Raw genomic sequence first — 54554 nt, forward strand, 5'->3', positions numbered from 1 at the left:
TGGCCGATTCGCGCGTGAGGGATTTTCGCCATCCGCTGTATCAGCGCATTGAAATGCTCGAAGCGATGACCTTGCCCGATCTGGCCGAACCCGAAGAGTTTCGGCATGTGAGCCTCTACCACGCCACACGGACATGATCGTTCCCACGCTCTGCGTGGGAACGATCAGTGTTCCGGCTTCCGGCCACACCCCGCCACGCCGTATAGTTGCCCCATTCACGCTTTTACGAGATCCCCCATGAGTCAGGAAACGCCGTACATCTTCGACGCCACGACTGCCGATTTCGAGCAGTCGGTGATCGAGAACTCTTTCCACAAACCGGTGCTGGTGGATTTCTGGGCCGAATGGTGTGCGCCGTGCAAGGCGTTGATGCCGATGCTGCAAACCATCGCCGAGAGCTATCAGGGCGAGTTGCTGCTGGCCAAGGTCAACTGCGACGTCGAGCCGGACATCGTTTCGCGCTTCGGCATTCGCAGCCTGCCGACCGTTGTGCTGTTCAAGGACGGTCAGCCGGTGGACGGTTTTTCCGGTGCACAGCCAGAATCCGCTGTGCGCGCGATGCTTGAGCCTCACGTGCAAATGCCGCCGCCGGCCGCTGCCGACCCGTTTGAGCAAGCTCAGGCGCTGTTTGATGACAATCGCTTCGCCGACGCCGAAGCCACACTGAAAGTGCTGCTGGGCGAAGACAACACCAGTGCCAAGGCGCTGATTCTCTACGCCCGCTGCCTCACCGAACGTGGCGAGTTGGGTGAAGCGCAAACCGTGCTTGACGCGGTCAAGAGTGATGAGCACAAAGCCGCCCTCGCCGGCGCCAAGGCGCAGATCCAGTTTCTCGGCCAGGCCAAGGATTTGCCGGATGCAGCAGACCTGAAAGCGCGCCTGGCGAAAAATCCGCAGGACGATGAAGCGGTTTATCAATTGGCGATCCAGCAATTGGCGCGTCAGCAGTACGATGCGGCGCTGGATGCGTTGCTCAAGCTGTTCGTGCGCAATCGCAGCTACAGCGAAGGCTTGCCGCACAAGACCTTGCTGCAGGTGTTCGAACTGCTGGGCAACGATCATCCACTGGTGACCACTTATCGTCGCAAGTTGTTTGCTGCGCTTTACTAAGCGTTTTCGATCCAGCTATAGAGCGGCGTATCCCCGCCGCTCGTCACTTTCACATCAGAGCAATGGCGCAAACGCACCAGCAAGCGTTTGCCCGACGCCGCGCTGCCGGTCAATCCTTCTAACTGATCGAGTAAATCCGGCCCGCTCAATTGCCCGACCTTGCGCAGCAAATCCTTCGCGATCTGCCACAGCGCATCATCCTGATTGATAGATTTGGCCGGCGCTGCACTGGCCTCGGGCGTGACCACCTGCAACTGCGCACCGAGCCGTGCCCAGTCCCCGTCATCCATCTCCAGCGTCAAATCCACCGGCCAGTCGCCGATGCTTCCGCGTATACGCAACATAAGTCTGCTCCTGCACATTTCTGATTCGCATGCTCCCATGGGACTTGTGCAACGCCAAGTAGCCGGTCAAACTCTCGGCACTTTCGTTATAAGATCACATAACACAATATTCATTTTACTTTTCGGATACCCGCCATGCGCCGTCTGCTTCTCGCTCTGCCGTTTGCCCTGTTGCCGTTGGCCGTCACCCACGCCGCTGATGAACACGATCATGAGCACGGCAGCCTCGGCGCCCACGAACATGGCGTCGGTCGCCTGAACGCAACGCTGGACGGTCAGACCCTGGAGCTGGAACTGGAAAGCCCGGCGATGAACCTGGTGGGTTTCGAACACGCCGCCACCACCGACGCCGACAAGGCCAAAGTCGCCGCCGTTCGTGCGCAGCTTGAGAAACCGCTGATACTGTTCAACCTGCCGAAAGCCGCCGGTTGCGTGGTTGCGACTCAGGAACTGGAAAGTCCGCTGTTCGGTGACAAACCCGATGCCGATGATGATCACGATGAGGAAGGCAAGGACGAGCACCACCACGACCACAGCGAAATCCACGCTCATTACCAGTTCAGTTGCTCGGCACCGGGCGCGCTGAAAAACCTGGACTTGGCGAACATCTTCAATACGTTCCCGGTGACCCAGAAGATTCAGGTACAACTGATCAGCCCGAGCGGGCAGCAAGGGGTTGAAGTGACGGCCAAGGCTGCCGCCCTGAAATTCTGATCCACCACGCGCCCTGTAGGAGCGAGGCTTGCCCGCGAAGGCGTCATGACAGTCGACATCTCCGCTGGACGTGATGGCCTCTTCGCGGGCAAGTCGGATCGCCGCCCGCTCGCTCCTACAAGGGTCTGGTGTTAAATGTGAAATTGAGACAAACCCATGAAATCGGCGCTATGACCCAAGCACTCATCGAACTGTCCGACCTGGGTTTCAGCTGGCCCGATCATCCGCCGCTGCTGGATATCCCGGCGTTTAGCCTTATGCCCGGTGAAACCCTGTTCCTCAAGGGCCCCAGCGGCAGTGGCAAGACCACCCTGCTCGGCCTGCTCGGTGGTGTGCAGAAGCCCGATCGCGGCAGTATCCGGTTGCTGGGCCAGGAACTGACCGAACTCGGTGCTGGTGCCCGCGACCGCTTCCGCGTCGATCACACCGGCTACATCTTCCAACAGTTCAACTTGCTGCCGTTTCTCTCGGTGCGCGAGAACGTCGAGTTGCCCTGCCACTTTTCCAAACTGCGCGCTGAACGGGCGATCCAGCGCCACGGCAGCGTCGATCAGGCGGCGGCCACCCTCCTCGCCCACTTGGGTTTGAAGGATCAAAACCTGCTCGGCCGCCGCGCCGATTCGCTTTCCATCGGCCAGCAACAACGGGTGGCCGCTGCGCGTGCGTTGATCGGTCAGCCGGAATTGGTGATCGCCGACGAACCGACTTCGGCCCTGGATTACGACGCTCGCGAGAATTTCATTCGCTTGCTGTTCGCCGAATGCCGCGAAGCCGGGTCGAGCCTGTTGTTCGTCAGCCATGATCAGAGCCTGGCACCGCTGTTCGATCGCCACCTGTCGCTGGCCGATCTCAATCGCGCCGCCACGCCGCTGGAGGTTTGAGATGTATTTGTTTCGTCTAGCCATGGCCAGTCTGGCTAACCGTCGCTTCACCGCGATCCTCACCGCGTTTGCCATCGCCCTGTCGGTTTGTCTGCTGTTGGCCGTGGAACGCGTGCGCACCGAAGCCAAGGCCAGTTTCGCCAGCACCATCAGCGGCACCGACCTGATTGTCGGCGCTCGCTCCGGTTCGGTGAACCTGCTGCTTTACTCGGTGTTTCGCATCGGCAATGCCACCAACAACATTCGTTGGGACAGCTTCGAGCACTTCGCCAACAACCCGAAAGTGAAGTGGGCGATCCCGATGTCCCTCGGCGACTCCCATCGCGGTTATCGGGTGATGGGCACCACCGAGGCGTACTTCGAGCATTATCAATACGGCCATCAACAGCACCTGGAACTGGCCGACGGCCGGGCTTTCGCCACCAACCCGTTTGAAGTAGTACTCGGGGCCGAAGTGGCCGATGCGCTGCACTACAAACTCGGTGACAAATTGGTGCTGGCCCACGGTGTGGCGGTGATCAGTCTGGTCAAGCACGACGACAAGCCGTTCACCGTGGTCGGTATTCTCAAACGCACCGGCACCCCGGTGGACCGTACGTTGCACATCAGCCTCGGTGGGATGGAAGCCATCCACATCGACTGGCACAACGGCGTGCCGGCGCGCGGCAACGGTCGGATCAGTGCCGATCAGGCACGCAACATGGACCTGACGCCGCAAGCGATCACGGCGTTCATGCTCGGCCTCAACAGCAAGATTTCGACCTTCGCACTACAGCGTGAGATCAATGAATTTCGTGGTGAGCCCATGCTGGCGATCCTGCCGGGCGTGGCGCTGCAAGAACTGTGGAGTTTGATGAGCACGGCGGAAAAAGCCTTGTTCGTGGTCTCGCTGTTCGTGGTGCTGACCGGGTTGATCGGCATGCTCACGGCGATCCTCACCAGCCTCAACGAACGACGTCGGGAGATGGCGATTCTGCGCTCGGTGGGTGCCCGGCCGTGGCACATCGCGACCTTGCTGGTGCTGGAGGCGTTTGCCTTGGCGTTGTCCGGGGTAATCGCCGGTGTAGCGCTGCTTTACGTGTGTATTGCCGCAGCTCAGGGCTACGTGCAGGCGAATTACGGCTTGTACTTGCCGCTGGCCTGGCCAAGTGAATATGAATGGACGCTGCTCGGTGGCATCCTGATCGCCGCGTTGCTGATGGGCAGCGTGCCGGCCTGGCGCGCGTATCGCCAATCCTTGGCCGATGGCCTGTCGATTCGTTTATGAGGACGTTGAACATGCCCCGCGCTGTGCTTGCGCTGTTGATGCTGATCGCCCTGCCGCTATGGGCGGCCGAACCGAAAGACCTGACCTGGTCGGAAATGATCCCGCCGGACGCCGCGCCGGAAGTGCCCAACATGACGCCGCTGCACGACCTGTCGCAGATGGGCAGCGCGTTGGCCGCCGAGTCGGCACCCGCGGCCAAGCAAGACATGCCGAATGCACCGGTGGTAAAAAGCCTCGACGGCCGGAACATTCGGTTGCCGGGCTACATCGTGCCGCTGGAAGTGAGTGAAGAAGGTCGCACCACGGAGTTTCTGCTGGTGCCGTATTTCGGCGCCTGCATCCACGTGCCGCCACCGCCATCGAACCAGATCGTGCACGTCAAAAGCGCGGTCGGTGTGAAGCTCGATGAGTTGTATCAGCCGTACTGGATCGAGGGTGCGCTGCAGGTCAAAGCATCCAGCAGCGAATTGGCCGACGCGGGGTATCAGATGGAGGCGGACAAGATTTATGTGTATGAGCTGCCAGAGTAAATGACGCCCCTATCACTGTTTCATTGAGCTGAATCAAAAGACCGTACCAGACGGCTCCGTACCATTGGACATCAAATATTTTTAACGTCCTTTGGAGCCCTCAATGCACAAGTCCAAGCTCTGCGCTTCGCTGTTTGCCCTCGCGCTCGCAGCACCGCTAGCCTACGCCCACGAAGCTGGCGACATCCTCGTTCGCGCCGGTGCGATCACCGTCAACCCGAAAGCCGACAGTTCCAGCGTCAAGGTTGATCAGGGCCCGTTGAAGGGTGCCGATCTGGGTGGCAAGGCCACCATGAGCAGCGACACGCAACTGGGTTTGAACTTCGCTTACATGGTCACCAACAACTGGGGGATCGAACTGCTGGCGGCCTCGCCGTTCGAGCATGACGTGAAGATCAAAGGCACCGCCCTGGGCGCGGCCAACGGCAAACTCGGCAGCCTGAAACACCTGCCACCGACGCTGAGCGTTGTGTACTACCCACTGGACGGGAAGTCCGCATTCCAGCCGTATGTTGGCGCCGGTATCAACTACACCTGGATTTACGACGAGCACGTCGGCAGCGCAGCCAGCGCCAACGGCTTCAGCAACTTCAAGGCGGATAACTCCTGGGGCATGGCGTTTCAGGTCGGCGCCGACTACATGATTACCGACAACATCATGATCAACGCCCAGGTGCGCTACATCGACATCGACACCACCGCTACAGTGGAAAATAACGCAGTGGCACCGGGCACTCGCGCCAAGGTCGATGTGGACGTGGACCCGTTCATCTACATGGTTGGCCTGGGTTACAAGTTCTAAAAATGCCGCACAAAAAAGGCGCCTCGAAAGGCGCCTTTTTTGATCGTTCCCACGCTCCGCGTGGGAATGCAGCCCGGGACGCTCCGCGTCCCAACAATCATCAGCGCCCCAGCAACCGCGCCAGGCCGACACGCATCGGTGTCTGCTCAGGGTAGGTAAAGCGCTCCAGCAAACGCTGATTGTTCGCTCGCGAGTGACGGATGTCACCGGAGCGCGCCGGGCCATAGCTCACCGGTGGCAATTGACCGACCACTGCTTCAAGGGCTTCAAGCATTTGCTTGAGGGTCGTGGCCTGGTTCCAGCCGACGTTGACCGCGCCGACTTCGACCTTCGGTTTCTCGATGGCTTGCACCAGCAAGTCGACCAGGTCTTCGACGTAGACGAAATCGCGAGTCTGCTCACCGTCACCGAACACCGTGATCGGCAGGCCCTTCTGCGCGCGCTCGCTGAAAATGCTGATCACCCCGGAGTACGGCGAGGACGGATCCTGGCGCGGGCCGAAGATGTTGAAAAAGCGGAACACCACCGGCGCCAGACTATGCTGGCGACGGTAAAAATCGAAGTAATGCTCACTCGCCAATTTGTCCGAAGCGTAAGGCGTCAACGGTGCCTTGGGCGTGTCTTCGTCGATCGACTCGCCTTCGCCATTGTTGCCGTAGACCGCTGCACTGGACGCGAACAGCACCCGTTTGACACCGACCTGGCGCATGGCTTCGCAGACATTCAGCGAGCCAATGAAATTGCTCTGGTGAGTCTTCACCGGATCATCCACCGACGCCTGCACCGACGCCACCGCAGCCAGGTGCGCCACAGCGCTGCAACCGACCATCGCCCGCGCGACCAACTCGGCATCGGCGACATCGCCGACGATCAGTTCGACGCCGGGATTGTCCAGCGGCAAGTTGCTGCGTTTGCCCGTGGAGAGGTCATCGAGAATGCGCACCGAATGGCCCTTGGCGAGCAAGGCATCGGTGAGGTGCGAGCCGATGAAACCGGCACCGCCGGTGATTAAAACAGGGCCGTCAGCCATGGCGATAAAACCTATCCAATAAGCCCGGGAGAGCCGCACGCCAGGCGCGGGGCTTGATCCCGAAGGTGTGCAGAATTTTCTTGCAGGCCAACACCGCGTGTTGCGGCTCTTCGGCGGCGTCCGGTCGCGCGGCGTGAGCCTGGGCAGTCGGCGCTTCGATGGCCAGCGGGTGCAGGGCACGTGCTTCGGTGAGGATCGCCTGCCCAAGCGCCAGCGGCGTGGTCGCCTCATGCCCGGCGTAATGGTAGGTGCCCCACAGCGGCGCCGAGCAATCGAGTTGCTTGAGCACCGAGATGATCACCCGGGCAGCGTCATCTACCGGCGTCGGATTGCCCCGACGGTCGTCGGCCATCAACAGTTCTTCAGGTAGTTCGGCGCGACCGAGAAAACGCCCGAGAGTGCCGTCGGGACTGTCATCAAGCAGCCAGCCGAATCGCAGCAGCACGTGTTGCGGGCAAGTGGCGCGTACGCTTTGTTCGATTCGCCACAAGGCCTGACCGCGCAGGCCCAGGGGCACAGGTTCGTCTTTTTCGCTGTAGGCCGTCGCCCGGGAGCCGTCGAACACTCGATAACTCGACGGTTGCAGCAGAACGATGTTGTGATGCTGGCACAGTTCGGCCAGACGCTCGATCGCCCGCTCCTGCCCGGCCAGACGCTGCTCGCTGACCGTCTCCGCCTGAAACCAGTCGAAGTAATAGGCGAGGTTGATCAACGCGTCTGGACGGGTGTCGTCGAGCAGTTGCGTCAGGGTCGCGGCATCCCAGCCGTCTTGCGGTGGGCGGGGGGCGAGGAAGCCGATGTCTTCCTCCGCACCGAGGCGAATCAGCGCCTGCCCAAGGGCATTTCCGCCGCCCAGTAACATAAGGCGCATTCGCATAAAGTCAGCAGGCCCAGTCTGATTGAAACAATGGCTTTATCGACACCGCTCGCGGGCGATGCCGTCGATAGTGCCGGAATCGTTGCATTTTGCGGGTTTAGAGCGCAACCGTCATCCGTAAAGTGTAGATCCCCTGGATTTGTGGTGCGGCTAATGGCCCCTTCGCGGGCAAGCCTCGCTCCTACAGGTGATCGCATTCCCTTGCAGGAGCGAGGCTTGCCCGCGAAGAGGCCCTCAGCATCGGCGAAGGTCTTGAGCGGTACTTGCATCTTCCCCGACTCGCCCGCATAAATCAGGACATGAATCTGCCCATCCCAACGGACAGCGCCCTGGCAGGCTTCCACCCCGCCGTCAGTGCCTGGTTCAGTTGCACCTTCCCGACGGTCACCGCCGCCCAGGCCCGGGCGTGGCCGTTGATCCGCCAGCACCGTTCGACCTTGATCGCCGCCCCCACTGGCTCTGGCAAAACCCTCACCGCGTTCCTCGCGGTCATCGACGACCTGGTCCACCGCGGATTGGCCAACGGCGGCCATCTGCCGGATGAAACCCTGGTGGTCTACGTCTCGCCCCTTAAAGCCTTGTCCAACGACATCCAGATCAACCTGCAAAACCCGCTGGCCGGCATCACCGAGCAGTTACGCGCGATGGGCCTGCCCGAACTGCAGATCAACACCGCCGTGCGCACCGGCGATACGCCGCAAAAAGACCGCTCGGCGATGCGCAAGAACGCCCCGCACATTCTGGTGACCACCCCGGAATCCCTTTACGTGCTGCTCGGTTCCGACTCCGGCCGACAAATGCTCAGTACCGCCCGCACGGTGATCGTCGACGAAATTCACGCGATCGCCGCCAGCAAGCGCGGCAGCCACCTGGCCCTCAGCCTCGAGCGACTGCAAGCGTTGTGCGCACAACCGCTGATGCGGATTGGTCTTTCTGCCACGCAAAAACCCATCGAAGCCGTCTCGCAATTTCTGGTTGGCCGGGATCGCGAGTGCGAAATCATCGACATCGGCCATGCCCGCCCGCGAGATCTGGGCATCGAAGTGCCGCCCGTGCCGTTGTCGGCAGTCATGGCCAACGACGTCTGGGAACGGGTCTACGACCGCCTCGCAGCCCTCGCCCGCGAACACCGCACCACCCTGATTTTCGTCAACACCCGGCGCCTCGCCGAACGCCTGAGTCGACACTTGAGCGAGCGTCTTGGTAACGAGGCGGTGGCCGCCCACCACGGCAGTCTGGCCAAGGAATTTCGTCTCGACGCCGAGCAACGGCTCAAGCGCGGAGAGTTGCAAGTGCTGATCGCCACCGCGTCCCTGGAACTGGGGATCGATATCGGCGAGGTCGACCTGGTCTGCCAGATTGCCTCGCCGCGCTCGATTGCCGGGTTCCTGCAACGCGTCGGCCGCTCCGGGCACCAGGTTGGCGGCACGCCCAAGGGCCGCTTGTTCGCCACCACCCGCGACGACCTGATCGAATGCGCCGCCCTGCTCGACTGCGTGCGGCGCGGCGAACTCGACACTTTGCAGATTCCCAAGGCACCGCTGGACGTGCTGGCCCAGCAAATCATCGCCGAGGTGAGCTGCCAGGAATGGCAAGAGCAGGCGTTGCTGGAGATGTTTCGCAACGCCTCGCCGTATGCCCAACTCGACGAAAAACATTATCAGGCGCTGCTGCAGATGCTCGCCGAAGGCTACAACGGTCGCCTGGGTATCCGCAGCGCTTACCTGCACCGCGACGCCGTGACCCGCACCCTGCGCGGTCGCCGGGGCGCCAAACTGACCGCCGTGACCAGCGGCGGGACCATCCCGGACAACGCCGACTACAGCGTGCTGCTGGAACCCCAAGGGCTGAACATCGGCAGCGTCAACGAGGACTTTGCGGTGGAAAGCATCGCCGGCGATGTCTTCCAACTGGGCAACACCTCCTACCGAATCCTGCGCGTTGAAACCGGCAAGGTCCGGGTCGAAGACGCTCAGGGCCAACCGCCGACCATTCCGTTCTGGCTTGGTGAGGCCCCGGGCCGCAGTGCTGAACTGTCGTTCGCCGTGGCACGCTTGCAAGCGCAACTTGATGAGCTGCTGGGTGCCACACCCGGTAATTTGCAGCCGGCAATCGACTGGCTGACCGACACCCTCGGCCTGAACCTTGCCAGCGCCGAACAATTGGTCGATTACCTGGCCCATGCGCGCCTGACCCTCGGCGCCCTGCCATCCCAGGACACGTTGCTGATGGAGCGGTTTTTCGACGAGTCCGGCGGCACGCAACTGATCATCCACACACCGTTCGGCAGCCGTATCAACCGCGCCTGGGGGTTGGCCCTGCGCAAGCGCTTCTGCCGCACCTTCAACTTCGAATTGCAGGCTGCCGCCAGCGAAGACGCCATTGTCCTGTCGCTGTCGACCAGCCACAGTTTTGAGCTCGATGACGTCTGGCGCTACCTGCACAGCAACAGCGCCGAACACACCCTGGTTCAAGCCGTGCTCGATGCGCCGCTGTTCGGTGTGCGCTGGCGCTGGAATGCCGGGGTGGCGTTGGCGCTGCCGCGTTATACCGGCGGGCGCAAAGTCGCGCCGCAGATCCAGCGGATGAAAAGCGACGACCTGATTGCCAGCGTGTTTCCCGAGCAGATTGCCTGCTTGGAAAACCTCGCCGGCGAACGGGAGATTCCCGACCATCCATTGGTGGAACAAACCCTCGACGATTGCCTGCACGAGGCCATGGACAGCGAAGGCTGGCTAGCGTTGTTGCGGCGTATGGAACGTGGCGACATCCGCCTGATCAGCCGCGATTTACCAGCCCCCTCGCCGCTGGCCGCGGAAATCCTCAGCGCCCGGCCCTACACCTTTCTCGACGATGCACCGCTGGAAGAACGCCGCACTCAAGCGGTACTCAACCGTCGCTGGAGCGATCCGCAGTCCACCGACGACCTCGGTGCGCTGGATGCGCAAGCCATTCAAGCCGTGCGCGAGGAAGCCTGGCCAACGCCGAGTGGCGCCGATGAAATGCATGAGGCGTTGATGAGCCTCGCATGCATCAGCGACGTCGAGGCGCAGGCCAATCCAGACTGGCTCGATTGGCTGAACGCCCTGGCCGACAGCGGTCGCGCCAGCCGCTTGCAAGTCAATGCAGGGCAAGCGCTATGGTTGGCACTGGAGCGGCTGACTTGCCTGAACGCGATTTATCCACAAGCTATTTTGCAGCCACGGCTGGAGGCGTTGCCCGGGTTCGATGAAGTCTGGGCGCCGGACAAAGCGGTGCTCGAAGTGCTTCGTGCGCGGCTCAGCGCGTTCGGTCCGCTGCCGCTGAAAGCGATTGCCGAACCGCTCGGACTACCGGCGACTCAAGTCACCCAGGCGTTGGCGCAACTGGAACGCGAAGGCTATGTGCTGCGCGGCCAATTCACGCCCGCCACGGGTGAGGAAGAATGGTGCGAACGGCATCTGCTGGCGCGGATTCACCGCTACACCGTGAAGCGTCTGCGGCGGGAAATCGAGCCCGTGGCGCTGCAAGACTTCATGCGTTTCCTGTTCGACTGGCAGCATCTGTCCGCCGCGACCCAAGGCCAGGGCAGCGCAGTGTTGCCAGCAATAGTCGGTCAGTTCGAAGGCTATCCCGCCGCTGCTTCAGCCTGGGACAGCGACCTCCTGCCAGCGCGGATCAAAGGCTATTCGGCGAGTTGGCTGGATGACCTGTGCCGTAGCGGCAAATGGGTGTGGACGCGCCTGACCGCGCGCAACAAGAGCGCCAGCACGGCGTTGCGCAGCACGCCGATTCTGCTGTTGCCCCGCAGTCGGGTCGGGTTGTGGAGCGGGTTGACCGAGCAGACGCCGGCCAGCGAGCTGTCGCCCAAGACACAGAAAGTGTATGAAGCGCTCAGCCAACACGGCGCGCTGTTTTTCGATGAGCTGATTCACGAGGCTCATCTGCTGCGCTCGGAACTGGAAATCGCCTTGCAGGAATTGGTCGGCGCCGGGTTGGTGAATGCCGACAGCTTCGCCGGCCTGCGAGCGCTGATCACCCCGGCCAGCAAGCGACAAAATCGCAGCAGCCGCCGCGGGCGCGGAGCGTTTGTCGGCGGGATGGACGATGCCGGGCGCTGGGCGCTGTTGCGGCGCGGGGCGCCTGCGCCGGTTGTGGATAACCAGCGCCCGGCGCCCACGCCGACCGACACCCTTGAACATATCGCCATGACCTTGCTCCGGCGCTACGGCGTGGTGTTCTGGCGTGTGCTGGAACGTGAAGCGGATTGGTTGCCGAGCTGGCGAGAATTGCTACGCACTTTCCATCGGCTGGAAGCTCGAGGCGAGATTCGCGGCGGACGGTTTGTCAGTGGCTTGGCCGGTGAACAATTTGCGTTGCCCGAGGCCATTCCTTTACTGCGCGAGGTGCGGCGACGGCCGCATGACGGGAGTTTGATTGCCGTGTGCGGGGTTGATCCGCTGAACCTCGCCGGGACGCTTCTGCCGGGAGTAAAAGTGCCGGCCTTGGCGAGTAATCGATTGGTGTATCGCGATGGATTGCCCGCCGCTGCCGAGATTGCCGGCAAGCAGCTTTTTTGGTTGGAGTTGGATCAGCAATCGACTACCGAGCTACATAACAAACTGATCCGGCATTGATGTTTTCCGGGCTGGCCCTTTCGCGAGCTTGCTCGCGATGAGGCCATCAGCCCCAACACAAATCATTGAGTGCGCGGTTGATCCGGCAGCAACACCGATGAATGCTGCGATGCAAGCCCATCGCTTTGCGGCAGCTCAGCAGCCTGCCTGGACATCAAAACCTGCTGTGGATAAGTCTGCGCGAAATGCACCCACGGGCTGTTATCCACAAGCTTTTTCAAACGTTGGTTGAACGCCCGACTCACGGCGTATTGCCCGCCCGACACCGTGCGGAACTGTGCCGTCAGCACCACACCGTTGAGGTCCATCTTGTCGACACCAAACACATCCAGCGGCCCTTGCAGGTTGTACTTGAGGAACGCATCGTCGCGGATGGAATCGCCGGCCTCGCGGATCAACTCGATAGCCTTGTCGACATCGGTGTCGTAAGTGAATTGCACCGAAAAGAACGCATAGGCGAATTGCCGCGATTGATTGGTCACAGCCTTGATCTGACCGAATGGCACCGAGTGCACAAACCCCTTGCCGTCGCGCAGGCGCAAGGTGCGGATGGTCAGGCCTTCGACGGTGCCGGCGTGGCCAGAATCGAGCACCACCCAATCGCCAATCGACAACGTGTCCTCGATGATGATGAACAACCCGGTGATCACGTCCTGCACCAGTTGCTGGGAACCGAAACCGATGGCCAGCCCCACGACACCGGCACCGGCCAAAAAGGGTGCAACGTTGATTCCCAGGTTGGCCATGGTGGTGATGGCGCAGATCACCACCAGGATGATTTTGATCGCGTTGCGCAGCAGCGGCAGGATGGTTTTGGTTCGGGTACTGGGTTGGCGCGCCGAGCGCTTGTTAACGGGTGGTTTCAGGGCTTCCTGAATCGCCGTGTCCAACACCACCCAGCCCATCCAGGTCACCAGGAAAATTAAACCGATACGGCTCAGGGAATCGCTGATCGCCCGGCCAACCGAATTGCTCACCGCAAACTCGAACAGCGACACGCCCCAGATGCGCCCCAGGACATCAATGAACACAATCGCCAGGGCGATCCGCAGCAACGCGTGCGAAAGGCTCAGAAAGCGCTCTTTGTAGGCACTGCTGCGGCGCACGGCCAACTCACTGCGCGACTTGAACAGGTGATGCAGCGACGTGCTGAGAAACACCGTCGCAATCAGCAACACTGTGGTAAACAGCGCACAACGCAGCACTTTCTGGTTGTCGTCGCCAATGCCGATCAGGTTGATCACTGACACCAGCACCATCAACAGAATCGGCCAGTACCAGAGCCCGGAAAAGATCCGCAGCATTTCACGCAAGGCCGGCTGACTGAGGCGCTGGGCCAACGGCAAAATGCGGATCAGATGGGCGACCGGACGGCGCATTTTGATCACCAAAAAGCCAAAGATGACCGAGGCCGCCACCCCGGTGAACACCGCGACACTGCTGGTGAGATTGCCGCCGAGCAGGCGGGCGATCTGCGGACTGGTCAAGCCGTCGCTCAGGGCCACGAGGAAGCCCATCAAAAAGAGCGGTCGTGGGCTGTGCTGACGAATAATCTGCACCGCCCGGCGCTTATGACCGGCGTTGAACAGCACCACCAGCGACAACAGCAACGACGCGGCGAAAATGCCGCTGCTGGTGGCATAAGCGAAACACAATGCCAGCGCCCGGCCGGCGGACACTTGCAAGAAGTGGCTGACGTAGAGTGTCAGCGGCAGGCTGACCACCGCCGGAACCGTGTAGGGCAACACATAACCGAGTAACGCCTGACCGCGCTCGCGAGTGAGTAGCACGCGGTTCTGGCACAGACGTGTGGCGAGCAGCCCTCCCAGCAGCCAGAGCAGCGCAAAGACGCCAATCCACACACAGGACAACAGCAGGAAATCCCCCGCCACGCTCCAGCTTGAACGGGCCGATGGATGATTGACCAGTTTATCCACCTCAACCGCCGCCCGGTCTGCACGCAGGCGCCAGGCGTCGAGTAGGTCCTCGTTGAGATCGAGCTTTCCCTGGACTTGATCAATGCTCGAACTGATGGCACCCAGCAAACCACCCTGTACCAGCGGTTCGGGGTGGGCCAGTGGTGTCGCGGCGGTGGCCGCCGCCGGCACACCCGGTAGTGCGGCAGCCTCCAGCTCGTTGCTGCCCAGAATCGACAACGCCCCCAGTAGTATCGCGGTCTTGAACTTGAACAAACGCGGCGCTCCTGCAAAAGGGTCAGTAAGGAACTGATCGGCAAAGTGTAGGCAAGTTCCGATCGTTCCCACGCTCTGCGTGGTAATGCCTCAACGGACGCTCCGCGTCCGCTTTAGGGACGCGGAGCGTCCCGAGCTGCATTCCCACGCAGAGCGTGGGAACGATCTTTGCTCGTGCTGCTTTAACCATCCGTACTCCCGTCGAAACTTTCTCGCACGCCCCGCAGTCATCAAAAGACAGGGGCAGTCCGAAGACCATTAGACGGGAGGCGATATGGCGGCGATTCACATCGGTTTTTCAGGCTGGCGATACACGCCCTGGCGGGGGGATTTCTACCCGAAGGGGCTGACTCACAAGCGCGAATTGCAATTCGCCTCACGGGCGGTGAACAGCATTGAAATCAATGGATCGTTTTACGCCCTGCAACGGCCTGAACGCTACGCCCAGTGGTACACAGAAACCCCGGCGGGCTTCGTCTTCAGCGTCAACGCCCCGCGCTTCATTACTCACATCAGGCGACTGCGAGACATCCATAAACCCTTGGCGAATTTCTTCGCCTCAAGGGTGCTGGAGTTCAAGGAAAAACTCGGTCCGATCCTCCGGCAATCCCCACCCAGTTTCAAATTCGATGCCGAGTTGTTCGAAACCTTTCTGGAGCAGTTGCCCCACCACACCGAAGAAGCCGCCGCCCTCGCCCATCAACACGATTCGCGCCTGAACGGTCGCGCCAGCATGAAGGCCTACGGGGAAAAGCCTTTGCGCCATGCCGTGGAAATCAGGAACGAGAGCTTCGTCGACCCAGCATTCGTCCGCCTGCTCAAATGCCGCAATGCTGCGCTGGTTATCGCCGACACCGCCGGTCAATGGCCCAAAGCGCGCAAGTCCCGCGCGGTGTTTTGCTATTTCGACAACGACATCAAAGTCCGTGCGCCATTCGATGCCCGCCGCTTGCTGGAGCGCTTTCATCTGGATAAAGACCTCGCCACCCGTCCCGGTGAACTGGCCGCCGAAGGAGTGCTGTCATGAGCATTTCCGAACCGGTCGGCACCACCGACGAACAGCAACAAATCATCACCGCCGTGCGCCGCTTCACCGTGCTGACGGTCAACACTCACAAGGGTTTCACCGCCCTCAACCGGCGCTTCATCCTCCCCGAGTTGCGTGAAGCGGTGCGCAGTGTGTCCGCCGACGTGGTGTTTTTGCAGGAGGTTCACGGCACCCACGAGCACCATCCCCAGCGCTACAGCAATTGGCCGCCGATGCCGCAATACGAATTCCTCGCCGACACCCTGTGGCCGCAGTTCGCCTATGGACGCAATGCGGTCTATCCGGCGGGCGATCACGGCAATGCGTTGCTGTCGAAGTTCCAGATCATTCGCCACGACAACCTCGACGTGTCCATCAGCGGTCACGAGAGCCGCGGCATCCTGCATTGCGTGCTGCGCCTGCCAGGTGACGGCCAGGAAGTGCATGCCATTTGCGTGCACTTGGGCCTTCGCGAAACCCACCGGACCGAACAACTCAAGTTGCTGGCCCAGCGCCTCGAAGAACTGTCGAGCGATGCCCCGGTGATCGTTGCCGGTGACTTCAACGACTGGCGCCAGCGTGCCGACGCACTGCTCACACCCTGGGGTTTACGGGAGGTTTTCGCCGAACTCCACGGCAAACCGGCGCGCAGTTTTCCAGCGCGATTGCCAGCGTTGCGTCTTGACCGCATCTACGTGCGCAACCTCAAGGCCAGTCATCCGCAAGTGCTGGCCGCGCGGCCCTGGTCACACCTATCAGACCACGCACCGCTATCGGTGGAGATCGAGGTATGAGCAGCCCATCGCTGGACAAAACCAATGTGGAACACTTACCCACAACCCCGCCGATCCGCGAACCGGGCGCGGTCAACGTCGAATATGGCTGGCAAGGCAACAACCGTGTAGAGCTGCTGGAGAACGGCGAAGCGTACTTCCCCCGGGTGTTCGAGGTCCTGCGTCAGGCGAAAACTGAAATCCTGCTGGAAACCTTCATCCTGTTTGAGGACAAGGTGGGTAATGAACTGCAACAGATCCTGATCGAGGCGGCTCAACGCGGCGTGCGGATTACCGTCAGCCTCGACGGCTTTGGCTGTGGCGAGCTGAGCACCGGGTTCCTCGCCGCCCTGAGCGAGGCCGGTGCACGCATCCAGATTTTCGACCCGGCGCCCAAACATCTGGGCATCCGCACCAACTGGTTCCGCCGCCTGCACCGCAAGATCGTGGTGGTCGACGGCACGATTGCGTTCATCGGCGGCATCAACTTTTCCGCCGACCATTTGGCTGACTTCGGCCCTGAGGCCAAACAGGATTACTCCGTTGAAGTACAAGGCCCGGCGGTGGCCGACATTCATCACTTCGCCCTGCTGCAAAGCGGTCGCCCGGCTCGCGCCAAATACTGGTGGCAACGGCGCAGGCAACGGCGCTCGGAACTGGCGTTCAGCGATCATGACGGCCAGGTTCGCCTGGTGTACCGCGACAACGGCGAGCATCGGAGCGACATCGAAGAGGTTTACCGCCAGGTGCTGCGCAGTGCCCAGCGCCGAGTCGTGATCGCCAACGCCTACTTCTTTCCGGGCTATCGCCTGCTGCGCGAGATCCGCGACGCGGCGCGCCGTGGCGTCGATGTGCGGCTGATCCTGCAGGGTCAGCCCGATATGCTGGTGGCCAAACTCGCCGCGCGCATGACTTATGACTACCTGCTCAAATCCGGCGTGCAGATTTATGAATATTGCGACCGTCCGCTGCACGGCAAGGTCGCGCTGGTGGATGAGGATTGGAGCACGGTCGGTTCGAGCAACCTCGACCCATTGAGTCTGTCGATGAACCTGGAAGCCAATGTGTTGATCCGCGATCGCGCCTTCAACCGCGACCTGTTCAAACGCCTCGAAGACCTGAGTAACAACCATTGCAAGGCCATGTCCGCCGACAAAACCCCGCGCGGACGGATCTGGCACATGACCGTCGGCTTTCTGGTGTTTCACTTTTTGCGGCATTTCCCAGCCTGGGCCGGTTGGCTGCCGGCGCATAAACCGCGCCTGACGCCGTTCATCCATCCGGCCGGGAGCGACCACCATGAACCGCGCTGACGCACACCCGACAGCCCACGCCGACAGCCCGAGAAAATCTCGCTGGAGCCGCTGGAAACGGCCGCTGACGATGCTGTTTTTCCTGGCGCTGATTGTGCTGATTACGCTGCTCGCCCAGCGCATCGAATGGAACGAAGTGTTCGACACCCTCGCCGATTTCAAGGTGCGCACGCTGATCATCGCATCCGGCCTGACCTTGGTGAGCTTTCTGGTCTACGCCTGTTTCGATCTGATCGGTCGTACCTACATTCGCCAGGACCTGACGTGGAAGCAGATCCTGCCCGTGGGGATTATCAGCTATGCCTTCAACCTCAACCTGAGTGCCTGGGTCGGTGGCATTGCCATGCGTTATCGCCTGTATTCGCGCCTCGGGGTGAGCAAGGGCAACATCGCCAAAATTCTCGGGTTGAGCCTGGCGACCAACTGGTTCGGTTACATGGTGATTGCCGGTGCGGTGTTCAGCAGCGGACTGGTGCGAATGCCACCAGGCTGGAAGCTGAGCACAGGCGCATTGCAAGGTGTGGGCGTGTTGTTGTTGCTGGTGAGCGCGGGTTATCTGGCGGCGTGTCAGTTTTCCAAGCGCCGGGAATGGTCGATACGCGGGGTGGAAATCAACCTGCCGTCCCTGCGCATGGCGGTGCTGCAACTGGCCCTCGGGGCGCTGAATTGGTCGCTGATGGCGGCGGTGATTTTCACCTTGCTACCGAGCAAGCTGGATTATCCGCTGGTGCTTGGGGTGTTGCTGATCAGCGCGATTGCCGGGGTCATCACGCACATTCCCGCCGGGCTCGGCGTGCTTGAAGCGGTGTTCGTGGCGCTGCTGCAACATGAAGCGTCCCGAGGGAGCCTAGTGGGCGGATTGCTGGCTTATCGGGCGATCTATTTCATCCTGCCGCTTCTGATTACCCTGGTGATGTATCTGATCGTGGAAGCCAAGGCCAAGTCATTGCGGATCGAGAAGAAACCGAGGCATTAACAGCCGATGTTTTTACGATGACTGAATAATGCTCAACCGCTCGCCCACCACCATTTCGGTGATCCAGCCCACCAGGATCGAGGTGTACGCCTGTTGCGAAACAGGTTCGCTCAAGGCGTGGTCGGCTCCGTCGATAATCCGGTGGGTCAACGAGTGAGTCTGCTGGCAGGCCGCGCGGTAACTCATGATGGTGGCGTGGGGTACATAGTCATCAGTCTCTGATTCAACCAGCAGCACATCCCCGGTGAACTGCGAACAGGCATGCAGCGCACGATTGTTGTCGGCGCGGACTAACGTGCGGCGGTAATCACGTAAATCGAGCTTATCCAGGTCACGCTTGGGCGTGTGCCATTGATCATCGCGATACAGCGCCGGTACCCGCAGCGCCAGCCAGCGCACCGGACGCAATGACGTCAGGATCGAGGCCAGATAACCGCCATAACTGGTACCGACCACGGCAATCGCCGATGTATCGAGCGCTGGGTGCGCGAGCAAGCGGTCATACGCCGCCAGCAGGTCGCGCAGGTTGTCTTCGCGCGTCACTCGACTCAGCGCAATACCCGTCCCGCCGGTGTGCCCGCGCAAGTCGAACGTCAGGCACACGCAACCCAAACCGGCGATGCCTTTGGCCCGTTCCAGGTCCCGCTCCTGACTGCCGCCCCAGCCGTGCACAAAGAGCACGCCGGGGACTTTTGATTTGGGGCTGAGAAAAGTTCCGATCATCTGTTCATCGTCGATGTCGATTTGAATGGTTTCGCTTCTAGCCGTCATAGGATTTAACCGTTACGTACTTGAGAAGAAAGTCACTGTTTTGCGCCGGCCCGCGATACACCTCGATGGCGTCCGTCGGCAGCGGCTGGTCGATGTAGGTCTCGACCGAAGACACGCGAATCGCGCGCATCCCGGGGTCGTTGACGAAGCTCTGCAAGGCGGCGACTTCGGCACTGCTGGCACCGCCCATCCGCCAGGACTGCTCGAGCACACCACTGCGCTGTTTGCCGCTACTGTCCACACCTTGGGCGATGTCGTAGTTGCGCCGCGAGGCGTAGAAACCGGGATAAGCCTCATCCGCGGCGCTGTCGAACACTTGCGCCTGCCGGATCGCCAGCCGCACATCGTCCGGCAGGTCCAGTTCGAGCAAATCGTCGTAATACCCCTGCACCACCAGCAGGTTGGAGCCTCCATAAACCTGCTCGCCCTGACCGTCTTTGGTCAAGTACTGATCACCGCAATAACTCAGCACCTTGTCGCCGATAAAGGTCTGACCGACGCTGTGGGTGATCACTTGGTCCAGGTCCTGTTCCAGCACCACGCCTTCGGTGAACAGCGTTTCGGCGTCGGATCTGGCGAGGATGGCATCGAACTGGTCGAGGCTTTTGATCACTTCCTGACCGCGTCCGGCGCAGGCATGAATAGGCTTGATGCGGATCGGGCCGCTGTAGAGCAGATGCTCTGCCGCAGGGCGCGCATCCTCCAGGGAAAAGACGCTGAGGCCATCGAGCACCACGCTGCGCACACGTTCGGAAAACAACGGTGACCAGCCTTCCGGAGCGTGAGCATTTTTGTTGCATAACCCGTGACTGATGGCTTTGGTGCAGATGAAGTCATGGTCGACGTAACCGCCCCACAAATCCTCCGGCCCTTTGACCCCTAATTGCCGGGCGGCAGCGGCGCCAACAAGTGTCTGGGTCGGCAATAGATAAAGGTCTCGACCGTTGTGCAGTCCGGGGTCGTAACTGCCACCGTATTTAAGCCCCAGAATCTGCGCCAGCCAACGCGCCAGTGCGCGATTGGTTTCCACTTCATGCAACGGAGCCTCGGGGCGCACGGAATGGGCGACCACTAGTTTCTTGCGATTTGCTGGGGTCATGCGTCCCCCTTCAATCTGCGCTTGATGAATGTAGTTGAAGGGGTGCAGAGATCAGGCCAAGGGGGGACGAAGACAAACGGCTTTCAAGTCAGCCAGTTGCGAAAAACATGATGGCACCGTGCCTGTTTGATTCTGCACGACAAGGGTTTGAACTCCGGCATTTTGCACGACTGGAACTCACCCCTGACTCGCTCCCACCCCGAACCGTGTCCGGTAATCACTCGGCGCCAACCCGGTAATTTTCTTGAACGTCGCCCGAAAGGCACTCGGATCCTGATAACCCACCGTCCAGGCAATGTGATCGATGGTGCCGTTGGTGCACTCGAGCATTTCCCGAGCCTTGCCGACCCGCAGGTGCTGACAATATTCGGTGGGTTTGAGCCCGGTTGCCGCGCGAAATCGACGCAGAAAAGTGCGCTCTTCCAGCCCTGCCCGCTCGGCCATCATCGTCAGCGACACATCGGTCGCTCCGGTGCTTTGCAGCCAATGCTGGACCTTGAGAATCGAGGCATCGCCATGGCTGAGTATCGGTGAAAAGTTGCTGCCGCACTCGCTCGCGCTGTCGCTGTGTTCCACCACCAGAAACCGCGCGGTGCTGGTGGCGATGCTCGGCCCCAACAGACGGTTGACCAGACGCAAGCCCAGTTCGGACCAGGCCATCAGCCCGGCGGTGGTGATCAGGTCGCCGTCGTCAACAATGGGGGTGTCGGCTTTGAGCTTGATCGCAGGATAACGCTCGGCGAAAGCGTTGGCCGAGGTCCAGTGGGTAGTGGCGCTACGACCGTCGAGCAGGCCGCTTTCGGCCAACAAAATCGACCCCACGCACACCCCGCCGAGTGTCGCGCCATTCGCGTGTTGCTGGCGCATCCAGCGGATCAACCCCTGCGGTGCCTGGCCAGGGGAAAAACCGCCAATCGACGGCGGGATCAACACCGCCACCAACGCGCCGTCAGGAGCGGGATGACTGTCGTAGACCCGCTCGGGCATCTGATCGCCATCGGCCTGCCAATGGCTGATCCGCAGCAATGGCAATTGCGCGGCCTGATGCTCGCTGGCAATCCGGTTCGCCACCCCGAACAAGTCCGTCAACCCATGCACCGCCGCCATCTGCGCGCCGGGATAGATCAAAACGCCCAGCTCGGCGATTGCCCTTTCTGCGTCCATTGTCAGTTTTCCCCCTTCTATTGTCGGTGCGGCCAATCCTCGGACGGCCTGCCAAACCCAATACTTCATTCCACACCCAGCACGCACTTCGAGGAAACAGTCATGGCCAAGCAAGCACTCATCGTAGTCGATATCCAAAACGACTACTTCCCCCAAGGCAAGTGGCCGCTGGTCGGTGCCGACGCCGCCGCGGACAACGCCGTACGGTTGATCAACGCCTTCCGCGATGCGGGTGATTCGGTGGTGCATATCCGTCACGAATTTTCCTCCGACGAAGCGCCCTTCTTCACGCCGGGCTCCGAGGGCGCGAAGCTGCACCCCAAAGTCCTCAACCGTGCCGACGAGCCGGTCGTGCTCAAGCATTTTGTGAACTCGTTCCGCGAAACCGAACTGGAAGCCATCCTCGATGAGCAAGGCATCGAAAACCTGGTGGTCATCGGCAGCATGAGCCACATGTGCGTCGATGGCATCACCCGCGCCGCCGCCGATCTTGGCTACACCGTCACGGTGATCCATGACGCCTGTGCCACTCGCGACCTGGAATTCAACGGTGTCACAGTTCCAGCGGCCCATGTCCACGCGGCGTTCATGTCGGCCCTGGGTTTTGCCTATGCCAGTGTGGTGTCCGCCGACGAATTCCTCGCGGCCAGCCGCTAACGCCCTCACCCTGAAACAACTCGATAAACAAAAGGCCCGCCGCGTTTTCGCATTGCGGGCCTTTGCGCTTCCGGTTGCTAAAAATCTCACGCGTGAGCTATTGAGAGGCGCAAAAAATCACTGTAGTGTTTCTCACGCGTGAGATTTCACAACGGAGTCACCAGCATGAAAAGCCGCTCTCCATCAGGTCCGCCTGCCGAGCCTGATACCGATACAGCGAGCAGCAAGGGAGAGCGCTCGAGACCGTCCGCGAAAAAACCGTCGAGCTTCTACATGAAGCAGATGCGCGCGGGCCTGGGTGCCGCCGGTTATGTGAAACACGAGACTTGGGTGCTTCCCGAAAATCGAAGCCTGCTCAAGCAGATGGAGAAACAGCTACGCCAACCGATCCTGGCTGGCTCATTCATGTCGGAGAATTACATGAGCGCAGGTACTAACTGGAACATCGATCGCCTCTTCAGCGCCCTTCAGGCCCTTGATGAAGTGGTTTCGAACGACATCACTCTCTCCCTCGTCCAGGGTTCCGAGTCGAGCATCAAGCTGGAAATGAACGACTTCGGTGGCCTGCCGATTTACATCGCAGTCGTGGGCGAGCAGATCATCGTCGACACCGTGCTGGTGGACGTCGAGTCGATCAAGGACGTACCGGCCTTCAACGATGCCGTCCTGCGCAGCCGTGAGTTGTTCCCGCTGTCTTCGATCGGTATCGAGTCGATGCCCAACGGACAGGTTGTCTACAACATGTTCGGCGCACTGAGCTCCGACTCCAGCCTGACGAACATCGTGACCGAGGTGAAAACCCTCGTCGACAACGTCCAGCGCGCCAGCGAAGCCTTCGAACGCTTCTTCAATTAATTATTCGGGAACAGGAAATATCCAATGACTCAGTCTATCTGGAGCAAATTGTTCACCGCGCTGCGCGGCGGTGCCAACGAAGTCGGCGAGTCCATCGTCGACCAACAGGCCCTGCGCATCCTCGACCAGGAAATCCGCGATGCTGACAGCGCCCTGGCCAATGCCAAGCGTGAGTTGGTCACCATCATGGCCAAGCACAAGCTGTCGGCTGATCGTGTGGCCGAGCACAACGCCAAGATCAAGGACCTCGAATCCAAGGCCATGGCCGCGATCCAGGCCAACCGCGAAGACCTGGCGTTGGAAGTGGCCGAAGCCATTTCGACCCTGACCAATGAGCTTGATGTCGAGCAAAAGCAGGCCACCGAATTCGGCGGTTACGCGGACAACATGCGCAAAGACATCACCAAGGCCGAAAGCCGCATCAAAAGCCTGCGCCAGCAAGTGGACATGGCCAAGGCCCGCGATAGCGTACAGAAAGCCCAGGTCAGCGCTTCGATCGCCAGTGGCGGCGCCAACGGCAAGCTGGAAACCGCCGTCGGTACACTGAACCGCCTGCAGGCCAAGCAGCAGCAACGCGCCGCTGAACTGGAAGCCCAGGATCAACTGGCCGATGCATCGACCGGCACCGATCTGGAGCGCAAGCTGCGCGAAGCCGGCATTACCCCGGATTCGGGCAGCGCCAACGCAATCCTGGATCGCCTGAAGAAAAAATCAGCCGAGTAACCGGGCGGGGCGCAAGCTGAACGGGAAGGGCATTCATTGCCCTTCCTTTTTTTGTCGAGTAGAGGTCAAGGATGGATGCCCTGAAGGGTTTCAAGACAATTGCCGGCCTGGCAATCCTCATGGTCGCGCTGCAAGTACTCAACACCGCGACCGGCTACAGCCTTGTTGCATTTGGCCTGGTCCCGAGGACATTGCACGGTCTGCTCGGCATCATTACCTCGCCTTTTCTGCACGCGTCCTTTGCGCACCTGAGCGCCAACCTGATTCCCTTTTTGATCCTCGGCACGTTGGTCATTGTCGATGGGCTCAATCGCTTCATCGCCGTGAGCGCGATCATCATTGGCCTGGGCGGCTTGCTGGTCTGGCTGTTCGGGTTCTCCGGGATGCACATCGGTGCCAGCGGATGGGTGTTCGGGCTGTGGGCGTACATTCTGTCGCGCGCCTGGTTCCAGCACAGTTGGGGTAACCTGATCACGGCCGCGGTCGTCGCTCTGCTGTATGGCGGCCTGGTGTTTGGCTTCCTTCCACGCCAGGGGGTTTCCTTCGAAGGCCATATCGCCGGGGCATTCGCCGGATTTATTGCAGCCAAGGTACTTCTCTCGACGCCCGGCAACAGGTTTAATGCCGCCGGGTAAAGGCTATTGAACGTTCAGGGGTTCGGGCCTGCGCATTGCCAGGAACGAGTCATCCCACGGAGTCAGGGACGTCATGTCTATTTTTCTTTTATTACGCGTGTATGCCTCGTCCTTCTTCCACCGTTTCGGCTGGGCGGGACTGGCGATTGCCTTGGGCATCCACCTGAGCACGGCCTGGCTCGGCCTGGTGCTTCTGGGCGAACAACACCTCACCGCCCCCGCCACATTTACCTATTTCTACCTCACCACCACGCTGACGGTCGGTTACGGCGATCTTGCGCCCCAAACCTCGGAGGGACGGGTTTTCGTGGCCACCTGGGTCATGCTCGGGGGCATTGCGCTGCTGACGGCAGCCATCGGCAAAACCACCAGCAGCGTCATTGATGTATGGAGAAAAAGCATGAAGGGCAAAGGTGATTTCACCGGCAAGACCGGCCACACGGTGCTCATCGGCTGGGCGGGATCGTCCAGCGAGCGGGTCATCGAGTTGTTGCTTCAGGATGAAACCTCCAATGACAACCTGATCGTCATTTGCGATTGCGACCTTGAAGAAAACCCGATGCAGGGCAAAGCGGCCTTTATCAAAGGTGAAAGCCTGTCCTCCGGCGCGCTGCTGGTGCGCGCCGGCGTTCCCGGTGCCGAGCGCGTGCTGGTGCGAACCCACTCCGACGACCTGACCCTGGCCACCGTGCTGGCGGTCAATCAGCTCAAACCGGTCGGGCATGTGGTCGCCCACTTCAATGAAAGTGAAATCGCCGCGCTGGCCAGCTCCTACGCACCGAGCCTGGAATGCACCTCAAGCATGGCCATCGAGATGTTGGTGCGCGCCTCTCAGGATCCGGGCTCGTCAGTAGTCATCAATGAATTGCTGTGCGTGGGTCAAGGCGCCACCCAGTACCTGATGAAACTGCCCGAGGCTTTTGAAGCAACATTCGGCGATCTGTATGCACAGATGAAAGAGCATCACAACGCGACCCTTATCGGCTACCGTGCCAAAGGCGCCCGACACCCTTCGATCAACCCGCCCGGCGCCACTCGCGTTGAGGGCGGTGAACTCTTCTACATCGTCTCCACTCGCCTCAAGGAAATCTCCAATGGGATGGTTTAAACAGATGATGGGGCTTGAGGCCCCGAATGCGAATCCGGACTCAAAATGGACTGCCAACGAAACCCCGCCCGCCATCGGTCCGCTGGGCCTGGCATTGGGCAAAGAGGTGATGTTCGACACCACCCTGAAATTGCTGCTCGACGAAAAAACCAGCGTGATCATTCCCGGCTCCCAGCAGATCTGGAGCAACGGCACCGTTGACCTCGGGCAATCGACCTGGCTGTCGCGTTATTACATGAATGACGAAGATTACTGGCTGCAAGTGCACACCACCGGCGCCATCGCCGGGCAGGTCGAGTCGGTGATCCTGTTCAACTACCTCAGTTACGTGACCATCAGCAGCGAGGCGGAGTTGAGTCGGTTGGCCGGCCCGCAAAGCCTTATCGGTCTGCCGACCTACACCCACAACGGCGTCGAATACACCCGCGAGTGGGGCACCGAGGATGGCCAGACAGAACTGGTAGCGTTGAGCGAATACCTGAAAAACCCGGATGAGTCCTACAGCATTGAACACCGTTCGATGCTGTACGCGCGCGAAACCGGCCTGACCGATCGCCGTGAATTCCTGCTGTTTTCCGTCGAAGAAGATGCCGAAGGCGCCATCAGCCTGAGCACGTCGCGGGGCATTTCGCTGTACACCACCGACCTGAACACTTTTTAAATAAGGAAGAAGTCCATGCTAGAAGCGCTCTCCATCTCCCTGAACAAAGCCGCCGTGTTCGGGTTTGTTGCGTACATCCTCGGCGCCGCCGTGCTGTTCGCGCTGTTCCAGTTCATCTACACCCGAATCACTCCGCACAAGGAGTTTGAACTGATCCGTTCGGGCAACGTCGCGGCCGCAATCGCTTTGGGCGGTGCGCTCATCGGTTTCGCGATACCGGCCAGCAATGTGATTGCCTACTCGATCAGCCTGCTTGACTTTGTCGTCTGGTCGCTGATCGCCGCCGTCGTGCAACTGCTGGCGTTCCTGGTGACTAGCCTGGTCTTGAAAGGCACGTCGGAACGCATCAAGAAAGGTGAAATCGCGGCGGGTGTCTATGTCGCGGCCGTGGCCATCAGCGTCGGCATGTTGAACGCCGCCTGCATGACCCCTACCCCGAACTGATCGCGCAGGGAGCTCCCGATGAAACGAAGCAAGTACGTTCAACTGTCGCTGGCCGCCTCGGTCGCCATGGCGATATCCGGCTGCGGGCCGACGGAAAAAACCTACCCGGTGCAGAAGAAGTACAACTTCCAGTCCGTCCAGCAATGTGCCGATGAAAAACTCCCGGTAGACGTCTGCTCTGACGCCTACATGGCTGCCATGACGGAGCATCGGCGCATTGCGCCGGTCTACGACAATCAGGCCGATTGCGACGCGGACTTTGTCGCAGACTGGTGCCAGCAAGATTCCACCGGCAAGTTCATCCCGAAACTGGGCGGTTTCGAACTGACCGCCGATGGCGAAGTGACGCAGTCCCAAGTGGACGCGGCCAAGGCCCAACTGCCCGCCTCGGAAGCGAACAGTGGTGGCTCCGGATTCTCCGGCACCAGCCTGCTGACCGGTTTGCTGATCGGCAACATGCTGAGCAGCAACCGCAACAGCTTTTACTCGCAACCGGTGTATCGCTACCGCGATGACCGCGGCGGTTACTCGTCTTCCACGCTCAGCCAGCGGATTGCCAAGGGCTCGACCTTTACCAAGTCCAATCAGGCGAGGTACGGCAGCAGCAACTACGCCGATTCGATTCGTTCCGCCAGCAAGCCGGTGTCGGTTGCCTCGTCCACCGCCCGTGGCGGTTTCGGCAGCAAGGCCAGCGCACGCAGTGGCTGGGGCGGCGGCGGTTCGAGCAGTTAAGGAAACCGGGCCATGAAAAAGATTCTCTGCGCAGAACGTCATGACTGGAAACAGACCGCCGACAGTCTCGGATTTCTGTTCCACACCATCGACGATGAACCCTATTGGGACGAGAGCGCGTATTACCAGTTCACGCTCAAGCAGATCGAAAACGATCTCGAAGACCCGACCACCGAAATTCATGAGATGTGCATGGACCTGGTCGCCCGGGTGGTTCAGAGCGAAGAGTTGCTGGAGCGCCTGAGCATTCCTGCGCCGTTCTTCGACATGATTCGGACTTCATGGCTCGAAGGCCACCCGCACCTCTATGGGCGCATGGACTTCTCGTATAACGGCACCGGACCGGCAAAATTGCTGGAACTCAACTACGACACGCCGACCAGCCTCTATGAAGCGGCAGCGTTTCAGTGGGGCTGGCTGGAGCAATGCATCGGACGCGGCTTGTTGCCCAAGCATGCCGACCAGTTCAACAGCATTGACACCAAACTGCATCAGGCCTTCGCCCAGCTACAGCTTAAACAGCCTTTCTATTTCGCCTCGATGAAAGACTCGGTCGAAGACAAGGGCACCACCGATTACCTGCGTCTGATTGCAGAGAAAGTCGGCATTGAATCTCGCCACATCGATCTCGAAGACATTGGCCTGACCAGTGACGGACGTTTCGTCGACCTCGAAGATCGCTGGATTCCTCACCTGTTCAAGCTGCATGCCTGGGAGTTCATCTTCCACGAGCCCTTCGGTGCAGCGATTGCCCAGAGTGATACGCAGTTTTTCGAGCCCGCGTGGAAATCCATCATTTCCAACAAAGGCATCCTGCCGCTGCTATGGGAGTCCAACAAAGGACACCCGAACCTGCTCGCCGCCCACCTGGATACCAATCCGACCACAGCGGTGCCCAAGGGCTGGGTGCGCAAACCGTTCTTCTCGCGGGAAGGCGCCAACATCGAGTTGCAAACGGCTGAGGGCCTGATCGTAAAAGAGGACGGCCCCTACACCGACGCGCCGTTTATCCTTCAGGAATTCGCACCGTTGCCGCAATTTGGCGACAGCTTCACGCTGGTGGGCTCGTGGGTGATTGGCGACCAAGCGGCCGGCATTGGCGTGCGGGAAGACAACAGTTTGATCACCAAGGATTCAAGTCGGTTTCTGCCGCATCTGATCCTCGACTGACAAATCCTTCGCCCACAAAAAAGGCCCGGCGCTGTTAGCGACGGGCCTTTTTGTTTAGATCGGGTGAATCCTAGAATGGAATATCGTCATCAAAGCTGTCGAAATCCGGAGCCGGTTGCGGAGCTGCCTGCTGTGGAGCTGGAGCCTGGCGCGACTGCTGCGGTGCCGACTGCTGAGGACGCGGAGCCTGTTGGCGTGGAGCCGGGGCGGACTGCTGGTAGTTATTGCCCCCGCCTTGTTGGTCGCCCTGCTGTGGACGGCCGCCCAGCAGTTGCATGGTGCCTTGCATGTCGACCACGATTTCGGTGGTGTAACGCTTGATACCGTCTTTTTCCCACTCGCGGGTCTGCAGCTTGCCTTCGATGTAAACCTGCGAACCTTTACGCAGGTACTCGCCGGCGATTTCGGCAACCTTGCCGAACATCGACACACGGTGCCATTCGGTCTTCTCGACCTTCTGACCGGTTTGCTTGTCGGTCCACTGTTCGCTGGTCGCCAGACTCAGGTTGGTCACGGCGTTACCGTTAGGCAAGTAGCGAACTTCGGGATCCTGGCCGCAAGTGCCGACCAATATGACTTTGTTAACCCCACGGGCCATAACGTTCTCCTAGGCTACGCACGCTGCCCCGGCCGGGTTGTTCACCAGGCGTTCAAGGGTGGTGCGATCCAATAGTTCGGTGTCCAATTTGATGTAAATCGCCGCTTCATCTTCGACGATTACTGCATCTGTTACCCCTACGACGGCCTTCAGGCGCTCGACCAGACCCGCTTCGCGGATCGCCTCGGGCGACAACGGCAAGCGCAGGCTCGTCACGTAGGGAGGTTCGCGCATGGTAACAGCAAAGGCCAGCCAGAGGGCAGCCAGACCGGCGCATCCCAGGAACACAACCGACAAACCGCCATGCTGGAACAACCAGCCGCCGAGGATGCCGCCCAGTGCCGAACCGAGGAACTGGCTGGTGGAATAAACCCCCATCGCCGTGCCCTTGCCGCCTGCCGGTGAAACCTTGCTGATCAGCGATGGCAACGAAGCTTCCAGCAGATTGAACGCAGTGAAAAACACCACCGTACCCACCACCAGAGCCCGCAAGCTATCGCCGAACTGCCAGAAGAATAGCTCAGTGAGCATCAGCGTCACGACGGCGCCGAGTAAAACTCGTTTCATTTTGCGTTTCTTCTCGCCGTAGATAATGAACGGGATCATGGCGAAGAAGGATATCAATAGCGCGGTCAGGTACACCCACCAGTGCTGCTCTTTAGGCAGCCCGGCTTTTTCGACCAGCGCCAAAGGCAACGCAACGAAGCTCGACATCAACATCGCGTGCAACACAAAAATGCCCAAGTCCAGACGCAGCAGGTCCGGATGCTTGAGTGTCGGTATCAGCGCCTGGCGCGCGACACCGGATTCGCGATGCTGCAACGGGCCGTTGGCTCGCGGCACCATGAACATCACGATCACGATGCCGAACAGCGCCATGCCGCCCGTGGCGAGGAACAACCCGGACAGGCCGAAGGCGCGGGTCAGCAACGGGCCTACAACCATGGCGACAGCGAATGACAGACCAATCATCATGCCGATCATCGCCATGGCTTTGGTCCGATGCTGTTCGCGGGTCAGGTCTGACAGCAACGCCATCACCGCCGCGGAAATCGCCCCGGCACCTTGCAGGATCCGTCCGGCGATCACGCCCCAGATCGAGTCGGCATTGGCCGCCAGCACGCTACCGAGAGCGAAGATGATCAACCCCAGGTAAATCACCGGACGACGGCCGATGCGGTCGGAAATAAAGCCGAAAGGAATCTGAAAGATCGCCTGGGTCAGGCCGTAAGCGCCAATCGCCAGCCCGATGAGGGCCGGGGTCGCTCCTGCCAGATCCATCCCATAGGTCGCCAGTACCGGCAACACCATGAACATGCCAAGCATACGGAAGGCGAACACCAGGGCCAGACCGCTTGCTGCGCGGGTCTCGCTGCCACTCATGCGTTCGCTGTGGGGATCGTGCATGGAAAAACCTCATGTGAACCGGCGGCGATTCTACCAGTCCCATCGATTGACGGGGTATATCGCGACGCTTTGACGCGCTCTGCTGACAGAGTCTTCACGTAAGGCTGCAACCCGCTTATTTGATAGTGTGCATCCATCCAGTATTTGGCCGTATACTCCTACGTTTTCGACGCCCGCCGAGCGAGGCCACTTTGGACAAGATCCTGATTCGTGGGGCCCGAACCCACAACCTGAAGAACATCGACCTGACCCTGCCACGGGACAAACTGATCGTCATCACCGGCCTGTCCGGATCCGGCAAATCGTCCCTGGCATTCGACACGCTGTATGCCGAAGGCCAGCGCCGTTACGTCGAATCGCTGTCGGCCTACGCCCGGCAGTTCCTGTCGATGATGGAAAAACCTGACGTCGACACCATCGAAGGTTTGTCGCCAGCCATTTCCATCGAACAGAAGTCGACCTCACACAACCCGCGTTCGACGGTCGGCACCATCACCGAAATCTACGACTACCTGCGCCTGCTTTACGCTCGCGTGGGTATTCCGCGCTGCCCGGATCACGACATTCCGCTGGAAGCCCAGACCGTTAGCCAGATGGTCGACCTGGTCCTGGCTCAACCGGAGGGTAGCAAGCTTATGCTGTTGGCCCCGGTGATCCGCGAGCGTAAAGGCGAACATCTGTCGGTTTTTGAAGAGTTGCGTGCCCAGGGTTTTGTGCGGGCCCGGGTCAACGGCAGGCTCTGCGAGCTGGACGAGTTGCCGAAGCTGGATAAACAAAAGAAGCATTCGATCGATGTGGTGGTCGACCGTTTCAAGGTCCGCGCCGACCTGCAACAGCGCCTGGCCGAGTCGTTCGAGACGGCTTTGAAGCTGGCGGACGGCATCGCTTTGGTAGCGCCAATGGACGACGAGCCCGGCGAAGAGATTATCTTCTCCGCGCGCTTCGCCTGCCCGATTTGCGGCCACGCCATCAGCGAGCTGGAACCCAAGCTGTTCTCTTTCAACAACCCGGCCGGCGCTTGCCCGACCTGCGATGGCCTGGGCGTTAAGCAATTTTTCGACATCAAGCGATTGGTGAATGGCGAACTGACGCTGGCGGAAGGCGCGATTCGCGGCTGGGACCGGCGCAACGTCTATTACTTCCAGATGCTCGGGTCGCTGGCATCCCACTACAAGTTCAGCCTGGAAGTACCGTTCAACGATCTGCCAGTCGATCAGCAGAAGTACATCCTGCACGGCAGCGGTTCGCAGAACGTCGACTTCAAATACCTGAACGACCGTGGCGACATCGTCAAACGCTCGCACCCGTTCGAGGGCATCGTGCCGAACCTGGAACGCCGCTACCGCGAAACCGAGTCAGCCTCGGTGCGCGAAGAGCTGGCCAAGTTCCTCAGCACCCAGCATTGCCCGGATTGTCGTGGCACCCGCCTGCGCCGAGAGGCGCGGCATGTGTGGGTTGGCGAGAAGACGCTGCCGGCGGTGACCAATCTGCCGATCGGCGACGCTTGCGAGTATTTCGGGCTTCTGAAACTCACCGGCCGTCGCGGCGAAATTGCCGACAAGATTCTCAAGGAAATCCGCGAGCGCTTGCAGTTCCTGGTCAACGTTGGCCTCGATTATCTGTCGCTGGATCGCAGTGCCGACACCTTGTCCGGCGGTGAGGCTCAGCGTATTCGTCTGGCCAGTCAGATCGGCGCGGGTCTGGTAGGGGTTCTGTACATCCTCGACGAGCCGTCCATCGGTCTGCACCAACGGGACAACGATCGCCTGCTCGGCACGCTCAAGCACCTGCGTGACATCGGCAACACGGTGATCGTGGTCGAACACGATGAAGATGCGATTCGTCTGGCCGACTACGTGGTGGATATCGGACCCGGCGCAGGTGTACACGGCGGGCATATCGTCGCCGAAGGTACGCCGGCCGAGGTCATGGCTCATCCCGATTCGCTGACCGGCAAATATCTGTCGGGGCGGGTGAAGATTGCCGTTCCGGCCAAACGAACGCCCCGTAACAAGAAGTTGTCGCTTTCCCTCAAGGGCGCTCGCGGCAACAACTTGCGCAATGTCGATCTGGACATTCCAATTGGTCTGCTGACTTGCGTCACCGGCGTGTCCGGCTCGGGCAAATCGACGCTGATCAACAACACGCTGTTTCCTTTGAGCGCCACGGCACTCAACGGTGCAACGACGCTCGAAGCGGCCGCTCACGACAGCATCAAAGGTCTGGAGCATCTGGATAAGGTTGTCGACATCGATCAGAGCCCGATCGGACGCACGCCACGCTCCAACCCGGCGACGTACACCGGGCTGTTCACACCGATTCGCGAACTGTTTGCCGGTGTGCCGGAGTCCCGCTCACGCGGTTATGGGCCTGGACGCTTCTCCTTCAACGTGAAGGGCGGGCGTTGCGAAGCTTGTCAGGGCGATGGCCTGATCAAGGTGGAAATGCACTTCCTGCCGGACATCTATGTCCCGTGCGACGTCTGCAAGAGCAAGCGCTACAACCGCGAGACTCTGGAGATCAAGTACAAGGGCAAGAACATCCACGAAACCCTCGAGATGACGATCGAGGAGGCGCGAGTGTTCTTCGATGCGGTTCCGGCCCTGGCGCGCAAGCTTCAGACGTTGATGGATGTCGGCCTTTCGTACATCAAGCTCGGGCAGTCAGCGACCACGCTGTCGGGTGGCGAAGCCCAGCGGGTGAAGCTGTCTCGCGAACTCTCCAAACGCGATACCGGCAAGACGCTGTATATCCTTGATGAGCCGACAACCGGCCTGCACTTCGCAGATATCCAGCAATTGCTCGACGTGCTGCACCGCTTGCGCGATCACGGCAACACCGTGGTGGTGATTGAGCACAACCTGGACGTTATCAAGACTGCCGACTGGTTGGTGGACCTTGGGCCGGAAGGCGGTTCCAAGGGCGGCCAGATCATTGCCGTCGGTACGCCGGAAGAAGTATCGGAGATGAAGCAGTCTCACACGGGCTTCTACCTCAAGCCGCTGCTGGCTCGCGACAAAGCCTGAATCAGGCCCACGAAAAAGCCCCTGTCACTTCATAGGTGACAGGGGCTTTTTTGTAGGCGGCGGAATCAGAACTGCGATTGCAGGTAATTCTCCAGGCCTATCAACTTGATCAGACCCAGCTGCTTCTCGAGCCAGTAGGTGTGATCTTCTTCGGTGTCGTTCAGCTGAATACGCAGCATCTCGCGGCTGACGTAGTCTTTGTGACGCTCGCAGAGCTCGATGCCCTTGCAGAGTGCGGCGCGGACTTTGTATTCCAGACGCAGGTCACCGGCAAGCATGTCAGGCACTGTGGTGCCGACATCCAGGTCGTCCGGACGCATGCGCGGAGTGCCTTCGAGCATGAGAATCCGGCGCATCAGGGCGTCAGCGTGCTGCGCCTCTTCTTCCATCTCGTGGTTGATACGTTCGTAGAGCTCGGTGAAACCCCAGTCCTCGTACATCCGCGAATGGATGAAATACTGATCACGCGCCGCCAGCTCGCCGGTCAGCAACGTGTTGAGGTAATCGATTACGTCTGGGTGGCCTTGCATCGCCCTACATCTCCCTGCTTGAAAGTCTGTAGTTTGAACCAAGCAGACTGTTTGGTCACTCTGCCTGCGCGACAAAAGCGAAGATATTCTGAGAAAAGTGGTTTAAATAACGCAAAAACCGCCCAAATGAGGGCGGTTCTGCTTCTCGTTTAGACTTCGTTAAGCTGTACACCCAACGCCGTTGCAATTGCTTCTCCATACGCCAGGTCGGCCCTGAAGAAATGCTGCAATTGACGATCAATCACGTCGCCGGAAACGCCGCCCATGGCGCCGGCAATGTTGTTGACCAGCTGGGCTTTCTGCTCATCACTCATCAGACGGAACAGCGCACCGGCGTGGCTGTAATAGTCGGTATCTTCGCGATGATCGTAACGATCAGCTGCGCCGCTCAGGGCCAGCGCTGGCTCTGCATAGCGAGGTGCTTGTTTCGGCGACTCAACGTAGCTGTTCGGCTCATAGTTAGGTGTCGCACCACCATTACTGCCAAACGCCATCGAACCATCGCGCTGATAGCTGTTCACCGGGCTGCGAGGTGCGTTCACCGGCAATTGCTGGTGGTTGGTGCCAATACGGTAGCGGTGAGCATCGGCGTAAGCGAACACTCGACCCTGCAGCATGCGGTCAGGCGACAAACCAACACCCGGGACCATGTTGCTCGGACCGAACGCCGCCTGCTCGACTTCAGCAAAGTAATTCTGTGGGTTGCGATTAAGCTCCAACTCGCCCACTTCGATCAGCGGAAACTCTTTCTGCGACCAGGTCTTGGTCACGTCAAACGGGTTCTCGTAGTGCGCCGCGGCCTGAGCCTCGGTCATGATCTGGATGCACACGCGCCATTTCGGGAAATCACCGCGGTCGATCGCGCCGAACAGATCACGCTGTGCATAATCCGGGTCGGTCCCGGCCAGGCGTGCCGCTTCTGCCGGTGCCAGGTTTTTGATCCCTTGTTTGGTCTTGTAGTGCCACTTCACCCAGTGACGCTCGCCATTGGCGTTGATCAGGCTGTAAGTGTGGCTGCCGAAGCCGTGCATGTGACGGTAGCCATCAGGAATGCCGCGATCCGAGAACAGAATGGTGACCTGGTGCAGCGCCTCAGGCGAATGCGACCAGAAGTCCCACATCATTTGTGCGCTTTTCAGGTTGCTTTGCGGCAGACGTTTTTGGGTGTGAATAAAGTCCGGGAATTTCAAAGGATCGCGGATGAAAAATACCGGCGTGTTGTTGCCGACGATGTCCCAATTACCTTCTTCGGTGTAGAACTTCAGGGCGAAACCGCGAGGATCACGCTCGGTATCAGCAGAACCGCGCTCGCCACCCACGGTGGAAAACCGCAGGAAGGTTGGAGTTTGCTTGCCGATAGATTCAAACAGCTTGGCGCTGGTGTACTCAGTGATGTCACGCGTCACGGTAAAGGTACCGTAAGCACCCGAGCCGTTGGCGTGTACGCGACGTTCTGGGATGTTTTCACGGTTGAAGTGGGCAAGCTTCTCGATCAGGTGAAAGTCGTCGAGCAGCAGCGGACCACGAGGGCCGGCGGAGCGGGAATTCTGGTTATCAGCGACAGGAGCGCCACTGGCGGTGGTAAGTATTTTATTTTGGCTCATGCGATGTCTTCCTCTGTCTGTCTTTCCTACTGCCGGCTAATCGGCTGAGAGGGAGTATTGACCATCAACATGACACCATCAAATTCATTAAATTGTGAGAATCGATAGATAAATACTAATGAGACTGTATTGCCTAGGCTTTCGATACTTTTCGAGCGCGCACAAAAAACCGGGCACTAGGCCCGGTTCTTCGTTTCAGACTGACGTCTTACTCAGCGGATACAGCTTCACCGCCGGCAGGACGATCAACCAACTCGACATACGCCATAGGCGCGTTGTCGCCAGTGCGGAAACCGCACTTGAGGATGCGCAGGTAGCCACCCTCACGGGTAGCGTAACGCTTGCCCAGGTCGTTGAAGAGCTTACCAACGATAGCTTTCGAACGAGTACGGTCGAAAACCAGACGGCGGTTTGCCAGGCTGTCTGTCTTGGCCAAAGTGATCAGCGGCTCAGCAACGCGACGCAGTTCTTTAGCTTTCGGCAGTGTAGTTTTGATCAGCTCGTGCTCGAACAGCGACACTGCCATGTTTTGAAACATGGCCTTGCGGTGCGAGCTAGTGCGGCTCAGGTGACGACCACTTTTACGATGACGCATGGTTCATTCCTTACCAAACACAACGTTCGGTGATTACGACGATCAGGCAGTCGCCTTGTCGTCCTTCTTAAGACTTGCAGGCGGCCAGTTGTCGAGGCGCATGCCGAGGGACAGACCGCGGGAGGCCAGAACGTCCTTGATTTCAGTCAAGGATTTCTTGCCAAGGTTCGGAGTCTTCAACAGCTCTACTTCGGTACGCTGAATCAGGTCACCGATGTAGTAGATGTTTTCCGCCTTAAGGCAGTTAGCCGAACGTACAGTCAGTTCCAGATCGTCAACCGGGCGAAGCAGGATCGGATCGATCTCGTCTTCCTGCTCGACAACCACTGGCTCACTGTCACCTTTGAGGTCGACGAACGCAGCCAACTGCTGTTGCAGAATGGTTGCAGCGCGGCGAATTGCCTCTTCAGGATCCAGGGTACCGTTGGTTTCCAGATCAATAACCAGCTTGTCCAGGTTAGTACGCTGTTCGACACGGGCGTTTTCCACCACGTATGCGATACGGCGAACCGGGCTGAACGAAGAGTCAAGCTGCAAGCGACCGATGCTGCGGCTTTCGTCTTCATCGCTCTGACGCGAGTCTGCCGGTTCATAACCACGACCACGAGCTACGGTGAGCTTCATGTTCAGGGCGCCGTTAGACGCCAGGTTAGCGATTACGTGATCGGGGTTAACGATCTCGACATCATGATCCAGCTGAATATCGGCAGCGGTAACCACCCCCGAACCCTTCTTCGACAAGGTCAGCGTAACTTCGTCACGGCCGTGCAGCTTGATAGCCAGACCTTTAAGGTTCAACAGGATTTCAATTACGTCTTCCTGTACACCTTCGATGGCGCTGTACTCATGGAGCACACCGTCAATCTCGGCCTCGACTACTGCGCAGCCGGGCATTGAGGACAACAGGATGCGGCGCAGCGCGTTGCCCAGGGTGTGGCCAAAACCACGCTCGAGAGGCTCGAGAGTGATCTTGGCGCGGGTTGGACTGACAACCTGCACATCAATATGGCGGGGTGTCAGGAACTCATTTACCGAAATCTGCATGGATGCACCTATTTTCTAGCCCTTACTTGGAGTAGAGCTCGACAATCAGGCTTTCGTTGATGTCGGCGGACAGATCACTGCGAGCAGGAACGTTCTTGAAAACGCCCGACTTCTTCTCAGTGTCTACTTCTACCCATTCTACGCGGCCACGTTGGGCACACAGATCGAGAGCTTGGACAATGCGAAGTTGGTTCTTTGCTTTCTCGCGAATCGCGACCACGTCACCAGCACGAACCTGGTACGACGGCACGTTTACGGTCTGACCGTTAACGCTTACGGATTTGTGCGATACCAGCTGACGGGATTCGGCACGAGTAGAGCCAAAACCCATACGGTATACGACGTTGTCAAGACGGCATTCGAGCAGTTGCAACAGGTTTTCGCCGGTTGCGCCTTTCTTGCCAGCAGCTTCTTTGTAGTAGCCGCTGAATTGACGCTCGAGAACGCCGTAGATACGACGGACCTTCTGCTTTTCACGCAGTTGGGTGCCGTAATCGGACTGGCGACCGCGGCGTTGGCCGTGGATACCAGGTGCTGCTTCAATGTTGCACTTCGATTCGATCGCGCGCACGCCGCTCTTCAGAAAGAGATCGGTGCCTTCGCGACGAGCGAGTTTGCATTTTGGACCAATGTAACGAGCCATTCTTTACAATCTCCTGGATTACACGCGGCGCTTCTTCGGCGGACGGCACCCGTTGTGCGGGATTGGCGTCACGTCGGTGATGCTGGCGATCTTGTAGCCACAGCCGTTCAAAGCGCGGACTGCAGATTCACGACCTGGGCCTGGACCTTTGACGTTGACGTCGAGGTTTTTCAGACCGTATTCCAGCGCAGCTTGACCAGCACGTTCAGCAGCTACTTGAGCAGCAAACGGGGTGGACTTGCGGGAACCGCGGAAACCCGAACCACCGGAGGTAGCCCAGGAAAGAGCGTTGCCTTGACGGTCGGTGATGGTCACGATTGTGTTGTTAAAAGAAGCGTGGATGTGGGCAATGCCATCAACCACTGTCTTTTTAACTTTTTTACGAGGACGAGCAGCAGGTTTAGCCATGATTAATTTCCTGTCGATTCGCTGGGGCGATTACTTGCGGATCGGCTTACGCGGACCTTTACGGGTACGCGCGTTAGTCTTGGTACGCTGACCGCGCACTGGAAGACCACGACGATGACGCAGACCGCGATAGCAACCGAGGTCCATCAAACGCTTGATTTTCATGTTGATTTCGCGACGCAGGTCACCTTCAGTGGTGAACTTCGCCACTTCGCCACGCAGCTGTTCAATCTGCTCGTCGCTCAGATCTTTGATCTTTGCGGCTGGGTTTACCCCAGTCACTGCACAAATCTTCTGCGCAGTAGTGCGACCAACACCATAGATGTAGGTCAGCGAGATAACAGTATGCTTGTTATCTGGAATGTTAACGCCTGCAATACGGGCCATTCAGTGGGACTCCAATTGACAGCTACCTACGCCCCGGAAGCCAAGAAATAGGGCGCGAGATAATATCGCTGTAATAACAAATAATCAACCCGGCAGCGCACTAGCTGCCGGGCTTGAAGCACAATCACACTCAGCCTTGGCGCTGTTTGTGACGCGGTTCCGCGCTGCAAATTACTCGAACAACACCTTCGCGGCGAATAATCTTGCAGTTACGGCACAGCTTTTTCACCGATGCACGAACTTTCATCACCAACTCCTCGAACCTTATGGGTACTCAGCGCAACATGCCGCTGCCGTAACCCTTCAGGTTGGCTTTCTTCATCAGGGATTCGTACTGGTGCGAAACGAGGTGCGATTGTACTTGGGACATGAAGTCCATCACAACCACGACGACGATCAGCAACGAGGTCCCGCCAAGGTAGAACGGAACGTTTGCTGCAACCACCAGGAACTGGGGCAACAGGCACACGGCCGTCATATATAGAGCACCGAACAAGGTCAAACGAGTCAGCACGCCATCAATATAGCGCGCAGACTGCTCACCTGGACGGATACCCGGAATAAAGGCACCGGACTTCTTCAGGTTTTCCGCTACGTCTTTCGGATTGAACATCAACGCCGTATAGAAGAAGCAGAAGAAAATAATCCCTGCACTAAACAGCAGAATATTCAACGGCTGACCAGGAGCGATCGACTGCGAGATGTCCTGCAGCCAGCCCATACCTTCAGACTGACCAAACCAGGTCCCCAACGAAGCCGGGAACAGCAAAATGCTGCTCGCGAAAATGGCTGGAATAACACCAGCCATGTTCACTTTCAACGGCAAGTGGCTGGTCTGCGCAGCGAAGACCTTGCGGCCCTGCTGGCGCTTGGCGTAATGAACAGCAATACGACGCTGACCACGCTCAATGAACACCACGAAACCGATAATCGCTACTGCCAACAAACCGATGGCAACCAAGGCGAAAATATTGATATCACCCTGACGCGCAGACTCGAAAGACTGCCCAATCGCCCTCGGAAGACCGGCGACGATACCTGCGAAAATCAACATCGAGATACCGTTGCCAACACCACGCTCAGTAATCTGCTCACCCAGCCACATCATGAACATCGCACCAGCCACAAAAGTGGATACCGCGACGAAATGGAAGCCAAAGTCACCAGTGAACGAAACGCCCTGCCCTGCCAGACCAATGGACATGCCAATTGCCTGAACGAGAGCGAGAACGACAGTGCCGTAGCGGGTGTACTGGGCAATCTTGCGACGCCCAGCTTCACCTTCCTTCTTCAACTGCTCCAGCTGCGGGCTCACGGCGGTCATCAGCTGCATGATGATCGATGCCGAAATGTACGGCATGATCCCCAGTGCAAAGATGCTCATCCGCTCCAGCGCGCCGCCGGAAAACATGTTGAACAAGCTAAGAATGGTCCCCTCATTCTGTCGAAACAGGTCCGCGAGTCGGTCCGGGTTGATACCTGGAACCGGGATGTGTGCGCCTATTCGGTAGACGATAATCGCCAGGAACAGAAAACGCAGACGAGCCCAGAGTTCAGACATACCGCCTTTGCCGAGCGCAGAGAGAGCACCTTGCTTAGCCATTTATTCCTCGAACTTGCCGCCAGCTGCTTCGATAGCCGCACGCGCACCTTTGGTGGCGCCGATTCCCTTTCCGATGGTAACAGCGCGAGTCACTTCGCCGGACAGCATGATTTTCACACGCTGTACGTTGACGTTGATCACGTTGGCATCTTTCAGGGACTGCACGGTGACGATGTCGCCTTCCACTTTAGCCAGCTCGGACAGACGCACTTCTGCGCGGTCCATGGCCTTCAAGGAAACGAAACCGAATTTCGGCAGACGACGATGCAGCGGCTGTTGACCGCCTTCAAAGCCTGGAGCAATGGTGCCACCGGAGCGGGAGGACTGACCTTTGTGGCCACGGCCACCGGTCTTGCCCAAACCACTACCGATACCACGGCCCGGACGATGCTTTTCGCGACGGGAACCCGGCGCTGGACTCAGATCATTGAGTTTCATCGATTAACCCTCGACACGCAGCATGTAGTAAGCCTTGTTGATCATCCCGCGATTCTCGGGAGTATCAAGTACTTCTACAGTGTGACCGATGCGACGCAGACCCAGACCCTTAACGCACAGTTTGTGGTTAGGGATGCGGCCGGTCATGCTTTTGATCAGCGTAACTTTAACGGTAGCCATGATCAGAAGATCTCCTTGACGCTTTTGCCACGCTTGGCGGCAATGGATTCAGGAGACTGCATAGCTTTCAAACCTTTGAAAGTGGCGTGAACCACGTTTACCGGGTTAGTCGAGCCGTAGCACTTGGCCAGAACGTTCTGAACACCAGCAACTTCGAGGACAGCACGCATAGCGCCGCCAGCGATGATACCAGTACCTTCAGAAGCAGGCTGCATGTACACCTTTGAAGCGCCATGGGCGGACTTCATTGCGTACTGCAGCGTGGTGCCGTTCAGATCAACTTGGATCATGTTGCGGCGAGCAGCTTCCATTGCCTTCTGGATCGCAGCAGGCACTTCACGCGACTTGCCACGGCCGAAGCCAACGCGCCCTTTACCATCACCCACCACGGTCAACGCGGTGAAAGTGAAGATACGGCCGCCTTTAACGGTTTTGGCTACGCGGTTAACTTGAACCAGCTTCTCAATGTAGCCTTCGTCGCGCTTTTGGTCGTTATTTGACATAACTTAGAACTCCAGCCCAGCTTCACGAGCAGCATCAGCCAGCGCCTTGACGCGACCGTGGTACTTGAAGCCAGAGCGGTCGAAAGCCACCTGCGAGACGCCAGCGGCTTTTGCACGCGTAGCGACCAGCTGGCCAACCTTAGTGGCCGCGTCGATGTTGCCAGTGGCGCCATCACGCAGTTCTTTATCCAAAGTCGAGGCACTTGCCAGGACTTTGTTGCCGTCGGCCGAAATGACCTGGGCGTAGATGTGCTGCGACGAGCGGAACACGCAGAGACGCACGACTTCGAGTTCGTGCATTTTCAGGCGTGCTTTGCGAGCGCGACGCAGTCGAGTAACTTTTTTGTCGGTCATTTGCTATGCCCTACTTCTTCTTGGCTTCTTTACGACGGACGACTTCGTCCGCGTAGCGCACACCTTTGCCTTTGTACGGCTCTGGTGGACGGAAGTCGCGGATCTCGGCGGCCACTTGACCTACCAGCTGCTTATCGATGCCCTTGATCAGGATATCGGTCTGGCTAGGAGTCTCAGCGGTGATGCCTTCCGGCAGTTCATAATCCACTGGGTGCGAGAAGCCAAGAGCCAGGTTCAGCACTGTGCCTTTTGCTTGCGCTTTGTAACCAACACCGACCAGCTGGAGCTTGCGCTCGAAGCCTTGGCTTACGCCTTGGACCATGTTGTTTACCAACGCACGAGTGGTACCAGCCATTGCGCGAGTTTGTTGATCGCCATTGCGAGCAGCGAAACGCAGCTCACCAGCTTCTTCAACAATCTCAACGGACGAATGGATGTTCAGTTCGAGAGTGCCCTTGGCACCCTTCACCGAAAGCTGTTGGCCTGCGAATTTTACTTCGACACCGGCTGGCAGCTTAACGGGGTTCTTAGCGACGCGTGACATGCTTATCCCCCCTTAGAACACAGTGCAAAGAACTTCGCCGCCGACACCGGCAGCGCGCGCAGCACGATCCGTCATCACACCTTTGTTGGTGGAGACGATAGACACACCGAGACCGCCACGAACTTTTGGCAGATCATCAACGGACTTGTACTGACGCAGGCCTGGACGGCTAACGCGCTTCACTTCCTCGATGACCGGACGGCCTTCGAAGTACTTCAGCTCGATGGACAGCAGTGGTTTGATTTCGCTGCTGATCTGATAACCCGCAATGTAACCTTCGTCCTTCAGGACTTTGGCAACAGCTACCTTCAACGTAGAAGATGGCATGCTTACGACGGACTTTTCAGCCATCTGGGCATTACGGATTCGAGTTAGCATGTCCGCTAACGGGTCCTGCATACTCATGGGCTAGACGCTCCTAATACAAAAAAATTAGCCTTGCGGCTACTACTTGTCGCCGAGTGCATCCGCGCGAAAAAAGCACGGGCTCAGGCGAGCCGGGTATTCTAGACACACCCCACAAATGAATCAAGCCCCAATAGGGGCTTGATTCAAGTTCAAGGTCACCGGCGGTCAGGATCTTGCGAGTCGGACCACCGAGACTTTGATAGTGCTTACCAGCTGGCTTTAACCAGACCAGGTACGTCACCACGCATTGCAGCTTCACGCAATTTGTTACGACCGAGGCCGAACTTGCGGTAAACGCCGTGTGGACGACCGGTCAGGCGGCAGCGGTTACGCATGCGCGAAGCGCTTGCGTCACGTGGCTGCTTCTGCAGAGCTACTGTAGCTTCCCAACGCGCTTCTGGACTTGCGTTCAGATCAACGATGATAGCTTTCAGTGCTGCACGCTTTTTGGCGTACTTGGCAACCGTGAGCTGACGCTTCAGCTCGCGGTTTTTCATGCTCATCTTGGCCATTTTCCTACTCCAATCAGTTGCGGAACGGGAATTTGAAAGCACGCAGCAGCGCGCGACCTTCATCATCGTTCTTGGCAGTGGTGGTCAGGGTAATGTCCAGACCGCGGAGAGCATCGATCTTGTCGTAGTCGATTTCCGGGAAGATGATCTGCTCTTTAACGCCCATGCTGTAGTTACCACGACCATCGAAGGACTTGGCATTCAGGCCGCGAAAGTCGCGGACCCGAGGCAGGGAGATCGACAGCAGACGATCCAGGAATTCGTACATACGCTCACGGCGCAGAGTCACTTTGACGCCGATCGGCCAACCTTCACGGACTTTAAAGCCAGCGATGGATTTCCGAGCGTAGGTCACAACGACTTTCTGGCCGGTGATCTTTTCCAGGTCAGCAACAGCGTGCTCGATGACTTTTTTGTCGCCGACCGCTTCGCCCAGACCCATGTTCAGGGTGATTTTGGTAACGCGTGGAACTTCCATCACGTTCGAAAGCTTAAGTTCTTCCTTAAGTTTCGGTGCGATTTCCTTCCAGTAAATCTCTTTTAGTCGTGCCATGGTCTTCTACCTAGCAGTGTTCAAGCATCAACCGCTTTTTGGGTCGACTTGAAGACACGAATTTTCTTGCCGTCTTCTACTTTGAAACCAACGCGATCAGCCTTGTTGGTTTCGCCGTTGAAAATGGCAACGTTGGAAGCGTGCAGTGGCGCTTCTTTTTCGACGATACCGCCTTGTACGCCCGACGCAGGGTTTGGCTTGGTATGACGCTTAACCAGGTTCAAACCACCAACGACCAGACGGTCGTCAGCGAGAACCTTAAGCACCTTACCGCGCTTACCTTTGTCTTTGCCGGCGATCACGATGATCTCGTCGTCACGACGAATCTTTTGCATGTCGGATCTCCTTACAGCACTTCTGGGGCGAGCGAGACGATCTTCATGAACTTCTCAGTACGAAGTTCACGGGTCACTGGCCCAAAGATACGGGTGCCGATCGGCTCTTGCTTGTTGTTCAGAAGAACAGCAGCGTTGCCATCAAAGCGGATAATGGAGCCATCAGCACGGCGAACGCCGTGGCGAGTGCGGACTACAACAGCAGTCATCACTTGGCCTTTTTTCACTTTACCGCGAGGAATTGCTTCCTTCACGGTAACTTTGATGATGTCACCGATACCAGCGTAACGACGATGGGAGCCACCCAGCACCTTGATGCACATAACACGGCGAGCGCCGCTGTTATCGGCCACATCGAGCATGGATTGAGTCTGAATCATATAATTTCTCCGACCCCTAGTCCTTAGACTTCCACAGCGCGTTCGAGAACATCAACCAGCGCCCAAGACTTGGTCTTGGCCAAAGGACGAGTTTCACGAATAGTGACTTTGTCGCCGATGTGGCACTGATTGGTTTCGTCGTGCGCGTGCAGCTTAGTCGAACGCTTAACGTATTTACCGTAGATCGGGTGCTTAACGCGACGCTCGATCAGAACGGTGATGGTTTTGTCCATCTTGTCGCTGACAACACGGCCAGTCAGCGTACGGACAGTTTTTTCGGCTTCAGCCATGATTACTTACCTGCCTGCTGGTTAAGCACAGTCTTCACGCGAGCGATGTCACGTTTAACTTGCGAGAGCAGATGAGACTGCCCCAACTGGCCAGTTGCTTTCTGCATACGCAGATTGAACTGGTCGCGCAGCAGGCCGAGCAGTTGCTCGTTCAGCTGCTGTGCGGATTTTTCACGAAGTTCATTCGCTTTCATCACATCACCGTCCGTTTAACAAAGGAGGTGGCGAGCGGCAGCTTTGCAGCAGCCAGGGCGAAAGCCTCACGCGCCAGCTCTTCAGAAACACCCTCGATTTCATACAGGACTTTGCCTGGCTGAATCTGGGCAACCCAGTATTCGACGTTACCCTTACCTTTACCCATCCGAACTTCGAGTGGCTTTTTGGTGACAGGTTTGTCCGGGAATACACGGATCCAGATCTTGCCGCCACGTTTAACGTGACGGGTCAGTGCACGACGCGCTGACTCGATCTGACGAGCGGTGAGACGACCACGAGCTACAGACTTCAGCGCATATTCGCCGAAGCTGACTTTGCTACCGCGCTGAGCCAAGCCACGGTTGTGGCCAGTCATCTGCTTGCGGAACTTCGTACGCTTTGGTTGCAACATTTGGCGTACCCCTTACTTAGCAGCTTTTTTACGAGGCGCTGGTGCTTGTGGTTTCAGTTCTTCTTGGCGACCACCAATTACTTCGCCTTTGAAGATCCAAACCTTTACACCGATCACACCATAAGTGGTGTGAGCTTCGTAGTTGGCATAGTCGATGTCGGCACGCAGGGTGTGCAGTGGCACACGACCTTCGCGATACCATTCAGTACGTGCGATTTCAGCACCGCCGAGACGACCGCTCACTTGGATTTTGATGCCTTTGGCACCAATGCGCATGGCGTTCTGTACAGCGCGCTTCATAGCGCGACGGAACATTACGCGACGCTCCAGCTGCTGAGCTACGCTCTGCGCAACCAGCATACCGTCGAGTTCCGGCTTGCGGATTTCTTCGATATTGATGTGCACAGGCACACCCATTTGCTTGGTCAGGTCCTGACGCAGTTTCTCAACATCTTCACCTTTCTTCCCGATAACGATACCTGGACGAGCGGTGTGGATGGTGATACGTGCAGTCTGAGCCGGACGATGGATATCGATACGGCTTACGGACGCGCTTTTTAGTTTGTCTTGGAGATACTCGCGCACCTTCAGATCAGCGAACAAATAGTCCGCATAAGTCCGACCGTCTGCGTACCAGACGGAGGTGTGCTCCTTGACGATTCCCAGGCGAATGCCAATGGGATGTACTTTCTGACCCATCTCTTCGACTCCGTTACTTGTCAGCAACCTTGACAGTGATATGGCAAGACCGCTTGACGATGCGATCAGCACGGCCTTTGGCACGTGGCATGATTCGCTTCAGCGAACGCCCTTCGTTGACGAAAACGGTGCTGACTTTAAGGTCATCAACGTCTGCGCCTTCGTTATGCTCGGCGTTGGCTACGGCCGACTCCAGCACTTTCTTCATGATCTCGGCGGCTTTCTTACTGCTGAAAGCCAACAGGTTGAGCGCTTCGCCCACCTTCTTCCCGCGGATCTGGTCGGCGACCAAGCGGGCTTTCTGGGCGGAGATTCGAGCGCCCGACAACTTAGCGGCTACTTCCATCGTTCCTTACCCCTTAACGCTTGGCTTTCTTGTCTGCCACGTGCCCACGATATGTGCGGGTACCGGCAAACTCGCCCAGTTTGTGGCCGACCATGTCTTCGTTCACGAGAACTGGGACATGTTGACGACCGTTATGCACTGCAATGGTCAAACCGACCATTTGTGGCAGGATCATGGAACGACGCGACCAGGTTTTAACTGGTTTGCGATCGTTCTTTTCCGCCGCCACTTCGATCTTCTTCAGTAGGTGAAGATCAATAAAAGGACCTTTTTTCAGAGAACGTGGCACTGTCGTATCCCTCTATTTACTTGCGACGACGGACGATCATTTTGTCGGTACGCTTATTACCACGAGTCTTCGCGCCCTTAGTCGGGAAGCCCCATGGCGATACCGGATGACGACCACCAGAGGTACGACCTTCACCACCACCATGTGGGTGGTCAACCGGGTTCATGGCAACACCACGAACGGTTGGGCGAACGCCACGCCAGCGTTTGGCACCAGCTTTACCCAGCGAACGCAGGCTGTGCTCGGAGTTCGAGACTTCACCCAGGGTCGCGCGGCACTCAGCCAGCACTTTACGCATCTCACCAGAACGCAGACGCAGGGTCACGTAGACACCTTCACGAGCGATCAGCTGAGCCGAAGCACCAGCGGAACGAGCGATTTGCGCGCCTTTACCTGGCTTCAATTCGATGCCGTGTACGGTGCTACCAACTGGAATGTTACGCAGTTGCAGAGCGTTGCCCGGCTTGATCGGTGCCAGAGCACCTGCGATCAGCTGGTCGCCAGCACTCACGCCTTTAGGGGCGATGATGTAGCGACGCTCGCCATCTGCGTACAGCAGCAGAGCGATGTGAGCAGTACGGTTTGGATCGTATTCAATACGCTCGACAGTGGCAGAGATGCCATCTTTGTCGTTACGACGGAAATCGACCAGACGATAATGCTGCTTGTGGCCACCACCGATGTGACGAGTGGTAATACGACCATTGTTGTTACGACCACCAGTCTTCGATTTTTTCTCGAGCAGCGGTGCGTGAGGAGCGCCTTTATGCAGCTCCTGGTTGACCACCTTGACCACAAAACGGCGGCCAGGGGAAGTCGGTTTGCATTTAACGATTGCCATGATGCACCCCTTCCTTACTCAGCACTGCTGCTGAAATCGAGATCTTGGCCTGGCTGAAGGGAGATAACTGCCTTCTTCCAGTCATTACGCTTGCCCAGACCGCGAGCAGTGCGCTTGCTCTTACCCAGAACATTCAGGGTAGTAACACGCTCTACTTTCACGCTGAACAGGCTTTCGACGGCCTTCTTGATTTCCAGCTTGGTTGCGTCAGTTGCAACCTTGAAAACGAACTGGCCTTTCTTGTCAGCCAGAACCGTAGCCTTCTCGGAAACGTGCGGGCCAAGCAGAACTTTAAATACGCGTTCCTGGTTCATCCCAGCAGCTCCTCGAATTTCTTCACGGCCGACACGGTGATCAACACCTTGTCGTATGCGATCAGACTAACTGGATCGGAACCTTGCACGTCACGTACATCAACGTGTGGCAGGTTGCGAGCAGCCAGGTACAGGTTCTGATCAACTACTTCAGACACGATCAAGACGTCAGTCAGGCCCATGCCGGTCAGTTTGTTCAGCAGATCTTTGGTCTTCGGTGCATCAACAGCGAAGTCCTGAACCACAACCAGACGATCAGTACGCACCAGCTCAGCAAGGATGGAACGCATTGCTGCGCGATACATCTTCTTGTTCAGCTTCTGGGTGTGATCCTGAGGACGAGCTGCGAAAGTGGTACCGCCGCCACGCCAGATTGGGCTACGGATAGTACCGGCACGAGCACGGCCAGTACCTTTCTGACGCCATGGGCGCTTACCGCCACCACGAACGTCGGAACGGGTCTTTTGCTGCTTGCTACCTTGACGGCCGCCGGCCATGTAGGCCACGACTGCTTGGTGAACCAGCGTCTCGTTGAATTCGCCGCCAAATGTCAGTTCGGAAACTTCGATCGCTTGAGCGTCATTTACATTTAATTGCATGTCAGCTTCCCCTTAACCGCGAGCCTTGGCTGCTGGACGTACAACCAAGTTGCCGCCAGTAGCGCCAGGAACAGCACCCTTGACCAACAACAGATTGCGTTCAGCGTCCACGCGCACTACTTCGAGGGACTGCACGGTCACGCGCTCAGCGCCCATATGACCGGACATTTTTTTGCCCTTGAATACACGACCAGGAGTCTGGCACTGGCCGATAGAGCCTGGAACGCGGTGGGACACGGAGTTACCGTGGGTATTATCTTGCCCGCGGAAGTTCCAACGCTTGATCGTACCCTGGAAGCCTTTACCCTTGGACTGACCGGTTACATCAACCAGTTGACCAGCGGCGAAGATTTCAGCGTTGATCAGATCGCCGGCCTGGTACTCGCCTTCTTCAAGACGGAATTCCATTACGGTACGACCAGCGGCAACGTTCGCTTTAGCGAAGTGGCCAGCTTGAGCAGCTGTAACACGCGAAGCACGACGCTCGCCTACAGTGACTTGCACTGCACGATAGCCATCGGTCTCTTCAGTTTTGAACTGGGTGACGCGATTCGGCTCGATCTCAATGACCGTGACCGGAATGGAGACACCTTCTTCGGTGAAAATACGGGTCATACCGCATTTACGACCGACTACACCAATAGTCATGTTGTAAACCTCATGAGTGTACGGGGCTTTCACCCGCTATGGCCGCCCATTTCAGAGCGTTACACGACTAAGACCGAGTCTTAGCCGAGGCTGATCTGCACTTCCACACCGGCCGCAAGATCAAGCTTCATAAGCGCATCAACGGTTTTATCCGTTGGCTGGACGATGTCCAGAACGCGCTTATGAGTACGGATCTCGTACTGGTCGCGCGCGTCTTTGTTGACGTGCGGGGAGACCAGAACGGTGAACCGCTCTTTACGGGTAGGCAGTGGAATTGGACCACGCACTTGAGCACCAGTACGTTTCGCGGTTTCCACGATTTCCTGGGTGGATTGGTCGATCAGGCGATGGTCAAAAGCCTTCAACCTGATACGGATTTGCTGATTTTGCATTGGATTTCAGACTCCGGCTGCTATTCCCAGCGAGCGCAATACGCCCGTTAAAAGGAGGCGCAATTCTATAGACGGGCTACTACAGTGTCAACCCAATAAAAAAGCCCCCGCTAGGCGGGGGCTTTTTCAAGTCATCACTTATTAAGCGATGATTTTGGCTACGACGCCAGCGCCGACGGTACGACCGCCTTCACGAATAGCGAAACGCAGACCATCTTCCATTGCGATGGTTTTGATCAGGGTGACAACCATTTTGATGTTGTCGCCTGGCATTACCATTTCAACGCCTTCCGGCAGCTCGCAGTTACCGGTTACGTCAGTGGTCCGGAAGTAGAACTGTGGACGGTAGCCTTTGAAGAACGGAGTGTGGCGACCGCCTTCTTCTTTGCTCAACACGTACACTTCAGCTTCGAAGGTAGTGTGCGGCTTAACCGAACCTGGCTTGACCAGAACCTGGCCACGCTCAACGTCGTCACGCTTGGTGCCGCGCAGCAGCACGCCGCAGTTCTCGCCAGCACGACCTTCGTCGAGCAGCTTACGGAACATTTCAACGCCGGTGCAGGTGGTGACAACAGTGTCACGCAGACCAACGATTTCCAGCGAATCCTGAACCTTGACGATACCGCGCTCGATACGGCCAGTTACAACAGTACCGCGACCGGAGATCGAGAATACGTCTTCGATTGGCATCAGGAACGGCTTGTCGATAACACGAATTGGATCTGGGATGTAGCTGTCCAGAGTCTCAACCAGCTTACGAACGGCAGTGGTGCCCATTTCGTTGTCGTCTTGGCCGTTCAGAGCCATCAGAGCCGAACCGATGATGATCGGAGTGTCGTCGCCCGGGAAATCGTAAGTGCTCAGCAGATCGCGCACTTCCATCTCTACCAGTTCCAGCAGCTCAGCGTCGTCAACCATGTCAGCCTTGTTCAGGAAGACAACGATGTACGGAACGCCAACCTGACGGGACAACAGGATGTGCTCACGGGTTTGTGGCATCGGACCATCAGCGGCCGAGCAAACCAGAATAGCGCCGTCCATCTGAGCAGCACCGGTGATCATGTTCTTCACATAGTCAGCGTGACCTGGGCAGTCAACGTGAGCGTAGTGACGGATCAACGAGTTGTATTCAACGTGCGCAGTGTTGATGGTGATACCACGAGCCTTTTCTTCCGGAGCGCTGTCGATTTTGTCGAAAGCAACAGCGGCCGAACCGAAAACTTCGGAGCAGACACGAGTCAGAGCAGCAGTCAGCGTGGTTTTACCGTGGTCAACGTGACCGATGGTGCCAACGTTAACGTGCGGGAGGTCACGTACAAATTTTTCTTTAGCCACGACAATTAACTCCTAGCCTAAAGGGGCTGAATCAGCCTTGTTTTTTGGTAACAGTTTCGACGATATGCGACGGAGCTGTATTGTATTTTTTGAATTCCATAGAGTAGCTTGCACGACCTTGGGACATGGAGCGGACGTCGGTTGCGTAACCGAACATCTCACCCAACGGAACCTCGGCACGAATCACTTTGCCGGAAACCGTGTCTTCCATACCCAGGATCATGCCGCGACGACGGTTAAGGTCGCCCATCACGTCACCCATATAGTCTTCAGGCGTAACAACCTCTACCGCCATGATCGGCTCAAGCAACTCACCACCGCCCTTCTGGGCCAGTTGCTTGGTCGCCATGGAAGCGGCCACCTTAAACGCCATCTCGTTGGAGTCGACGTCGTGGTAAGAACCGTCAAACACGGTAGCCTTCAGGCCGATCAGCGGATAGCCGGCGACAACGCCGTTCTTCATCTGCTCTTCGATACCCTTCTGGATAGCCGGGATGTATTCCTTAGGAACCACACCACCCACTACTTCGTTCACGAATTGCAGACCTTCCTGACCTTCGTCAGCAGGCGCAAAACGAATCCAGCAGTGACCAAACTGGCCACGACCGCCGGATTGACGAACGAACTTACCTTCGATTTCACAGTTCTTCGTGATGCGCTCACGATAGGAAACCTGAGGCTTACCGATGTTGGCTTCGACGTTGAACTCACGGCGCATCCGGTCAACCAGGATGTCCAGGTGCAACTCGCCCATGCCGGAGATGATCGTTTGACCAGTCTCTTCATCAGTCTTGACGCGGAAAGATGGATCTTCCTGAGCGAGCTTGCCCAGAGCGACACCCATTTTTTCCTGGTCGTCCTTGGTCTTAGGCTCTACGGCAACCGAAATAACCGGCTCCGGGAAGTCCATACGAACCAGGATGATTGGCTTGTCACCGTTGCACAAAGTTTCACCAGTGGTGACGTCTTTCATGCCGATCAAGGCCGCGATGTCACCAGCGCGCACTTCCTTGATTTCTTCACGGGCGTTTGCGTGCATTTGCACCATACGACCCACGCGCTCTTTCTTGCCTTTGACCGAGTTGATCACGCCGTCGCCGGAGTTCAACACGCCCGAGTAAACACGGACGAAGGTCAAGGTACCCACGAATGGGTCGGTGGCAATTTTGAATGCCAGAGCGGAGAACGGTTCGCTGTCATCTGCATGACGCTCCAGCTCGATAGTCTCGTCATCCGGGTCAGTACCCTTGATGGCAGGAATATCAACAGGTGCAGGCAGGTAATCGATAACGGCGTCGAGAACCAGGGGAACACCCTTGTTCTTGAAGGAAGAACCACAAACAGCCAGAACGATCTCACCAGCGATAGTACGCTGACGCAGAGCGGCCTTGATTTCCTCGTTAGTGAGTTCTTCACCTTCGAGGTACTTGTTCATCAGCTCTTCGCTGGCTTCGGCCGCAGCCTCAACCATGTTGCCACGCCACTCGTCAGCCAATTCCTGCAATTCAGCAGGGATAGGTTCGCGACGAGGAACCATGCCTTTGTCAGCATCATTCCAGTAAACAGCTTCCATGGACATCAGATCGATCTGACCCTGGAAGTTGTCTTCGGAACCGATAGCCAACTGGATTGGCACCGGGGTGTGACCCAGACGCTGCTTGATCTGACCGATCACGCGCAGGAAGTTCGCACCAGCACGGTCCATCTTGTTTACGTAAACAAGACGTGGAACGCCGTATTTGTTGGCCTGACGCCATACGGTTTCCGACTGAGGCTCAACGCCCGAGGTACCACAAAACACAACGACCGCGCCGTCGAGAACACGCAGGGAACGCTCAACTTCAATGGTGAAGTCAACGTGGCCCGGGGTGTCAATGACGTTGAAGCGGTATTGTTCTTTGTGCTGCTTCTCGGAACCCTGCCAGAAGGCGGTAATAGCAGCAGAAGTAATGGTAATACCACGCTCCTGCTCCTGAACCATCCAGTCTGTGGTCGCGGCGCCGTCATGCACCTCGCCCATCTTGTGACTTTTGCCAGTGTAAAAAAGGACGCGCTCAGTGGTGGTGGTTTTACCAGCATCCACGTGAGCAACGATACCAATGTTACGGTAGCGATTAATCGGTGTTGTACGAGCCATAAAGCCCTCGCAAAATTAGTGACGCTAAAATTAGAAGCGGTAGTGCGAGAAAGCCTTGTTGGCTTCAGCCATACGGTGCACGTCTTCACGCTTCTTAACTGCAGCACCTTTACCTTCAGCAGCATCCAACAGCTCGCCAGCCAAACGCAGAGCCATAGACTTCTCGCCGCGCTTGCGGGCGAAGTCTACCAACCAGCGCATTGCCAGGGCGTTACGACGGGACGGGCGAACTTCGACCGGAACCTGGTAAGTAGCACCGCCTACACGGCGCGACTTCACTTCGACCAGCGGAGCGATGGCGTCGAGAGCTTTCTCGAAGATTTCCAGGGGATCGCTGTTCTTGCGTTCTTTAACCTTGTCCAGCGCGCCATAAACGATACGCTCGGCAACGGCTTTCTTGCCGCTTTCCATTACGTGGTTCATGAACTTGGCCAGGATTTGGCTTCCGTATTTTGGATCGTCAAGCACTTCGCGCTTGGCTGCTACGCGTCTTCTTGGCATGGATAAGCCCTCAAACGGTCTTCAGGTTCGCTCGGAATCGGTCCCCTTTCGGGACGCCTCCGACCTTACTCTTATCGACTCAGAAAAATAGAAAATCAGTTTTTACAAAAAGCCACTACTACTTAGGCTTCTTGGTACCGTACTTCGAGCGACCCTGGTTACGACCTTTAACGCCGGAAGTATCCAAAGAACCACGTACGGTGTGATAACGAACACCTGGCAAGTCTTTTACACGACCGCCGCGGATCAGTACCACGCTGTGCTCTTGCAGGTTGTGGCCTTCACCGCCGATGTACGAGGAAACCTCGAAACCGTTGGTCAGACGCACACGGCATACTTTACGCAGTGCCGAGTTAGGTTTTTTCGGCGTGGTGGTATACACACGGGTGCATACGCCACGACGTTGCGGGCAGTTCTGCAGCGCAGGCACGTCGGATTTCTCGACGATACGCTTACGCGGCTGACGTACCAGCTGGTTGATAGTTGCCATCTACTAGCTCCACTGTTGTCTTGCGACGCTATTGTCTTGCAAGAAAAGCAAAATGGCAGGAACGAATTCCCGCCAAATTTAGGGGTACAAGAGTCTAAAGAGGATCTTGCCCCCAGTCAAGGCAAGGCCCCAACCTCCCCGCTTATCCAATCTCGACAAATTGTCTCGATTCGATGAACGGAGAGGCCGGGGCCCCACGCTTATTTACTGCAGAACTCAGTTACCGCTCGAGTTCAGTGCTTCGGTCAGTGCAGCTTCCACTTCACTGGCGCTTACGCGCAACGGTTTGTCAGCTTCACGGCGACGCTTGCGCTCGCTGTGATAAGCCAGACCGGTACCCGCCGGGATCAGACGACCCACGACCACGTTTTCTTTCAGGCCGCGCAGGTAATCGCGCTTGCCGGTTACCGCCGCTTCGGTCAGTACGCGAGTGGTTTCCTGGAAGGAAGCCGCCGAGATGAACGATTCGGTGGACAACGACGCCTTGGTGATACCCAACAGCACGCGAGTGAACTTGGAAACGAATTTCTCGTCGCCCGCCAG

The 54554-nt window shown here is 58.1% G+C and carries 66 protein-coding genes (2 of these 66 only partly in view); 22 read left to right on the forward strand and 44 right to left on the reverse strand.

Annotation, left to right across the window (positions count from 1 at the left end):
* Positions 1-137, forward strand: the end of a protein-coding gene (locus ACYZT3_RS26265) for a class I SAM-dependent methyltransferase (RefSeq protein ID WP_282379215.1). It extends 520 nt beyond the left edge of the window; the window shows 137 of its 657 coding nt (coding positions 521-657); the start codon falls outside the window, past its left edge; its stop codon occupies positions 135-137.
* Between the two features lie 100 nt (positions 138-237).
* The gene (gene trxA, locus ACYZT3_RS26270) at positions 238-1110 is read left to right on the forward strand and encodes a thioredoxin (protein ID WP_282379217.1); all 873 of its coding nucleotides are present in this window, start codon (positions 238-240) and stop codon (positions 1108-1110) included.
* On the opposite strand, the gene ACYZT3_RS26275 is transcribed toward trxA, so the two are convergent.
* On the reverse strand, positions 1107-1454 hold the full coding sequence (locus ACYZT3_RS26275) for a hypothetical protein (RefSeq protein ID WP_462031060.1): 348 nt from the start codon (positions 1452-1454) through the stop codon (positions 1107-1109). The two genes, trxA and ACYZT3_RS26275, sit on opposite strands and share 4 nt — an antisense overlap.
* Before the next feature lie 135 nt (positions 1455-1589).
* On the opposite strand from ACYZT3_RS26275, the gene ACYZT3_RS26280 reads away from it, so the two are divergent.
* The 5 genes from ACYZT3_RS26280 (at position 1590) to ACYZT3_RS26300 (ending at position 5648) form a co-directional block, all read left to right on the forward strand.
* Positions 1590-2168: a DUF2796 domain-containing protein gene (locus ACYZT3_RS26280; protein WP_462031061.1), complete on the forward strand. Its 579-nt coding sequence runs from the start codon at positions 1590-1592 to the stop codon at positions 2166-2168.
* A 170-nt stretch (positions 2169-2338) separates the two neighbouring features.
* Positions 2339-3049: an ABC transporter ATP-binding protein gene (locus ACYZT3_RS26285; RefSeq protein ID WP_282379222.1), complete on the forward strand. Its 711-nt coding sequence runs from the start codon at positions 2339-2341 to the stop codon at positions 3047-3049.
* A gap of 1 nt (position 3050) precedes the next feature.
* Positions 3051-4316 carry an ABC transporter permease gene (locus ACYZT3_RS26290; RefSeq protein WP_282379223.1) on the forward strand — a complete coding sequence of 422 codons (1266 nt, stop codon included), beginning with the start codon at positions 3051-3053 and terminating at the stop codon, positions 4314-4316.
* Positions 4317-4327: 11 nt separating this feature from the next.
* A complete protein-coding gene (locus ACYZT3_RS26295; protein ID WP_282379224.1) occupies positions 4328-4846 on the forward strand; it encodes a DUF3299 domain-containing protein in 519 nt (172 codons plus the stop codon).
* A 103-nt stretch (positions 4847-4949) separates the two neighbouring features.
* Positions 4950-5648 carry an OmpW/AlkL family protein gene (locus tag ACYZT3_RS26300; protein ID WP_462031062.1) on the forward strand — a complete coding sequence of 233 codons (699 nt, stop codon included), beginning with the start codon at positions 4950-4952 and terminating at the stop codon, positions 5646-5648.
* A gap of 100 nt (positions 5649-5748) precedes the next feature.
* On the opposite strand, the gene ACYZT3_RS26305 is transcribed toward ACYZT3_RS26300, so the two are convergent.
* Both ACYZT3_RS26305 and ACYZT3_RS26310 read right to left on the reverse strand, forming a co-directional pair.
* On the reverse strand, positions 5749-6678 hold the full coding sequence (locus tag ACYZT3_RS26305; RefSeq protein WP_462031063.1) for an NAD-dependent epimerase/dehydratase family protein: 930 nt from the start codon (positions 6676-6678) through the stop codon (positions 5749-5751).
* A complete protein-coding gene (locus ACYZT3_RS26310; protein WP_046053235.1) occupies positions 6671-7555 on the reverse strand; it encodes a sugar nucleotide-binding protein in 885 nt (294 codons plus the stop codon). The genes ACYZT3_RS26305 and ACYZT3_RS26310 overlap by 8 nt, the downstream gene beginning before the upstream one ends.
* A gap of 299 nt (positions 7556-7854) precedes the next feature.
* Here ACYZT3_RS26310 and ACYZT3_RS26315 point away from each other — a divergent pair, with 299 nt between their 5' ends.
* On the forward strand, positions 7855-12171 hold the full coding sequence (locus tag ACYZT3_RS26315; RefSeq protein ID WP_462031064.1) for a DEAD/DEAH box helicase: 4317 nt from the start codon (positions 7855-7857) through the stop codon (positions 12169-12171).
* Between the two features lie 62 nt (positions 12172-12233).
* Here ACYZT3_RS26315 and ACYZT3_RS26320 read toward each other — a convergent pair whose 3' ends face one another.
* On the reverse strand, positions 12234-14363 hold the full coding sequence (locus ACYZT3_RS26320) for a mechanosensitive ion channel family protein (RefSeq protein WP_462031065.1): 2130 nt from the start codon (positions 14361-14363) through the stop codon (positions 12234-12236).
* A gap of 274 nt (positions 14364-14637) precedes the next feature.
* On the opposite strand from ACYZT3_RS26320, the gene ACYZT3_RS26325 reads away from it, so the two are divergent.
* From ACYZT3_RS26325 to ACYZT3_RS26340, 4 genes are read left to right on the forward strand one after another with little or no spacing between them, the layout of a single operon-like run.
* Positions 14638-15390, forward strand: coding sequence for a DUF72 domain-containing protein (locus tag ACYZT3_RS26325; protein WP_462031066.1), 753 nt, complete (start codon positions 14638-14640; stop codon positions 15388-15390).
* Positions 15387-16184: an endonuclease/exonuclease/phosphatase family protein gene (locus ACYZT3_RS26330; protein WP_282379238.1), complete on the forward strand. Its 798-nt coding sequence runs from the start codon at positions 15387-15389 to the stop codon at positions 16182-16184. Before ACYZT3_RS26325 ends, ACYZT3_RS26330 begins: the two co-directional genes overlap by 4 nt.
* Positions 16181-17476, forward strand: a complete 1296-nt coding sequence (clsB, locus tag ACYZT3_RS26335) for a cardiolipin synthase ClsB (RefSeq protein ID WP_462031067.1) — start codon at positions 16181-16183, stop codon at positions 17474-17476. Before ACYZT3_RS26330 ends, clsB begins: the two co-directional genes overlap by 4 nt.
* Complete coding sequence (locus tag ACYZT3_RS26340) at positions 17463-18452, forward strand: lysylphosphatidylglycerol synthase domain-containing protein (RefSeq protein WP_462031068.1); 990 nt, start codon at positions 17463-17465, stop codon at positions 18450-18452. The genes clsB and ACYZT3_RS26340 overlap by 14 nt, the downstream gene beginning before the upstream one ends.
* Before the next feature lie 12 nt (positions 18453-18464).
* Here the strand turns inward: ACYZT3_RS26340 and ACYZT3_RS26345 are convergent, their stop codons facing one another.
* The 3 genes from ACYZT3_RS26345 to ACYZT3_RS26355 form a co-directional block, all read right to left on the reverse strand.
* The gene (locus tag ACYZT3_RS26345) at positions 18465-19223 is read right to left on the reverse strand and encodes an alpha/beta hydrolase family protein (protein WP_282379246.1); all 759 of its coding nucleotides are present in this window, start codon (positions 19221-19223) and stop codon (positions 18465-18467) included.
* Positions 19213-20322 (reverse strand): DUF3182 family protein, encoded by a 1110-nt coding sequence (locus ACYZT3_RS26350; protein ID WP_282379248.1) that lies wholly within the window; start codon positions 20320-20322, stop codon positions 19213-19215. The genes ACYZT3_RS26345 and ACYZT3_RS26350 overlap by 11 nt, the downstream gene beginning before the upstream one ends.
* A gap of 177 nt (positions 20323-20499) precedes the next feature.
* A complete protein-coding gene (locus ACYZT3_RS26355; protein ID WP_462031069.1) occupies positions 20500-21486 on the reverse strand; it encodes a GlxA family transcriptional regulator in 987 nt (328 codons plus the stop codon).
* Positions 21487-21588: 102 nt separating this feature from the next.
* Here ACYZT3_RS26355 and ACYZT3_RS26360 point away from each other — a divergent pair, with 102 nt between their 5' ends.
* The 9 genes from ACYZT3_RS26360 to ACYZT3_RS26400 all read left to right on the forward strand — a co-directional run bounded on the left by ACYZT3_RS26360 (position 21589) and on the right by ACYZT3_RS26400 (position 28471).
* On the forward strand, positions 21589-22143 hold the full coding sequence (locus ACYZT3_RS26360) for a cysteine hydrolase family protein (protein WP_462031070.1): 555 nt from the start codon (positions 21589-21591) through the stop codon (positions 22141-22143).
* A gap of 273 nt (positions 22144-22416) precedes the next feature.
* The gene (locus ACYZT3_RS26365; RefSeq protein ID WP_282379254.1) at positions 22417-22998 is read left to right on the forward strand and encodes a YjfI family protein; all 582 of its coding nucleotides are present in this window, start codon (positions 22417-22419) and stop codon (positions 22996-22998) included.
* 24 nt (positions 22999-23022) lie between these two features.
* Entirely contained in the window at positions 23023-23721 is a 699-nt protein-coding gene (locus tag ACYZT3_RS26370; RefSeq protein WP_282379256.1) for a PspA/IM30 family protein, read from the forward strand.
* Between the two features lie 71 nt (positions 23722-23792).
* Entirely contained in the window at positions 23793-24356 is a 564-nt protein-coding gene (locus tag ACYZT3_RS26375) for a rhomboid family intramembrane serine protease (protein ID WP_282379258.1), read from the forward strand.
* Between the two features lie 73 nt (positions 24357-24429).
* Positions 24430-25464 (forward strand): ion channel, encoded by a 1035-nt coding sequence (locus ACYZT3_RS26380; RefSeq protein WP_462031071.1) that lies wholly within the window; start codon positions 24430-24432, stop codon positions 25462-25464.
* On the forward strand, positions 25451-26125 hold the full coding sequence (locus ACYZT3_RS26385) for a DUF2491 family protein (protein WP_462031072.1): 675 nt from the start codon (positions 25451-25453) through the stop codon (positions 26123-26125). The genes ACYZT3_RS26380 and ACYZT3_RS26385 overlap by 14 nt, the downstream gene beginning before the upstream one ends.
* Positions 26126-26140: 15 nt before the next feature.
* A complete protein-coding gene (locus ACYZT3_RS26390) occupies positions 26141-26569 on the forward strand; it encodes a DUF350 domain-containing protein (protein WP_131062034.1) in 429 nt (142 codons plus the stop codon).
* Positions 26570-26587: 18 nt separating this feature from the next.
* Positions 26588-27301 (forward strand): DUF1190 domain-containing protein, encoded by a 714-nt coding sequence (locus tag ACYZT3_RS26395; RefSeq protein WP_282379266.1) that lies wholly within the window; start codon positions 26588-26590, stop codon positions 27299-27301.
* A gap of 12 nt (positions 27302-27313) precedes the next feature.
* Positions 27314-28471, forward strand: a complete 1158-nt coding sequence (locus ACYZT3_RS26400) for a glutathionylspermidine synthase family protein (protein ID WP_462031073.1) — start codon at positions 27314-27316, stop codon at positions 28469-28471.
* A 70-nt stretch (positions 28472-28541) separates the two neighbouring features.
* Here the strand turns inward: ACYZT3_RS26400 and ACYZT3_RS26405 are convergent, their stop codons facing one another.
* Together ACYZT3_RS26405 and ACYZT3_RS26410 are read right to left on the reverse strand one after the other, a co-directional pair.
* Positions 28542-29069: a single-stranded DNA-binding protein gene (locus ACYZT3_RS26405; protein WP_016969466.1), complete on the reverse strand. Its 528-nt coding sequence runs from the start codon at positions 29067-29069 to the stop codon at positions 28542-28544.
* Positions 29070-29078: 9 nt separating this feature from the next.
* Entirely contained in the window at positions 29079-30476 is a 1398-nt protein-coding gene (locus tag ACYZT3_RS26410) for an MFS transporter (protein WP_462031074.1), read from the reverse strand.
* 191 nt (positions 30477-30667) lie between these two features.
* Here ACYZT3_RS26410 and uvrA point away from each other — a divergent pair, with 191 nt between their 5' ends.
* Complete coding sequence (gene uvrA / locus ACYZT3_RS26415; RefSeq protein ID WP_462031075.1) at positions 30668-33502, forward strand: excinuclease ABC subunit UvrA; 2835 nt, start codon at positions 30668-30670, stop codon at positions 33500-33502.
* 65 nt (positions 33503-33567) lie between these two features.
* On the opposite strand, the gene bfr is transcribed toward uvrA, so the two are convergent.
* The 35 genes from bfr to rpoC all read right to left on the reverse strand — a co-directional run.
* Positions 33568-34032 carry a bacterioferritin gene (bfr, locus tag ACYZT3_RS26420; RefSeq protein ID WP_282379281.1) on the reverse strand — a complete coding sequence of 155 codons (465 nt, stop codon included), beginning with the start codon at positions 34030-34032 and terminating at the stop codon, positions 33568-33570.
* Between the two features lie 149 nt (positions 34033-34181).
* The gene (locus ACYZT3_RS26425; RefSeq protein WP_282379283.1) at positions 34182-35636 is read right to left on the reverse strand and encodes a catalase; all 1455 of its coding nucleotides are present in this window, start codon (positions 35634-35636) and stop codon (positions 34182-34184) included.
* 208 nt (positions 35637-35844) lie between these two features.
* Complete coding sequence (gene rplQ, locus ACYZT3_RS26430; protein ID WP_131062043.1) at positions 35845-36231, reverse strand: 50S ribosomal protein L17; 387 nt, start codon at positions 36229-36231, stop codon at positions 35845-35847.
* A 42-nt stretch (positions 36232-36273) separates the two neighbouring features.
* Positions 36274-37275 (reverse strand): DNA-directed RNA polymerase subunit alpha, encoded by a 1002-nt coding sequence (locus ACYZT3_RS26435; protein WP_003186012.1) that lies wholly within the window; start codon positions 37273-37275, stop codon positions 36274-36276.
* A gap of 22 nt (positions 37276-37297) precedes the next feature.
* Positions 37298-37918 (reverse strand): 30S ribosomal protein S4, encoded by a 621-nt coding sequence (gene rpsD, locus ACYZT3_RS26440; RefSeq protein WP_003210056.1) that lies wholly within the window; start codon positions 37916-37918, stop codon positions 37298-37300.
* 18 nt (positions 37919-37936) lie between these two features.
* A complete protein-coding gene (gene rpsK / locus ACYZT3_RS26445; RefSeq protein WP_002555466.1) occupies positions 37937-38326 on the reverse strand; it encodes a 30S ribosomal protein S11 in 390 nt (129 codons plus the stop codon).
* Between the two features lie 30 nt (positions 38327-38356).
* Positions 38357-38713, reverse strand: a complete 357-nt coding sequence (gene rpsM, locus ACYZT3_RS26450) for a 30S ribosomal protein S13 (RefSeq protein WP_003186020.1) — start codon at positions 38711-38713, stop codon at positions 38357-38359.
* A 130-nt stretch (positions 38714-38843) separates the two neighbouring features.
* The gene (gene rpmJ, locus ACYZT3_RS26455; RefSeq protein WP_002555468.1) at positions 38844-38960 is read right to left on the reverse strand and encodes a 50S ribosomal protein L36; all 117 of its coding nucleotides are present in this window, start codon (positions 38958-38960) and stop codon (positions 38844-38846) included.
* A 27-nt stretch (positions 38961-38987) separates the two neighbouring features.
* Positions 38988-40316, reverse strand: coding sequence for a preprotein translocase subunit SecY (gene secY / locus ACYZT3_RS26460; protein WP_008073883.1), 1329 nt, complete (start codon positions 40314-40316; stop codon positions 38988-38990).
* The gene (gene rplO / locus ACYZT3_RS26465) at positions 40317-40754 is read right to left on the reverse strand and encodes a 50S ribosomal protein L15 (RefSeq protein ID WP_007896782.1); all 438 of its coding nucleotides are present in this window, start codon (positions 40752-40754) and stop codon (positions 40317-40319) included. It lies immediately after the preceding gene.
* A 3-nt stretch (positions 40755-40757) separates the two neighbouring features.
* Positions 40758-40934, reverse strand: a complete 177-nt coding sequence (rpmD, locus tag ACYZT3_RS26470) for a 50S ribosomal protein L30 (RefSeq protein ID WP_003186033.1) — start codon at positions 40932-40934, stop codon at positions 40758-40760.
* A gap of 2 nt (positions 40935-40936) precedes the next feature.
* Positions 40937-41437, reverse strand: a complete 501-nt coding sequence (gene rpsE / locus ACYZT3_RS26475; RefSeq protein ID WP_003186035.1) for a 30S ribosomal protein S5 — start codon at positions 41435-41437, stop codon at positions 40937-40939.
* A gap of 3 nt (positions 41438-41440) precedes the next feature.
* A complete protein-coding gene (gene rplR, locus ACYZT3_RS26480; protein WP_003186037.1) occupies positions 41441-41791 on the reverse strand; it encodes a 50S ribosomal protein L18 in 351 nt (116 codons plus the stop codon).
* Between the two features lie 10 nt (positions 41792-41801).
* Entirely contained in the window at positions 41802-42335 is a 534-nt protein-coding gene (gene rplF / locus ACYZT3_RS26485; RefSeq protein ID WP_003176412.1) for a 50S ribosomal protein L6, read from the reverse strand.
* A gap of 12 nt (positions 42336-42347) precedes the next feature.
* Complete coding sequence (gene rpsH / locus ACYZT3_RS26490) at positions 42348-42740, reverse strand: 30S ribosomal protein S8 (RefSeq protein WP_003186040.1); 393 nt, start codon at positions 42738-42740, stop codon at positions 42348-42350.
* Positions 42741-42949: 209 nt separating this feature from the next.
* Positions 42950-43255 carry a 30S ribosomal protein S14 gene (gene rpsN / locus ACYZT3_RS26495; RefSeq protein WP_003176414.1) on the reverse strand — a complete coding sequence of 102 codons (306 nt, stop codon included), beginning with the start codon at positions 43253-43255 and terminating at the stop codon, positions 42950-42952.
* A 13-nt stretch (positions 43256-43268) separates the two neighbouring features.
* Positions 43269-43808: a 50S ribosomal protein L5 gene (rplE, locus tag ACYZT3_RS26500; RefSeq protein WP_003176415.1), complete on the reverse strand. Its 540-nt coding sequence runs from the start codon at positions 43806-43808 to the stop codon at positions 43269-43271.
* A gap of 20 nt (positions 43809-43828) precedes the next feature.
* On the reverse strand, positions 43829-44143 hold the full coding sequence (gene rplX / locus ACYZT3_RS26505; protein ID WP_033059465.1) for a 50S ribosomal protein L24: 315 nt from the start codon (positions 44141-44143) through the stop codon (positions 43829-43831).
* A gap of 11 nt (positions 44144-44154) precedes the next feature.
* Positions 44155-44523, reverse strand: coding sequence for a 50S ribosomal protein L14 (rplN, locus tag ACYZT3_RS26510; RefSeq protein ID WP_002555479.1), 369 nt, complete (start codon positions 44521-44523; stop codon positions 44155-44157).
* 23 nt (positions 44524-44546) lie between these two features.
* On the reverse strand, positions 44547-44813 hold the full coding sequence (rpsQ, locus tag ACYZT3_RS26515; protein WP_003176419.1) for a 30S ribosomal protein S17: 267 nt from the start codon (positions 44811-44813) through the stop codon (positions 44547-44549).
* A 2-nt stretch (positions 44814-44815) separates the two neighbouring features.
* Complete coding sequence (rpmC, locus tag ACYZT3_RS26520) at positions 44816-45007, reverse strand: 50S ribosomal protein L29 (RefSeq protein WP_002555481.1); 192 nt, start codon at positions 45005-45007, stop codon at positions 44816-44818.
* The gene (rplP, locus tag ACYZT3_RS26525; protein ID WP_282379294.1) at positions 45007-45420 is read right to left on the reverse strand and encodes a 50S ribosomal protein L16; all 414 of its coding nucleotides are present in this window, start codon (positions 45418-45420) and stop codon (positions 45007-45009) included. Before rplP ends, rpmC begins: the two co-directional genes overlap by 1 nt.
* Before the next feature lie 12 nt (positions 45421-45432).
* On the reverse strand, positions 45433-46119 hold the full coding sequence (gene rpsC / locus ACYZT3_RS26530; RefSeq protein WP_003176422.1) for a 30S ribosomal protein S3: 687 nt from the start codon (positions 46117-46119) through the stop codon (positions 45433-45435).
* 13 nt (positions 46120-46132) lie between these two features.
* Positions 46133-46465, reverse strand: coding sequence for a 50S ribosomal protein L22 (gene rplV / locus ACYZT3_RS26535; RefSeq protein ID WP_003103908.1), 333 nt, complete (start codon positions 46463-46465; stop codon positions 46133-46135).
* Positions 46466-46478: 13 nt separating this feature from the next.
* A complete protein-coding gene (gene rpsS / locus ACYZT3_RS26540) occupies positions 46479-46754 on the reverse strand; it encodes a 30S ribosomal protein S19 (RefSeq protein WP_002555486.1) in 276 nt (91 codons plus the stop codon).
* A 16-nt stretch (positions 46755-46770) separates the two neighbouring features.
* Entirely contained in the window at positions 46771-47595 is an 825-nt protein-coding gene (gene rplB, locus ACYZT3_RS26545; RefSeq protein ID WP_003176423.1) for a 50S ribosomal protein L2, read from the reverse strand.
* 14 nt (positions 47596-47609) lie between these two features.
* Positions 47610-47909 (reverse strand): 50S ribosomal protein L23, encoded by a 300-nt coding sequence (rplW, locus tag ACYZT3_RS26550; RefSeq protein ID WP_002555488.1) that lies wholly within the window; start codon positions 47907-47909, stop codon positions 47610-47612.
* Positions 47906-48508 carry a 50S ribosomal protein L4 gene (gene rplD, locus ACYZT3_RS26555; RefSeq protein WP_007896707.1) on the reverse strand — a complete coding sequence of 201 codons (603 nt, stop codon included), beginning with the start codon at positions 48506-48508 and terminating at the stop codon, positions 47906-47908. The genes rplW and rplD overlap by 4 nt, the downstream gene beginning before the upstream one ends.
* A gap of 12 nt (positions 48509-48520) precedes the next feature.
* The gene (gene rplC, locus ACYZT3_RS26560; protein WP_003186059.1) at positions 48521-49156 is read right to left on the reverse strand and encodes a 50S ribosomal protein L3; all 636 of its coding nucleotides are present in this window, start codon (positions 49154-49156) and stop codon (positions 48521-48523) included.
* 80 nt (positions 49157-49236) lie between these two features.
* Positions 49237-49548, reverse strand: a complete 312-nt coding sequence (rpsJ, locus tag ACYZT3_RS26565) for a 30S ribosomal protein S10 (protein ID WP_003186070.1) — start codon at positions 49546-49548, stop codon at positions 49237-49239.
* Between the two features lie 141 nt (positions 49549-49689).
* Positions 49690-50883, reverse strand: coding sequence for an elongation factor Tu (tuf, locus tag ACYZT3_RS26570; protein WP_282379303.1), 1194 nt, complete (start codon positions 50881-50883; stop codon positions 49690-49692).
* A 31-nt stretch (positions 50884-50914) separates the two neighbouring features.
* A complete protein-coding gene (gene fusA / locus ACYZT3_RS26575; RefSeq protein ID WP_282379305.1) occupies positions 50915-53020 on the reverse strand; it encodes an elongation factor G in 2106 nt (701 codons plus the stop codon).
* 30 nt (positions 53021-53050) lie between these two features.
* Entirely contained in the window at positions 53051-53521 is a 471-nt protein-coding gene (gene rpsG, locus ACYZT3_RS26580) for a 30S ribosomal protein S7 (RefSeq protein WP_010490886.1), read from the reverse strand.
* 118 nt (positions 53522-53639) lie between these two features.
* Positions 53640-54011 (reverse strand): 30S ribosomal protein S12, encoded by a 372-nt coding sequence (gene rpsL / locus ACYZT3_RS26585; protein ID WP_002555494.1) that lies wholly within the window; start codon positions 54009-54011, stop codon positions 53640-53642.
* Positions 54012-54227: 216 nt separating this feature from the next.
* Positions 54228-54554 carry the final stretch of a DNA-directed RNA polymerase subunit beta' gene (gene rpoC, locus ACYZT3_RS26590; protein ID WP_282379310.1) on the reverse strand. It continues 3873 nt past the right edge of the window, so only the last 327 of its 4200 coding nucleotides appear in the window; its start codon lies beyond the right edge, outside the window — the gene reads right to left on this strand; its stop codon occupies positions 54228-54230.

This window comes from Pseudomonas sp. MDT1-16, assembly GCF_054898115.1.

What these genes read in the sequence shown, in the direction of transcription:
- ACYZT3_RS26325 (WP_462031066.1), top strand. Translation starts at nt 14,638, where the DNA reads ATGGCGGCGATTCACATCGGTTTTTCAGGCTGGCGATACACGCCCTGG.
- trxA (WP_282379217.1), top strand. Translation starts at nt 238, where the DNA reads ATGAGTCAGGAAACGCCGTACATCTTCGACGCCACGACTGCCGATTTC.
- rpsK (WP_002555466.1), bottom strand. Translation starts at nt 38,326, where the DNA reads ATGGCTAAACCTGCTGCTCGTCCTCGTAAAAAAGTTAAAAAGACAGTG.
- ACYZT3_RS26405 (WP_016969466.1), bottom strand. Translation starts at nt 29,069, where the DNA reads ATGGCCCGTGGGGTTAACAAAGTCATATTGGTCGGCACTTGCGGCCAG.
- ACYZT3_RS26295 (WP_282379224.1), top strand. Translation starts at nt 4,328, where the DNA reads ATGCCCCGCGCTGTGCTTGCGCTGTTGATGCTGATCGCCCTGCCGCTA.
- rplO (WP_007896782.1), bottom strand. Translation starts at nt 40,754, where the DNA reads ATGAAACTCAATGATCTGAGTCCAGCGCCGGGTTCCCGTCGCGAAAAG.
- rplD (WP_007896707.1), bottom strand. Translation starts at nt 48,508, where the DNA reads ATGCAATTAAATGTAAATGACGCTCAAGCGATCGAAGTTTCCGAACTG.
- ACYZT3_RS26290 (WP_282379223.1), top strand. Translation starts at nt 3,051, where the DNA reads ATGTATTTGTTTCGTCTAGCCATGGCCAGTCTGGCTAACCGTCGCTTC.
- ACYZT3_RS26400 (WP_462031073.1), top strand. Translation starts at nt 27,314, where the DNA reads ATGAAAAAGATTCTCTGCGCAGAACGTCATGACTGGAAACAGACCGCC.
- rpsL (WP_002555494.1), bottom strand. Translation starts at nt 54,011, where the DNA reads ATGGCAACTATCAACCAGCTGGTACGTCAGCCGCGTAAGCGTATCGTC.
- ACYZT3_RS26365 (WP_282379254.1), top strand. Translation starts at nt 22,417, where the DNA reads ATGAAGCAGATGCGCGCGGGCCTGGGTGCCGCCGGTTATGTGAAACAC.
- rpsJ (WP_003186070.1), bottom strand. Translation starts at nt 49,548, where the DNA reads ATGCAAAATCAGCAAATCCGTATCAGGTTGAAGGCTTTTGACCATCGC.
- rpsG (WP_010490886.1), bottom strand. Translation starts at nt 53,521, where the DNA reads ATGCCAAGAAGACGCGTAGCAGCCAAGCGCGAAGTGCTTGACGATCCA.
- ACYZT3_RS26315 (WP_462031064.1), top strand. Translation starts at nt 7,855, where the DNA reads ATGAATCTGCCCATCCCAACGGACAGCGCCCTGGCAGGCTTCCACCCC.
- rplP (WP_282379294.1), bottom strand. Translation starts at nt 45,420, where the DNA reads ATGTTGCAACCAAAGCGTACGAAGTTCCGCAAGCAGATGACTGGCCAC.
- rpsM (WP_003186020.1), bottom strand. Translation starts at nt 38,713, where the DNA reads ATGGCCCGTATTGCAGGCGTTAACATTCCAGATAACAAGCATACTGTT.
- rpmD (WP_003186033.1), bottom strand. Translation starts at nt 40,934, where the DNA reads ATGGCTACCGTTAAAGTTACGCTGATCAAAAGCATGACCGGCCGCATC.
- rpsH (WP_003186040.1), bottom strand. Translation starts at nt 42,740, where the DNA reads ATGAGTATGCAGGACCCGTTAGCGGACATGCTAACTCGAATCCGTAAT.
- ACYZT3_RS26435 (WP_003186012.1), bottom strand. Translation starts at nt 37,275, where the DNA reads ATGCAGATTTCGGTAAATGAGTTCCTGACACCCCGCCATATTGATGTG.
- ACYZT3_RS26380 (WP_462031071.1), top strand. Translation starts at nt 24,430, where the DNA reads ATGTCTATTTTTCTTTTATTACGCGTGTATGCCTCGTCCTTCTTCCAC.
- bfr (WP_282379281.1), bottom strand. Translation starts at nt 34,032, where the DNA reads ATGCAAGGCCACCCAGACGTAATCGATTACCTCAACACGTTGCTGACC.
- rpsQ (WP_003176419.1), bottom strand. Translation starts at nt 44,813, where the DNA reads ATGGCTGAAGCCGAAAAAACTGTCCGTACGCTGACTGGCCGTGTTGTC.
- ACYZT3_RS26280 (WP_462031061.1), top strand. Translation starts at nt 1,590, where the DNA reads ATGCGCCGTCTGCTTCTCGCTCTGCCGTTTGCCCTGTTGCCGTTGGCC.
- rpsN (WP_003176414.1), bottom strand. Translation starts at nt 43,255, where the DNA reads ATGGCCAAGATGAGCATGAAAAACCGCGAGCTGAAGCGTCAGCTCACG.
- ACYZT3_RS26340 (WP_462031068.1), top strand. Translation starts at nt 17,463, where the DNA reads ATGAACCGCGCTGACGCACACCCGACAGCCCACGCCGACAGCCCGAGA.
- ACYZT3_RS26395 (WP_282379266.1), top strand. Translation starts at nt 26,588, where the DNA reads ATGAAACGAAGCAAGTACGTTCAACTGTCGCTGGCCGCCTCGGTCGCC.
- rplC (WP_003186059.1), bottom strand. Translation starts at nt 49,156, where the DNA reads ATGACTATTGGTGTAGTCGGTCGTAAATGCGGTATGACCCGTATTTTC.
- ACYZT3_RS26410 (WP_462031074.1), bottom strand. Translation starts at nt 30,476, where the DNA reads ATGCACGATCCCCACAGCGAACGCATGAGTGGCAGCGAGACCCGCGCA.
- ACYZT3_RS26285 (WP_282379222.1), top strand. Translation starts at nt 2,339, where the DNA reads ATGACCCAAGCACTCATCGAACTGTCCGACCTGGGTTTCAGCTGGCCC.
- ACYZT3_RS26305 (WP_462031063.1), bottom strand. Translation starts at nt 6,678, where the DNA reads ATGGCTGACGGCCCTGTTTTAATCACCGGCGGTGCCGGTTTCATCGGC.
- rplR (WP_003186037.1), bottom strand. Translation starts at nt 41,791, where the DNA reads ATGACCGACAAAAAAGTTACTCGACTGCGTCGCGCTCGCAAAGCACGC.
- ACYZT3_RS26275 (WP_462031060.1), bottom strand. Translation starts at nt 1,454, where the DNA reads ATGTTGCGTATACGCGGAAGCATCGGCGACTGGCCGGTGGATTTGACG.
- rpsD (WP_003210056.1), bottom strand. Translation starts at nt 37,918, where the DNA reads ATGGCTCGTTACATTGGTCCAAAATGCAAACTCGCTCGTCGCGAAGGC.
- ACYZT3_RS26345 (WP_282379246.1), bottom strand. Translation starts at nt 19,223, where the DNA reads ATGACGGCTAGAAGCGAAACCATTCAAATCGACATCGACGATGAACAG.
- ACYZT3_RS26300 (WP_462031062.1), top strand. Translation starts at nt 4,950, where the DNA reads ATGCACAAGTCCAAGCTCTGCGCTTCGCTGTTTGCCCTCGCGCTCGCA.
- rplF (WP_003176412.1), bottom strand. Translation starts at nt 42,335, where the DNA reads ATGTCACGCGTCGCTAAGAACCCCGTTAAGCTGCCAGCCGGTGTCGAA.
- ACYZT3_RS26355 (WP_462031069.1), bottom strand. Translation starts at nt 21,486, where the DNA reads ATGGACGCAGAAAGGGCAATCGCCGAGCTGGGCGTTTTGATCTATCCC.
- rplB (WP_003176423.1), bottom strand. Translation starts at nt 47,595, where the DNA reads ATGGCAATCGTTAAATGCAAACCGACTTCCCCTGGCCGCCGTTTTGTG.
- ACYZT3_RS26330 (WP_282379238.1), top strand. Translation starts at nt 15,387, where the DNA reads ATGAGCATTTCCGAACCGGTCGGCACCACCGACGAACAGCAACAAATC.
- ACYZT3_RS26390 (WP_131062034.1), top strand. Translation starts at nt 26,141, where the DNA reads ATGCTAGAAGCGCTCTCCATCTCCCTGAACAAAGCCGCCGTGTTCGGG.
- rplV (WP_003103908.1), bottom strand. Translation starts at nt 46,465, where the DNA reads ATGGAAGTAGCCGCTAAGTTGTCGGGCGCTCGAATCTCCGCCCAGAAA.
- ACYZT3_RS26350 (WP_282379248.1), bottom strand. Translation starts at nt 20,322, where the DNA reads ATGACCCCAGCAAATCGCAAGAAACTAGTGGTCGCCCATTCCGTGCGC.
- rpsC (WP_003176422.1), bottom strand. Translation starts at nt 46,119, where the DNA reads ATGGGTCAGAAAGTACATCCCATTGGCATTCGCCTGGGAATCGTCAAG.
- rpmC (WP_002555481.1), bottom strand. Translation starts at nt 45,007, where the DNA reads ATGAAAGCGAATGAACTTCGTGAAAAATCCGCACAGCAGCTGAACGAG.
- ACYZT3_RS26360 (WP_462031070.1), top strand. Translation starts at nt 21,589, where the DNA reads ATGGCCAAGCAAGCACTCATCGTAGTCGATATCCAAAACGACTACTTC.
- rplN (WP_002555479.1), bottom strand. Translation starts at nt 44,523, where the DNA reads ATGATTCAGACTCAATCCATGCTCGATGTGGCCGATAACAGCGGCGCT.
- rplW (WP_002555488.1), bottom strand. Translation starts at nt 47,909, where the DNA reads ATGAACCAGGAACGCGTATTTAAAGTTCTGCTTGGCCCGCACGTTTCC.
- rplX (WP_033059465.1), bottom strand. Translation starts at nt 44,143, where the DNA reads ATGCAAAAGATTCGTCGTGACGACGAGATCATCGTGATCGCCGGCAAA.
- rpsE (WP_003186035.1), bottom strand. Translation starts at nt 41,437, where the DNA reads ATGTCAAATAACGACCAAAAGCGCGACGAAGGCTACATTGAGAAGCTG.
- rpmJ (WP_002555468.1), bottom strand. Translation starts at nt 38,960, where the DNA reads ATGAAAGTTCGTGCATCGGTGAAAAAGCTGTGCCGTAACTGCAAGATT.
- ACYZT3_RS26375 (WP_282379258.1), top strand. Translation starts at nt 23,793, where the DNA reads ATGGATGCCCTGAAGGGTTTCAAGACAATTGCCGGCCTGGCAATCCTC.
- secY (WP_008073883.1), bottom strand. Translation starts at nt 40,316, where the DNA reads ATGGCTAAGCAAGGTGCTCTCTCTGCGCTCGGCAAAGGCGGTATGTCT.
- ACYZT3_RS26425 (WP_282379283.1), bottom strand. Translation starts at nt 35,636, where the DNA reads ATGAGCCAAAATAAAATACTTACCACCGCCAGTGGCGCTCCTGTCGCT.
- fusA (WP_282379305.1), bottom strand. Translation starts at nt 53,020, where the DNA reads ATGGCTCGTACAACACCGATTAATCGCTACCGTAACATTGGTATCGTT.
- clsB (WP_462031067.1), top strand. Translation starts at nt 16,181, where the DNA reads ATGAGCAGCCCATCGCTGGACAAAACCAATGTGGAACACTTACCCACA.
- ACYZT3_RS26385 (WP_462031072.1), top strand. Translation starts at nt 25,451, where the DNA reads ATGGGATGGTTTAAACAGATGATGGGGCTTGAGGCCCCGAATGCGAAT.
- rplE (WP_003176415.1), bottom strand. Translation starts at nt 43,808, where the DNA reads ATGGCACGACTAAAAGAGATTTACTGGAAGGAAATCGCACCGAAACTT.
- ACYZT3_RS26370 (WP_282379256.1), top strand. Translation starts at nt 23,023, where the DNA reads ATGACTCAGTCTATCTGGAGCAAATTGTTCACCGCGCTGCGCGGCGGT.
- rplQ (WP_131062043.1), bottom strand. Translation starts at nt 36,231, where the DNA reads ATGCGTCATCGTAAAAGTGGTCGTCACCTGAGCCGCACTAGCTCGCAC.
- ACYZT3_RS26310 (WP_046053235.1), bottom strand. Translation starts at nt 7,555, where the DNA reads ATGCGAATGCGCCTTATGTTACTGGGCGGCGGAAATGCCCTTGGGCAG.